Consider the following 55,020-nt stretch of genomic DNA (forward strand, 5'->3'; position numbering starts at 1 on the left):
CAGGCCTCCGCGGTCTTCGACAAGCTCGAGCTCGACGGCGACGAGGCGACCGGCGCCAACGCCGTGAAGCTCGCGCTGGAGGCCCCGCTCAAGCAGATCGCCGTCAACGGTGGTCTCGAGGGTGGCGTCGTCGTGGAGAAGGTCCGCAACCTTCCCATCGGCCACGGCCTGAACGCCGCGACCGGTGAGTACGTCGACATGATCGCCGAGGGCATCCTCGACCCGGCGAAGGTCACGCGCTCTGCCCTGCAGAACGCCGCGTCCATCGCCGCACTGTTCCTCACCACCGAGGCCGTCATCGCCGACAAGCCGGAGAAGGCCGCCGCGGGCGGCGCTCCGGGCGGCATGCCGGGCGGTGACATGGACTTCTGAGCCTGACGGTTCAGCCTGTCCTTTCCGAGGGCGGCACTCCTCTTCACGAGGGGTGCCGCCCTCGGGCGTTCCCCGGCCGGTCTTCCTTGCCGCCCCGGTGAACCGAAGGACAAGGGCGGCTCCTTCGAGCTGTCACTGTGGCGCTCGGACGGCGCGGTGCCGGACGACACGGTGCTGTTCCAGATCGCCGAGAAGGTGCTGCCGAGGATCCCGGGGTGGGCGCCCGCCAAGTAGGAAACGCGCGGCCCGGGGTGATCCGAACGTGAGGCCTCAGCCGCGCCGGACCGGCGACTCCTGGTAGCTGGTCCAGGCCTCGCGGCCGGCCTGGGCCGCGCTCTGGGCGGCGGTCTGCGCCTGGTGGAAGGTGCGGGACGCCAGCTCGGTGGGCGGCACCTCCCAGGTGCCGGTCCAGGTGCGGCCCGCGCGGACCAGTTCGAACACGAGCACGCCGACACCGGCCGCGGCGACCAGCATCCCGGCGCCGGTCAGTACGGCGCCGGCGGTCAGCCGCCCCTGGTCGGGACGGAACTCGGTCCAGGAAATCTTCGAGAACGTGCTGTCAGCCATAGCTCCAGAATGCGCGCGGGGCCGCGCGCACGCATGTGGAGGGGTCAAGGCGCCGCGGGGCAGGTCCCGTCGTCGACGGTGAAGTCCACGGAGTCGTAGCCCATCGCCTTCGGCAGCTGCAGCGCATGCACGTGCAGGCAGAACGCGGTGTCGGTGCCGCGGGCCCTGACCGAGAAGTCGGCGTCCTCGGCGCCGCCGTACCAGATCGTGGATTCGGGCGGGTCGGAGGCGAGCGTGACGGTGAGGCCGTCTTCCGGACCCTGTCCGTGCTGCGCGATGTCCTGCGTCAGGATGTCCTCGTACAGCCCGGTGTCGGTCCCCGGCCCGGACTTCTCCGCCGACAACTGCGCCGTCGCGCCGGTCACCGCGGTCCGCAGATCGTCACCGTCCCAGCCGCCCCGGAAGACGTCCGGGTGGTACAGCGCGTAGAGCGCGACCGCCGCGAACAGCAGCGAGCCGAAGATGAGGACGCGGCCGACGGGGTTGTGCGGGTTGTAGACGTACCGGTTGGTGCCCCAGCTGCTCCGGACGAAGACGCGGTCGTCGTCGTCCGGGTGTTCGCGGTCGTGGCTCATGTGGCCATTCTGGTGCAGCAGTTGAGGCCGTTTCATCCCCGCACCCGGGGCAGCGCCGCGCGCAGCGCTGCCGCGCGGGCGGACACGCCCTAGCGCTCTCCCTTGAGGTCCGTGATGAACGCGGACCAGGCATCCGCCCGGAACGCGAGCTTCGGGCCGGTGGGGTTCTTGGAGTCGCGGACGGGGACGAGGCCGGGGTGGTCATGGGTGACTTCCAGGCAGTTGCCGCCGTCGCCGGCGCTGTAGCTGGATTTGTGCCAGCTGGCCGAGGCGAGATCAGGCTTGGGGTTCGTGATCTTCATGTGTGTAATCCTCTGCCACTGAAGAGATCAGGGCCAGGGACTGCCTCGGGGTGAGTGCGTTGGCCCTCACTAGATCGTAGGACAGTTGGTGGCGGGCAACCGTGGCCGGATCGTCCAGTAGTAGGCCGACAGAGGGTGCCTCGACGTAGGTGAGCGGGGGCGCGTCGTCGAAGTGCATGAGTTTGAGCGGGCCGTGTAGAGAGGCGTGGCCGCCCGCCGTGAACGGGAGCACTTGGGCGACGATCCGGCGCTTGCGCATCAGGTCGGCGATGTGGTGCAGATTGTCGGCCATCACAGCAGCCCCGCCGACCCGTCGGCGCAATGCGGCCTCGTCCAGAACGGCCCACAACACAGGCTTTGTTGGATTGTCGAGGAGGCGAGTGCGCTCCATGCGGGCGGTCAGGAGCTTCTCGATGACCTCGTCCGGCGCCGTGGGCTGGAAATCGAGGAAGACTGCGCGGGCGTAGTCCGGGGTCTGGAGCAGGCCAGGGATGAGCATCGCCCCGTACTCCAGGATCGAGGTCGCCAGAGCCTCTGCCTCGGCCGTATCCGCGAACTGAACAGGGTGCTTCGACTCGTTCGCCTTCACCCCGTGCCGGACGAAGAACCCCGCCGCCCCCAGCGCCTCGTCCAGCCGTTCCGCCATGTCCGGCAGGATCCGCCTCGTCCCCGCCTCCATCTGGCCGACGTACGACCCGCTCACGAACAGCAGCTCGCCCAGGGCCTGTTGGGTCAGTCCCGTTCGTTCTCTCGCGTGGCGGAGTTCCTCGCCGACCATGACCCGGCGGGAGGCGGGATCGAGGTCCTTGGGTCCGGTCACGTGCATCGACTCCCCGAGCAACAAAGGGTTTGTTGGGCCGCTACCCCTGGAAAGCGTAGAGCCGACCCCGTCACGCTGGGTGTCGAAAGCAGAACTTGGCGTGAAGGAGCGGGCGATGGTGGTGCGGGACGCGGAGCGGCTGCGGGTGGTCGAGGAGACCGTCGCGCAACTGCGGGCCGAACTCGGGGTGTTGGGCGTGCTGCTGCCGTCCCTGCGGGTCGACCCCGTGTCGGCGGCGGGGGAGGTCGGCTATCCGCTGGTGGACCTGGGGTGCGTGAACCTCGATACGGCGATGCGGCTCGTGGCCGTACTGCACGAAGGGCGCGCAGCGCGATGAACATCGGCGCGTACGTGATCGACGTACGGGACGGGCGCGTCGGGCAGGTCATGGGGCGCGAGGGCGGTTACGTGCAGTTGCGGCCGCCCGGCGGCGGGCGCGAGTGGGACTGTCCGCCGGAGGCGGTGGGGGAGGCGCAGGCGGGGGAGGTGCTCCGGGAACGGGTGCGGGAGCTGAACCGGCAGGCTCAGGCGAGGCCGCGATGAGTGGATCGCCGCCTCGGTCGCTCGTCCGTGGGACGCTGGGAGAAAGCCTCAAGCTGCCGGATCCGTTCGCGGCGACCGTCGACACGGCCGGCTTTCCCGGCTGAGTCGACGGTCGCGTACGCCTGAAGGGCTTCAGGCCCTTGCCGGTTCCTTCGTGCCCGCGAGGACCGGGGCCGGGGACTCGCCCGCGGCGGTGTCCGCGGAGTCCACGTTCAGCTCGACCAGCATCTGCTTGCTGAAGCCGAAGAAGTACGTGGCCACAAAGCCCACGAGGTAGCCGACCAGGAGGCCCGCGCCGTAGATCGCGACCGTCGTGCCGAGGCCCTTGTTGCCGTCGAGGAGGGGGAACAGGGCCCAGCCCGAGGGGCCGATCGCCGTCGAGCCGACCTTGTCGCCGATCATCGAGAAGAAGCCGACGAACGCGCCGCCCGCCGCGCCGCCCACGCACGCCGTGATGAACGGGCGGCCGAGCGGGAGCGAGACGCCGTAGATCAGGGGTTCGCCGACGCCGAGGAAGCCTGCGGGGAGCGCGGACTTGATCGTCGTACGGATCGACTTGTTGTGCTTGAGGCGCTTGTACACCGCGATCGCGCAGCCGACCTGGCCCGCGCCCGCCATCGCCAGGACGGGGAGCAGGACGGTGTAGCCCTGCTGCTCGATGAGCGTGGTGTGGATGGGGATGAGGGCCTGGTGCAGGCCCAGCATGACCAGGGGGAGGAAGAGCCCGCCGAGGACGAGGCCCGCGAAGGCGCCCGTGTTGTCGAGGAGCCAGTTCGCCGCGGTGCCGATGCCCGTGGAGATCTCGCCCGCGACGAACATCAGGCCGAAGATCGTGACCAGGCCGGAGACCAGGACCGTGAGGGTGGGCGTGACCAGCACGTCCACGGCCTCCGGGACCCACTTCCTGCACCACTTCTCGATGTACGTCGCCAGGACCGCCGCGCCCAGCGCGCCCAGCACGCCGCCCTGGCCCGGGGAGAGCTTCTGGCCGAACGCCTCGATGTTCGCGACGCCCGCGTAGACGATGATCGCCGCGACCGCGCCGCCCAGGATCGGCGTACCGCCGAACTCCTTCGCCGTGTTGTAGCCGACGAACACCGCGATCAGCGCCATGAAGCCGGAGGCGATGGCGGCCAGGGCGGGGGTGACGCCCGGCAGCCAGTGCAGGTTGATCAGCAGGCCGTTGATGCCGGCGATGATGCCGCAGCCGATCAGCGCCGGGATCAGCGGCACGAAGATGTTCGCGATCCGGCGCAGGAACAGCTTGAACGGGGTGGCGTTCTTCGCTTTCCGGGCCGCCTTCAACTCGGCGCCCTGGGCGGCGAGTTCGTCGGCGGTCACCGAGTGCGGCTCCGGTGCGGCCGTCTTGCCGTCCTGCACCAGCTCCTCGAACTCCGGGGTGATCCGGGCGACCTTTCCCGGTCCGAGGACGATCTGGTACGTCTCGTCGTCGACCACGCCCATGACGTCGGGCAGCGCCTTCAGCGCGTCCTCGTCGACGAGCGCGCGGTCGGCCAGGCCGAGACGGAGCCGGGTCATGCAGTGGGCTACGGAAGTGACGTTCGATGCGCCGCCGACGAGAGGAAGGATCGCGGCGGCGATGGCGCGGTTCTTTGAGTCAGCCATGGTCGTGGTGCCTTGCTGTGCGTGGGGGGTGGAGCCGTACGGGACTACGGGGTGGTGGCCGAGGCCTGGAGCGCGGCGCGCAGGTGGCCCTTGCTGTCGGTCAGGAGACGGGCGGCCGTCGGGCCGTCGACCGAGCCGAGGATCACGAGGATGGCGTTCTTCACCTCTCCGTCCGTCGCGGCGAGCGCGGCCTCGATGGCGGCGTCGTCCGCGCCGGTGGCCAGGGCGACGATCCGGCGGGAGCGGGCGCGCAGCTTCTCGTTCGAGGCGCGTACGTCCACCATCAGGTTCCCGTACGTCTTGCCGAGCCGGATCATGGTGATCGTCGACAGCATGTTGAGGACGAGCTTCTGGGCCGTGCCCGCCTTCAGCCGGGTCGAACCGGTGAGGAGTTCGGGGCCGACGACGACCTCGATGCCGTGGTCCGCGGCCGCCGCGAGCGCGCTGTCCGCGTTGCAGGACAGGCCGATCGTGAGGGCGCCCCGGCCGCGCGCGTGCTCGACGGCGCCGATGGCGTACGGGGTGCGGCCCGAGGCCGAGATGCCGACGACGACGTCGTCCGCCGTCAGACCCAGCGCGTCCAGATCCTCGGCCGCGAGCTCCTTGGAGTCCTCGGCGCCCTCGACCGCCTTGACCATGGCGCTCGGGCCGCCCGCGATCAGGCCGACGACCTCGCTCGGGTCGGTGTTGAACGTGGGCGGGCACTCGGACGCGTCCAGGACGCCGAGCCGGCCGGCCGTGCCCGCGCCCGCGTAGACGAGGCGGCCGCCGCGGGCCATCCGCTCGGCCGTGCCGTCGATCGCGGCGGCGATCTGCGGGAGCCGCTCGGCGACGGCGGTGGGCACGCTGGCGTCCTCGCCGTTCATGATCCGCGCGATCTCCAGCGTCGACAGCTGGTCGATCTCGGAGAGTTCCGGGCGGAACGCCTCGGTGGTGAGCGTGGCGAGCTGGGCGCGCAGTTCGCTGTAGTTGTCGGCGGCGTCGGTCGTGGAGGTCATGAGGTGTGCGGCTCTTTCCGGTGCGGCGGTGCGGCGGTGCGGCGGTGGGGTCACAGGGGGAGGGCGGGGGCGCGTCGCCTAGCGGGAGCCGCGCGGCGTGTGACGGTGCGCGAGTGCCTCGTAAGACGCCGACAGGGCCGGGGCCGCCGTCTCGTACGTACGCTGCGCGACGCCCACGAACAGGCAGTCCACGACGAGCAGCTGGCTCGTACGGGACGACATCGCGGCCGGCCGCAGCTCGCTCTCGCGGGCCGTGGACGTGGTCAGTATGTGGTCGGCGTACTGCGAGACCGGGCCGTCGGGGCGGCCGGTGATCGCGATCGTGGCGGCCCCGTGCTCGAAGGCGACGCGGAGCGGTTCGATCACGTCGCCGGTGGATCCCGAGTGCGTGATGGCGATGGCGACGTCCTTGGCGCGCAGCTGCACGGCGTTGGTGATCGCCAGGTGCGGGTCGCCGTGGGCGTGGGCGATCAGTCCGATGCGCAGGAGCTTCTGGGCGAGGTCCTGGCCGACGAGGCTGGACGCGCCGATGCCGTAGATGTCGATGCGGCGGGCGCCCGCCAGCGCGTTCACGGCCGCGCCGAGCTGCACGGTGTCGAGGCCGGCCGCGGTGTCGGCGAGGGTCTGCTGCTCGTCGTACGCGAGCTTCGCGACGACGTCGGCGATGGGGTCGTCGACCGCTATGTCCGCGGTGACGGCGGGGGCGCGGCCCGACTGCTGCTGGGCGGCGAGCCCGGCGAGGGCGAGGCGCAGGTCCCGGTATCCGGGGTAGCCGAGGAGGCGGGCGGTGCGGACCACCGTCGCCTCGCTGGTGCCGGTGAGCTCGGCCAGGCCGGTGACCGTGAGGGCCGCGCAGCCGGCCGGGTCACCGGCGACGGCCTCGGCGACCCGCTGCATGGAGCGGGTCATCGACGGCGCGAGCGTCCGCACCTTGGCCGCGAGGGCGGCCGGGGCGGGCGGCGCGTCGCCCGCGAAAATTTCCTTCACGTTGCTGGTCACATTTGAAAGATATTTTCAGAGGGGTGCGGCGTCAAGAGTCCTTCGGCTGTGCGGTACGGCACGTCGCAGGGGGCCTTCCAGTCGCTCCGAGGGGCCTGTGGGCGCGTACGCCGAGGGAGCACAATGGCTACATGGAGATCAGCCCCCTCGAACAGGCACTGCACGCGGCCCGTGCCCTCGTACTCGCCGACCTCGGCTCCCGCGAGGTCGCGCACGCCGACGTCGTGTCGCTCGTCGAGGACTCGATAGTGCACCGCCGCTGGTGGGTCGAGCAGTGGCCGGAAGGGGTCGACTACGTCGCCGGGCTCGTCGCGCAGGACGTCCAGGACGGACTCCTCGAACGCAACGGCCGCTGGCCCCTGTGCCCGGTGTGCGGCTCCGGCGAACCCCATGCCCTCGATGTGGAACCGGAGTTGGGCCCCGACCCGCACTGGGTGTGCAGCGAGGCGGGCGTGGTCGTGGCGCCCGTGGGGTCCCTCGGCACCGTCGCGCGATGACGGTCTACATCGATCCGCCGACCTGGCCCGGCCATGGGCGCATGTGGTCCCACGTGGTCAGCGACGTCTCCTTTGACGAGCTCCATCTCTTCGCCGAGCGGCTCGGCGTCCCGCCCCGCGCCTTCGAGCGCGACCACTACGACCTGCCGTCGCACCGCTACGAGGACGCGGTGCGGTCCGGGGCCGTGGAGATCGGCTCGAAGGAGCTGGTGCGCAGGCTCACCGAGGCGGGGCTGCGGAGGCCGAAGGGGCGTCCTGCGGTGGGGAGTTGAGGTCCTTGGGACCGGACGACGCGACGAGCCTCGTGGCCGGTCCGCGGTGCAGGCGCAGTGACACCGCCGTCGCGCCGATCGCCGTCACCGTCATCGCGGCGCCCGCCCATGCCGTCGCCGGGTAGCCGAACCCCGCGTCGATCACCGCGCCGCCCAGCCACGGCCCGCCCGTGTTGCCCAGGTTGAACGCCGCCGTCGTCGTCGCGCCCGCGAGCGTGGGGGCCGCGCCCGCCACGTTGAACATGCGGGCGTTCAGCGCCGGTGCCGTGTAGAACGCCGAGAAGCCCAGCAGGAACGCCAGCACCACCGCCGCCACCGCGGACCCGCCGAGCAGCGCCAGCGCCACCAGGAACACCGTGGACGCCGCGATCCCGCTCAGCAGCACCCCGAACAGATGCGCGTCCGCGACCCGGCCCCCCACCGTCGTACCCACCAGCGCGCCGACACCGAAGAGCGCGAGCACCGTCGGGACCCAGCCCTCGGCCAGGCCCGCCACATCCGTGAGCAGCGGCGACAGATAGCTGAACGCGCAGAACACACCGCCCGCGGCCAGCGCCGTCACCGTGATCGACAGCCAGACCTGGCTGTCCCGGTAGATCGACAGCTCGCGCCGCGGCTGCGGCTTCTGCGCCGGGAGCGGGATCCGCGGAATCAGCGTCACCACCCCCACCAGCGCGATCGCCGAGGCCACGCCCACCGCCCAGAACGCCGCCCGCCAGCCCAGACCGTCACCGAGGAACGCGCCCGCAGGCACACCGAGCACGTTCGCGATCGACAGACCGCCGATCATCACCGCCATGGCGCGCGCCCGCTGCGTCACCGGCACCATCGCGATGGCCACCGCCGCGCCCACCGCCCAGAACCCCGCGCAGGCCAGCGCGCTCACGATCCGCGACGCGAACAGGACCGCGTACGTCGGCGCCAGCGCGCCCGCGACCTGGCCCAGGCCGAACACCGAGATCAGCGCGATGAGCGTGGTGCGGCGCGGCAGGCGCAGCGTCGCCACGGCGAGCAGCGGCGCGCCCACCACCATGCCGAGCCCGAACGCCGATATCAGCAGGCCGGCCTGCGGGATCGTGACGTCCATGTCGTCGGCGATCGCGGGCAGGATGCCTGACAGCATGAACTCGGACGTGCCGAGCGCGAACACCGCCAGGCCCAGGATGTAGACGGCCAAAGGCATGCGGGTGGGGGCGTCCACGGGGGCGTCTTCGGGAGCTTTTCGAGCGGAGTCAGGCATAACGTGACTCAACGCGACGCCGCGTTGCTTAAATTCCCAACAGTTCGTACGCGCGGAGGTCCTGCGTGGTCGGAATCCGTACGAATCCGGCCCGCTCCAGCACCCGTTGGGACGGCCCGTTGTCCAGGTCCGTGTTCGCCGTCACCGCCGTGACGCCCGGCTGCGACAGCGCCCACGCCGCTATCGCCCGCACCGCCTCCGTCGCGTAGCCCCGGCCGCGCGCCCCCTCCGTGACGTCGTAGCCGATCTCCACGCGGCCCTCCTCGTCCGGCGCGCTGTGGAAGCCGATCCCGCCCACCGCGCGCCCGTCCTCGGTCCGCACGATCGCGTACGTCCCCCAGCCTTCCCGGTAGGTGCCCGCCGCGAACGCCCCCACCGTGATCCCGGAGCCGGTGCGAGTGCCGTCCGGTGCGTCGCCGTCCAGCCAGGCGAAACCGCCCGATCCGCTGTCCTCGTTCAGGTCCCTGGCCGACTCCAGGGACAGCTCGTGCAGGCGTACGCGGGCGGCCGCGATGGTGAGGAGTGTCATGGGCCGAGGATGGGACAGGCGCTCGCGCCGATCAACCGGTTTCGGGTGTCGGGTCAACCGGTTCGAGGTGTCAGCAGGGCCAACTCCGCCGTGAGGTTCTCGCGGGCCCGCTCCTCCCAGCGCGCAGCGCCGTACGGGGTGCGGAACAGGCGTGGCAGGGCGAGGAGTTGGCGCAGGACGGCGGCGCGGCCGTCGCGGAACGGCTCGTCGGGTACGAAGCCGTACTCCTCCCGGACCGCCGCCGCGTAGGCCGCGTACGCGTCCGGCTCTGCCGCCAGGATCGCCAGGTCCGCGTCGCACAGGACCTCGCCGTTGTGGTCGTCCTCGGCCGGGTCGTGCTCCACCGTGAGCAGGACCAGGCGGCTCACCTCGTCGATCTGCCGGTCCGCGAGGCCCGCTTCCGCCAGGGCCCGTTCCGCCAGCCGCGCCGAGCGTTCCTCGTTGGCCGAGCGCTCGGGCAGGTACACCGCGTCGTGGAACCAGGCCGCGAGGCGGACCAGCTCCGGGTCCTCGGCGTGGTCCTCCAGTACGTCGATGTGGTCCAGGACCGCCTTGAGGTGCGTCGTCGTGTGGTAGCGGCGCTGTGGCTCCGACCAGCGGGCCAGGAGGTGGTCCGCGAAGGCCTCCGGGTCGGTGGGAGTCGTCGCACCGGCTTCGGTCCGTGCTGTGCGCAGGGCCTGCGCCCACGCTGTCCTCAGGTCGTCCCGCATGCGGGAACCCTAGACCCTGTGGGCCCCGCCCGGACTCGGGCCGTAATCGGCTGATCGTCGCTGCACGCCGGCCTCCTCGTCGTACTCGCCCAGAAGGATCACGCCGAGCGCCGAGGTCACGATGACCTTGGCGGCTCGCAGCACGTTTCCCAGGCGGTGGGGGTGGTGGGTCTCCGTGGCCGCGGTGGCACCGTGGGTGAAGGTCATGGTCGTCATGCCTCCATAGTGGAATACGGGCATTCCGTGCACATCGGTCCGGAGTCGTAGGTTGCGGGAGCGGGAGTGCGCCCTGGAGGCGACGCCGTCCCCCAGGGCCTTTCGTTCGGATCGTGCCGGGCTCGCGGAGGGTTTAAATCTGTTGGCCGCGTCCTGGGGCGGGAGTAAGGTGGTCCGTCTTTCCCGCCTCCCTCCGTGGAGCGCCGTCGGCCGGACGGAAACCGGTCGGCCGCCGTGTGTAACCGACCCCCCGGAGCCCGGAGGCAGTGCCCGTGTCCCTCGACGACCCGCTCTCCCGCGAGCGCGCCCACCTCGCGTCGTCCCGTGCCGCCCTGCGCGCCATGCGCGAGGACGTGGAGTCCCTCGACATCGCCGACGTCACCGCGAACTGGGTGAACGCCGCCGTCCTGCAGCGCCAGATCGACGACCGGATCAAGGCCCTGGCCGATCTGTCGCACACCCCGCTGTTCTTCGGGCGGCTCGACTACCTGCACGCCCCCGGCGCCGACCAGGCCGAAGGGGCCGAGGGTGAGCGGTTCTACATCGGGCGGCGGCATGTTCACGACGCGGTCGGCGACCCGATGGTCATCGACTGGCGCGCCCCCGTCTCGCAGCCCTTCTACCGGGCCTCGAAGAAGGACCCGATGGACGTCGGGCTGCGCCGGCGGTTCGGGTACACGGGCGGGGACCTCACCGCGTACGAGGACGAGCGGCTGTCCGATCCCGCCGAGGCCGAGGTCGTGAGCGCGCTGCTCCAGGCCGAGATCGAGCGCCCCCGTGTCGGGCCCATGCGCGACATCGTCGCCACCATCCAGCCCGAGCAGGACGAGATCGTCAGGAGCGGGCTCTCGGGGTCCGTGTGCGTTCAGGGAGGGCCCGGGACCGGAAAGACCGCCGTCGGCCTCCACCGCGTCGCCTATCTGCTGTACGCCCACCGCGAGCGGCTCGCCCGTACCGGGACGCTCGTCATCGGGCCGAACCGGTCCTTCCTCCACTACATCGAGCAAGTGCTGCCCGCTCTGGGTGAGTTGGAGGTCAAGCAGGCCACCGTCGACGACCTGGTCGCCCATGTGGAGGTGCGGGGCGCCGACGCCGCCGACGCCGCCGTGGTCAAGGGGGACGCGCGGATGGCCGAGGTCCTGCGGCGGGCCGTGCGCTCGCACATCACCCTGCCCGTGGAGCCCGTCGTGGTCGTGCGCGGGTCCCGGCGGTGGCGTGTGCCCGCGTACGAACTGGAGGAGATCGTAAGGGAGTTGATGGCGCGCGACATGCGTTACGGCGCTGCCCGCGACGCCCTTCCGCAGCGCATCGCCCACGCCGTCCTCGTACAGATGGAGCGGTCGGGCGAGGCGCCCGACGACCGCGTGCAGGACGCCGTGGCCAGGAACGCGGCCGTCAAGGCTGCCGTGAAGGTCCTGTGGCCCGCCGTCGATCCCGCGAAGCTCGTGCTGCGGCTGCTGTCCGACGCCGATTTCCTCGCCGAGCACGCGGAGGGTGTGCTGAGCGAGGACGAGCAGAAGTGCGTGCTGTGGGAGCGGCCGGTGCGGAGCGTGCGGGCCGCCAAGTGGTCGTCCGCAGACGCCGTGCTGATCGACGAGGTCACCGATCTCGTCGCCCGTACGCACTCCCTCGGGCACGTGGTGCTCGACGAGGCGCAGGACCTCTCGCCCATGCAGTACCGGGCCGTCGGGCGGCGCTGCACCACCGGGTCCGCCACCGTCCTCGGTGACCTCGCGCAGGGCACGACGCCCTGGGCCACGCGCAGCTGGGCCGAGGCGCTGCGGCATCTGGGCAAGGAGGAGGCCGTGGTCGAGGAGCTGACCGTCGGGTTCCGCGTGCCGCGCGACGTCATCGCGTACGCGTCCCGGCTGCTGCCCCACATCGCGCCCGGCCTCGCGCCCGTCTCGTCCGTGCGGGAGAACCCCGGCGCCTTCGAGGTCCGGGAGGCGGCGAACGGGGCCGACGACGTGCTCGCCGCGTGTGCCGAGGCGCTGGAGCGGGAGGGGTCCGTGGGCCTCATCGCCGCCGACGCCCGCGTCCCGGCCCTGGCCTCGGCCCTCGCCGATGCCGGGATCACCTACCTGGGCCCCGGCGAGGAGACCACCGCGCAGACCCGCCTCACCCTCGTACCGGCCTCGCTCGCGAAGGGCCTCGAATACGACTACGTGGTCCTCGACGAGCCCGCCGCCGTGGTCGACGGCGAACCCGACGAGCGCACCGGGCTGCGGCGTCTGTACGTGGCGCTGACCCGGGCCGTCTCCGGTCTGGTCGTGATCCACGCCGCCGGGCTGCCGGAGCAGTTGGCGGTGCAGCCGGCGGTGTAGCGATCTCCAGGCCCACAGGGCCTACGCCCCGGCGTCGACCGCCTCGCGCCACGTGCGGACCGCGTCCGCCGACACCGGGGCCGTCCAGCCCTGGGGGCGGGCCGCGCCGCCGATGTGGAAGGCGTCGATGCCCGCCGCCTTCAGGCGCGGCAGGTGGTCGAGGCGGAGGCCGCCGCCGACCAGGATCCGCTGCTCGTAACCGGGTTCACCCGAGCGGGCCGCCTCCGCCGTCAGGACGTCGAGCCCCGCGTCCACGCCGTCCGGCGAGCCCGCCGTCAGGTACGTGTCGAGGCCCGGCGCGTGCGCGAGCTGCTTGCGCAGGGCGTCGCGGTCCGCGGCCCGGTCGATCGCGCGGTGGAAGGTCCAGCGGCAGCCGCCCAGCTCCGCCGCGATCCGTTCGACCGCCGCCAGGTCGGGGCCGCCCGCCGGGTCGAGGAAGCCGAGCACGAACTCGTCGGCCCCCTCCGCGCGCAGCCCCCGCGCGGCCTGCGCCAGTGCGTCCACGTCGCCCGCGGCGAAACCGTCCGCGAGCCGGATCATGACCCGCAGCGAGATGCCGACGGCCGCGCGGATCCGGCCGAACGTCTCGCGCGACGGGGTGAGCCCGTCCGCCGCCATGTCGGTGACCAGCTCAAGGCGGTCGGCCCCTCCTGCCTGGGCCGCGACGGCGTCCTCGGCACCGAGCGCGATCACCTCCAGGACTGCACGCTTGCTCATGGGACCCCTTTGTCGGTTGCGAAGGCGGGTGCGGATGCGGTGGCGGCCGGGCCCCCGGCCTGTCGTCACCACAGGTGTCACAACAGGCCATAGAGGTCTAGTCCAATAGGTCAGCCTACGCGCAGACGGCCCGCGCCGACAGGCGGTCAGTGGCCGTGCTCCTCGGAATGATCACCCGCACTCCGCCCGGCGTGCACCGTGAATTCCGCCGTCCGCACGGTGCCGTTGTGCTTGAAGTCCAGGAAGAGGCGGTACGTCCCGTTGCTGGGCGCCGTCGCGGTGAACGACACCTCCGGTCCGGGCCCGCCCTTGTTCGGGTGCACGTGCAGGTACGCGAGGTCGCCGGAGCGCAGGGCGACCAGATGTCCGTACGAGCCGAGGTAGGGCTGGAGGTCGGTGACCGGCTTCCCGTCCTTCGCGACGCTCAGGGTCAGCTCGCTCGCCGAACCCGCGCCGAGGTCCCCGCCGAGGCGCACCTCGTAGCCGTCGCCGGCCCCGGCGGTCCGGGAGGTGGCGGGAAGCTCCCGGGGCGCGTACTTTCCGGCGACCGACAGGTCCGCCCCGAGCGTGAGGCCCTCCTTCTCCGCCTGCGGGGTGAAGTCGGCGAAGACCCGGTAGCCGCCCGCCTCCGGCAGCTCGACCGGCGTCTTCCAGGTGCCGTCCGCGGCGCGGGCCGGATGCAGATGGCGGTAGACCGTGAGATCCCGCGAGGCCACGATCAGGTGCAGCTGTTTGCCGTGCTCCGTCCGGTACGCGGTGACCTTGCGGCCCGTGTCGTCCTTGGTGATCGCGAAACTCAGCTCGGCGCGCTCGCCGGCGGCCGCGATGTGCCGGGTCCGCAGGTCGAGCGTGTAGCCGCGCTCGGAGATCTGCAGCCCGCCCGGGACGGCGGCGGCCCCGGCGACCGGTGTGCCGTGACCGGCGTGCCCGTCCCGCGCTTCCTTCGCTCCCTGCTCCTCCTTCGCGTGCCCTGCCTCCGCGTGCCCTGCCGTCTTCTGTCCGCCCGCGGTGACGGGGTCCACGCCCCGGCCCACCCCGTAGGCCGTGCCGAAGGTCGCGGCGACGGCGGCTGCGAAGGCGGTGATCTTCAGTCCGGTCTTCATGACGGCTCCTGGTGCGGGTGTCCGGTGGTTGATAGCTGTCGATAGCCAGACCATACCCCTGGGGGGTATGAAGTCAAGCGGCGGGAACGCTTGCGTTGGATACCCCCCATGGGTATAGATTGGATCTCGTGAGCGATACCCACCCCGGGTACCGAGCCAGACCGCAACCGAGGAGGCCTCATGTCGGCGCATCCAGCCGCCACCGCGCCCCTTGCCGCCCAGGCGGCAGAGGTGGAACTCGCCATCGGCGGCATGACCTGTGCCTCGTGCGCCGCCCGGATCGAGAAGAAGCTGAACCGGATGGACGGCGTGGCGGCGACCGTCAACTACGCGACGGAGAAGGCCAAGGTCACCTTCGCCGACGGGGTGGCGGTGGCCGACCTGATCGCCACGGTCGAGGCCACCGGATACACGGCCCAGGAGCCGCCGAGGGCCGCTGAGGGGAAGGCGGACGGGGCGCAGGAGGCGGAATCGGACGGGTCGGCCGACGCGCTCGCGCCGCTCCGGCAGCGGCTGATCACCGCCGTGGCGCTCGCCGTGCCCGTCGTGGCGATGGCGATGATTCCCGCCCTCCAGTTCGAGTACTGGCAGTGGCTGTCCCTCACGCTGACGGCGCCCGTCGTCACGTACGCCGCCTGGCCCTTCCACAAGGCCGCCGTCACGAACGCGCGGCACGGCGCCGCGACGATGGACACCCTCATCTCCGTCGGCACGTCCGCCGCGTTCCTCTGGTCGGTGTGGGCGCTCTTCTTCGGAACCGCCGGCATGCCCGGCATGACGCACGCCTTCGAGCTGACCATCGCCCGCAGCGACGGCGCCGGGAACATCTACCTGGAGGCCGCCGCCGGAGTCACCGCCTTCATCCTCGCCGGGCGCTACTTCGAGGCCAGGTCCAAGCGGAAGGCGGGTGCGGCACTCAAGGCGCTGCTCGAACTCGGCGCCAAGGACGTCACGATGGTGCGCGAGGACGGGAGTGAAGAGACCGTTCCCGTGGCCGAGTTGAAGGTCGGCGACCGGTTCCTCGTCCGGCCCGGCGAGAAGATAGCCACCGACGGCGCCGTGGTCGAAGGCGCCTCCGCCGTCGATGCCTCGATGCTGACCGGCGAGTCCGTGCCCGTGGAGGTCGCCGTCGGGGACGCCGTCACCGGCGCGACGCTCAACGTCGGCGGACGCCTCGTCGTCGAGGCCACCCGCGTCGGCGCCGACACCCAACTCGCCCGTATGGCACGCCTGGTGGAGGACGCGCAGAACGGCAAGGCCGCCGCGCAGCGCCTCGCCGACCGGATCTCCGCCGTGTTCGTGCCGGTCGTCATCGGGCTCGCGCTCGCCACGCTCGGCTTCTGGCTCGGCAACGGCGCCGGGATCACGGCCGCCTTCACCGCGGCCGTCGCCGTCCTCATCATCGCCTGCCCCTGCGCCCTGGGCCTGGCCACCCCGACGGCGCTGATGGTCGGCACGGGGCGCGGCGCCCAGCTCGGCATCCTCATCAAGGGCCCGGAGGTCCTGGAGACCACGCGCGCGGTCGACACGATCGTCCTGGACAAGACCGGAACCGTCACGACCGGCCGGATGACGCTGCTCGCCACGCACGTGGCGGACGGCACGGACACGGGTGAAGTCCTGCGTGTCGCGGGGGCGTTGGAGCACTCCTCGGAGCACCCGATCGCGCGGGCCATCGCCGACGGGGCACGCGAGAAGGTGGGCGAGCTCGGCGTCGTCGAGGACTTCGCGAACCTTCCCGGGCTCGGCGTGCAGGGCATGGTCGACGGCCACGCCGTACTCGTCGGCCGCGCAAAGCTCCTCGCCGAGTGGGAGATCCGGCTGCCGGTGGAGCTGGAGCGCGCCAGGTCGCAGGCCGAGGCGGCGGGGCGTACGGCCGTCGCGGTGGCCTGGGACGGTCAGGCCAGGGCGGTCCTCGAAGTCGCGGACGCGGTGAAGGTGACCAGCGCGGAGGCGGTACGGCGACTGCGTGGCCTCGGCCTGACGCCCATCCTGCTCACCGGCGACAACGAAGCCGTAGCGCGCTCCGTGGCCGCCGAAGTGGGCATCGACGAGGTGATCGCGGAGGTCATGCCGCAGGACAAGGTCGACGTGGTCAAGAGGCTTCAGGGCGAAGGGCGTTCCGTGGCCATGGTCGGCGACGGGGTCAACGACGCGGCGGCCCTGGCGCAGGCCGACCTGGGACTCGCGATGGGCACGGGCACGGACGCGGCGATAGAGGCCGGCGACCTGACCCTGGTCCGCGGCGACCTGAGGGCGGCGGCGGACGCGATCCGGCTGTCCCGGCGGACGCTGGGGACGATCCGCACCAACCTGTTCTGGGCGTTCGCCTACAACGTCGGCGCGCTGCCGCTGGCCGCGGCGGGCCTGCTGAACCCGATGATCGCGGGCGCGGCGATGGCGTTCTCATCGGTGTTCGTGGTGGGCAACAGCCTGCGCCTGAGGAACTTCAGGCCGCAGTCGTAGCGATCGCCGGCAGGACGAGGGCCCGTCCACACACGGTGGACGGGCCCTGCTTGCCGAGGTCAGCTGCCCTGCTCGCCCGCGAGGAGTTCGTCCGCGTCGACGATGCGGTACGCGTAACCCTGCTCGGCGAGGAAGCGCTGGCGGTGGGCGGCGAAGTCCTGGTCGACGGTGTCGCGGGCGACGACGGAGTAGAAGTGCGCCTGGTGACCGTCCGCCTTCGGACGCAGCACGCGGCCGAGGCGCTGGGCCTCCTCCTGCCTGGACCCGAAGGTGCCCGAGACCTGGATCGCGACCGTTGCCTCCGGCAGGTCGATCGAGAAGTTCGCGACCTTGGAGACGACGAGGACGCTCAGCTCGCCCTCGCGGAACGCGTCGAAGAGTCGCTCCCGCTCCTTGTTCGTCGTCTCGCCCTTGATCACCGGGGCGTCCAGATGCTCGCCCAGCTCGTCGAGCTGGTCGATGTACTGACCGATGACGAGGATCTGCTGCCCGGCGAACTTCTTCACCAGCGCCTCCGTCACCTTCCGCTTGGTCGCGGTGGTGGCGCAGAAGCGGTACTTCTCCTCGGCCTCCGCGGTCGCGTAGGCGAGCCGCTCGCTGTCGGTCAGATTGACGCGCACCTCGACACAGTCGGCGGGTGCGATGTAGCCCTGGGCCTCGATCTCCTTCCACGGAGCGTCGAAGCGCTTGGGCCCGATCAGCGAGAAGACGTCCGACTCGCGCCCGTCCTCACGCACCAGCGTCGCGGTCAGGCCGAGGCGCCGCCGGGCCTGGAGGTCGGCGGTGAACTTGAAGACGGGCGCGGGCAGCAGATGCACCTCGTCATAGATCACGAGCCCCCAGTCGCGGGAGTCGAAGAGCTCCAGATGCGGATAGATGCCCTTCCGCTTCGTGGTCAGCACCTGATACGTGGCGATGGTGACGGGCCGGATCTCCTTCCGCGTCCCGCTGTACTCGCCGATCTCGTCCTCGGTGAGACTGGTCCGCTTGACCAGCTCGTGCTTCCACTGCCGGGCGGAGACCGTGTTGGTGACGAGGATGAGCGTCGTGGCCTTGGCCTCGGCCATCGCGCCGGCGCCCACCAGCGTCTTTCCGGCGCCACAGGGCAGCACGACCACACCGGACCCGCCGTGCCAGAAGCCCTCGACGGCCTGCTTCTGGTACGGACGCAGCGCCCACCCGTCCTCCGCGAGTTCGATCGGGTGCGCCTCGCCGTCCACGTAACCGGCGAGGTCCTCGGCGGGCCACCCCAGCTTGAGGAGCGTCTGCTTGATCTGGCCGCGCTCCGAGGGGTGCACGGCGACGCTGTCGGCGTCGATGCGGACGCCGACCAGCGGGGCCACGCGCTTGGAGCGGAGGATCTCCTCGAGGACCGGCCGGTCCGTGGTGGTCAGGACGAGGCCGTGCGCCGGGTGCTTGGACAGCGTGAGGCGCCCGTACCGGTCCATGGTCTCGGCGATGTCGACCAGCAGCGCGTGCGGGACGGGGTAGCGGCTGTACTCGACGAGGGCGTCCACGACCTGCTCGGCGTCATGGCCGGCCGCCCGCGCGTTCCACAGCCCCAGCGGCGTCAGCCGGTAGGTGTGGATGTGCTCCGGGGCGCGCTCCAGCTCGGCGAAGGGCGCGATGGCGCGACGGCAGGCGTCGGCCTGGTCGTGGTCGACCTCCAGGAGCAGCGTCTTGTCACTCTGGACGATGAGCGGTCCGTTCACGTCTATCCCTTCCACCGCGCTCCGCGAGGCGCGGGGCCAAACGTCCAGTGTGCCGCATGGCGCGTACGAACCGCGTACGCACGGAAAGGGAGGCGGGGGCCGCCCAGGGGCGTCAGGCCTCGTCCTCCAGCTCGGCCACCCCGGTCACCCGGTGCAGCGGATACGTCCGGACCTCGTCCGCGGTGTGGTCGTACGCGGTGACGAACCCGCCCTCGACCCGGATCGGGGCGATCACGCGCTGGCTGGCGGAGCCCTCCGCGTTCACGTAGCCGATCCACACGGCCTCACCGGTCAGGACGGCCGCCTGCATCGTGGCCAGCGTGTCCGCCGCGCTGGTGCGGGGGAGCGCCCCGCTCTGCTCGCCCGGCGCGTGCTTGCGCGGGGTCGTGGAGGCGAGGTCACCCGCGCGGATCGCGCGCACCGCGGCGGTCAGGAGCGTGCCGTCCGGCACCGGCGGCCCCTCCGGGACGGGCTCGGGGGCGCTGCGCGGCGGAGTGCGGCGGGCGTGGGCGCGCGTGATCAGCACATCGCCCTCGGGGGTCTCCGCGGCGGGCGCGAACCCCATCTGGCGCAGGCCCTCCAGAAGCGCCGAGGGATCGGCCTGCGCGGCCAGGACGGTCGGCGCGAGCCGCCGCAGGCGCAGGGAGGCCGAGCGCTTGTCGGCGAGGATCTCGCCGAGGAGGACGTCGTCGTCGCAGCGCACGTACGCGGAGGCGGCGCCGATGCGCAGATGTCCGTGCTTACGGGCCACGTCGCCGATGAGGTACGCGAGGGGCTGCGGCACGGGCGTACGGGAGTGCGTGTTCAGGAAGTCGTGCAGGTCGGAGGCGGTACGCCCGGCGTCGAGGGCGCGCCGCACGGACCCGGGGGTGAACCGGTAGACGGTCGCCCCTCCCTTGGACTCCACGTCGGCGAGGACGGAGAGCGCCTCGGCGAGAGGCCGCTCCAGGGGCCCGGGGGCCACGGCGGTCAGATCGGCCTGAAGAAGAACGTGGTCCAGCGGCTCGGGCAGCAGCGGAGCGAGCAGAGCGACGGCGGCCGCCTCCGCGGGAGTCGCGACACCGTCGTCGAGCAGCGCCCGGCCGTGCTCCGACAGCGCCCCGCGCCCCGTGACGCCGAGCAGCTCCGCCTCCGTGAGGGTCCACCGGGCGATGCGGGCGCGCAGATCGTCGGGGTCACCGGCGTCCTCGGCCGAGGTGGCGGCGGTGCGCAGCGGCCTCTCCCAGCGCAGCCGGGCGAGGAGGGTCTCGGGGTCGGGGGAGGCGCCCTCGGGGAGCCCGGCGAGCAGCGCGAGCACGCGGCGGCGGACTTCGGGGGCGGCCGAGCGGTCGAGGTGGGGCCCGAGCGCGGACAGGGTGCGCCCGGCGGAGGAGACGGCGAGCGTGCCGTCGCGGCCGGCGACGAGCCCGGACGTACGGGTGGCGGGCAGCCAGACGGCGACGAGACGCGCCCAGCGCTCGGCGGCCGGCTGCTCCAGCCAGGTGTCGTAGGCGGGCGTCGCGGCGTACTGCTCGTCGGCCTCGCCGTCGGCCGCGATGAGCCCGGCGGCGTAGGCGAGTTCGACCCAGAACGCGGCGAGGGGCTCGGTGGTGTCGAGGGCGGCGGCGGTGCGCTTGAGGTCCCGCACGCTGAGCCCGCCGGCACGCAGAACGGCGGGCCCGCCCTCGTCCCAGTCCTTGAGGAGTTCCTCGACGGTGGCGAGCGCGGTGTAGGCCTGCCCGGCGGCGGTCGCGTTCACGACGGCGGGGCGGTGGGTGGCGCCCGGGGCGACGGCCGGGGGTACGGGTTCCAGGGCGCGGTGGGCGCGTCCGCCGCGCAGGTGGAGGGCGGCCTCGCGGGGCAGCACGACGGTTCCGGGGGCGGTGGGCAGGAGGAGCCCGCGGTCGAGGAGCCAGCGCAGGTGGGCGGCGGGTTCGGCGGTGACCTGGCCGTACGGCGGGCCCCAGACGAGCCGGGAAAGGACCTCGACGGCGTCGGCGGGCGCTTCGTCGAGGAGCGCGGACATCCGGGGCCGGTCGGTGAAGAGCGCGGTCAGCGAGGCGACGGCGGAGACCGGGTCGTGCGTGGAGGGGAGGCCCGCGGCCGTCACGATCTCCTGGAGACGCCCGGGGGACATCCCGGCGCTGGTTTCGGCGACCGTCGGGCCGAGGCCGGTGGGGGAGGGCCGCTGGGGCGCGGGGGCGAGCAGCTCACGGGCGGTGCGGACGAGACGGAGCTGGTCGTCGGGCCCCCAGAGCAGGGCCTGTTCGCGCAGGGCGGCGACGGCGTGCGGCAGCGCCGCGGAGACGGTACGGGCATCGGCGCCCGCGTCGCCGCCCTCGTCCCCGGCGAGCAGGGCGAGGAGGGTGTCGTACGTGGTGGGGTCCGGGGCGACGGCCAGCGCCTGCGCGGTCTGGAGCGTGAAGCGGTCCAGGTGTTCGAGGGCGCGGATCACGGAGGCGCGGGTGCCCGCGCGGGTCGCCAGCTGGGTGAGGTCGCCCGGGACGGGGTTGAGCAGATCGGGGCGGGCGCGCAGGAGTGCGCCGAGGGAGGCGTCGTCGCGGGCGCGCAACGCCTCGGCGAGGGACCGGGGGACGCTACCCCCCGCCCCGCTCCCGACCTCGGCGGCGCGGTCCGGCTCGTGAGTGCTCATCCGGGCCACGGTAGCGCCTGACCGGCCCGCCGGGCGGCGACCCCGCTGGGCCCGGAAGAGGCCCCCGGTGCCGGGCCGGGCACGGTAACGTCGTAAAACGGGTGAACGAACCGTCAACAGCACCACCCCGGAGGGGACTTCGTGGGGATCGAGAGCGACCAGCTCGTCTTCGACTATCTGAGCCGGGTCGGCGACCTGGCCCAGCAGCGTCAGCTGCCCTCGGGCACCCGGATGCGTCTGGTGTCGGAGCTGCGCAACGAGATCGAGGCGCGGCGCGCGAAAACGACGGTGGACAGTCCGGCCGCGGTGCGGCGGATCCTGGAGCGCCTCGGCACGCCGGACGACGTGGTGACGGGGGCGCGCACCGGCGGCGGTCCGGCGGTCCCCGAGGCGCCGCGGGCAGCGGTGCCCGTGCAGAGGTCGAAGGAGCAGCGGCCCAAGGAGCCGCGCCCGAAGGGCTTTCGCAGGATCGTCCCGGGCCCGCGTCCGGAGCCGCGGGAGGACGAAGAGCTGTGGGACGCGCCGTCCCCGCCGCATCTGGCGGGGACGGACGAACTGGGGGAGCAGGGTTCGGAGCCGGACTGGTGGCGGGTGGACAGCAGCCCGTTCGGCGACGCGGACAGCGTGCCGGGGTTCGTGGGCGGCGTGGAGATCCCGGAGATTCTCAGGCGGCCGGGCAAGGACGACCCGCACGTCCCCAAGGCGCGCAGGGCCCCGGCCCGGACGGAGGACGAACTCCCGGACGACGAACCGGAGACGGACACCGAGAAGGGCACGGACAAGGGCACGGGGAAGGGCGGCCGGGACAAGGCGTCCACAGGGCGCCGCGGCCGCCTCCCGTCCCTGCCCGGCGGCTGGTCCAACCCGCTCCTGCTGCTCGCCGCCGCGCTCCTCGTGGCCGGCGCGATCCTGGGCAACTGGTTCGCGCTGGGCCTCGGCTGGGTCATCGCGTACGCGTCGCGTCGCCTGAGCGAGGGCGAGTCGAAGGCGGCCGTGCTGTGGCTGCCGGGACTCGCGGTGACCGCCGGGCTCGTGTGGTTGTGGGGCCGCAACACCGGGCGGTGGGGCGAGCCGATCGCGGACGGGCACATGAGCGACGCGATCGGCACGACGTGGCCGTGGGTGGTGCGGGGGGCGGCCGTCGCCTCCGCGCTCTTCGTGGTGTGGAGATCGCAGCGGCAACGGCCGTGACACAAGGGCCTGTTATGCGGTCAGGTCCTTCTGGGACTCGTCGAGGATCTGGTGCGCGGCGGTGTAGCCGATGCCCGCGATCCACAGGTTGTCGTCGACCTTGAAGACCTTGCCGTCCCTGGACGCCTTGAGGTTCTTCCACAGGCTGCTCTTCATCGTCCCGGTCGCCTTGGCCTTGCCCGGGTCGCCGTAGGTCGAGGTGAAGACGACGTCCGCGTCCGCGAGGTCGATCTTCTCGGGGCTCACGTCGTACGAGAACCCGTCCTTGGCCTTGTCGGTGATGGCGGGGCGGCCCACGCCCAGGTCGGCGAGGATCGAGCCGATGTAGTTCTGCCTGCCGTAGATGCGGATGTCGGCGCCCTCGACGAAGCGGACGAAGTTGACGTCCGTCGCGGCCGCCTTCTCCTTGCCGCCGATCGCGGTGGTCACCTTCGTGACGTGCGCGTCGTAGTCGGCGACGACCTTCTTCGCCTCGGCCTTCCTGCCGAGCGCGTCGGCGTGAACCTGGAAGTTCTCCTTCCAGGCGGTGCCGGTGGACTCCGTCATCACGGTCGGGGCGATGGCGCTGAGCTGCTTGTAGCGGGCGCCGTCGCGGACCTTGCTGGTGAGGATGAGGTCGGGCTTGAGGGCGGCGACGGCCTCCATGTCGGGGTTGGCGATCTCGCCGACCTCCTTGATGCCCTTCACCTCGCCTTCGGGCAGGTACGAGGGGAAGCCCTCCTCCGTCGCCGCGTGGGTCGCGCCGACCGGCTTCACACCGAGGGTGAGCGCGGAGTCGAGCTCGCCGGTGTCCAGGACGACGACGCGGGCGGGGTGCTCGGGCACCTTCACGGCGCCCATCGCCGTACTGACGGTGTGCGTCTTCGCGGATGCCGGGGCAGCCGAGTCGGAGCCGGAGTCCCCGCCGGACGAGCCGCAGGCGGTCAGGGCCAGGGCGCCGGTCAGCGCGAGTGCTCCGGCGGTGAGGGCGCGGTGGTCGCTGCGCGTCATGAGGCTGCCTTCCGGGAGAGGGAGTCGGACGGGGCACCGACACGCTCGCCGGTCCGGGCGCCGGCCTGCCAGGGCGCGCCGGGCACGATCAGCGGGGAGCCGGTCACGGGGTCGGGGACGACCACGCAGTCCAGGCCGAACACCTCCCGTACGAGGTCAGCCGTGACGACCTCGGCGGGCGGGCCCTCGGCGACGATGCGGCCGGACTTCATGGCGACGAGGTGGTCGGCGTAGCGGGCCGCCTGGTTGAGGTCGTGCAGGACGAGGACGACGGTGCGGTCCTTGTCGTGGTTCAACTGGCGTACGAGATCGAGGACTTCGACCTGATGGGCGATGTCGAGATACGTCGTCGGCTCGTCGAGGAGGAGCAGTTCGGTCTCCTGGGCGAGCGCCATGGCGATCCACACGCGCTGGCGCTGGCCGCCGGAGAGCTCGTCGACGGAGCGCTCCGCGAGGGCCGCGACGTCGGTGCGTTCCATGGCCTCGGTGACGGCGCGCTCGTCGGCGTCGGACCACTGCTGCCACCAGTGCTGGTGGGGCTGGCGGCCGCGGGCCACGAGGTCGGCGACGGTGATCGCCTCGGGCGCCACGGGTGTCTGCGGCAGCAGCCCGATCTGCTGGGCGATCTTCTTGGTGGGCAGCTTGGTGAGGGCTTCGCCGTCGAGGAGTACGGAGCCGCTCTTCGGCTTGAGGAGCCGGCCGAGGGCGCGCAGCGTCGTCGACTTGCCGCAGGCGTTCGGCCCGACGATCACCGTCACCCGGCCGTCGGGGACGGCGAGGTCGAGGTCGTGGACGACGGTGCGGTCCTCGTAGGCGAGGGTGAGCGCGCTGGTGCTGAGCCGGGTCACCGGTTTCCTCCCGTGCGGCTGCGGATGATGAGCCAGATCAGGTACGGCGCCCCGACGGCGGCCGTGAGGACACCCACCGGGAGTTCGGTGGGGGAGAACAGGCGCCGGGCGAGCAGGTCGGCCACGACGACGATGAACGCGCCCAGGAGCGCCGAGCACAGGAGCGGGATCTGCGCGGTACGGGTCACCCGGCGGGCGATCTGCGGGGCCAGCAGCGCGACGAAGTCGACGGGCCCGGCGGCACCGGTCGCGACGGACGCGAGGACGACGCCGAGCAGGACGAGGCCGAGGCGCACGCGGCCGAGACGGACACCGAGCGCGGTCGCCGTGTCGTCGTCCATGGCCACGGTGCGCTGGGCACGCGCGGCCCACGCGACGCACGGGACGAGGACGAGCAGCGTCCAGCCGAGCGGGGCGGCCTCCGCCCAGCCGCGGCCGTTGAGCGAGCCCGTCATCCAGATCTGCGCCTGCTGGGCGACGAGGTAGTCGCCCTTGGTCATGAAGAGCGTCGTCACCGACCGCAGCGCGATGGCGAAGCCGATGCCGATGAGGACGAAGCGCGTCGCGTGCAGTCCGCCGCGCCAGGCGAAGGCGTACACGAGGAGCGCCGCGAGGAGCCCGCCGAGTACGGAGAGGTAGGGCAGGACCGCGTACGACGTGACCCCGAACGTCATCGCGCCGACGGTCAGCGCGCTGGCGCCCTGGCTGATGCCGATGATGTCGGGGGACGCGAGGGGGTTGCGGGCGACGGTCTGGATGAGCGCGCCCGCGACACCGAACGCGGCGCCGACGAGGAGCCCGACGACCATGCGGGGGGCGCGCAGCGTGCCGACGACGAGTTCGTCCGGGGACGGCCGGCCGGTGATGACCTTGAGCACCTCGGCGGGGGCGATGAAGGACTCGCCGACGCAGAGATAGGCGAGGCAGGCGGCCGCGAGGAGGACCACGAGGGACACGGCGGCGACGGCGGCCCTGCGGTGCAGGAGGAAGGCGGCGCTGCCCGCCCGGACGACGGAGTACCCGGCGGGGCGGACCCGGGGCGCGGTGGTCGTACTCATGCGGGGACCGCCTTGCGCCGGACCAGGGTGACGAGGAACGGGACGCCGATCAGCGCGGTCATCACGCCCGCGGGGACCTCGCTCGGCGGGAAGACGACGCGGCCCACGGTGTCGGAGACGAGGAGCATGACGGGGCCGATGAGGGCCGCCATCGGCAGGACCCAGCGGTGGTCGCTGCCCACGACGGCGCGGGCTATGTGCGGGACGGCCAGGCCGATGAAGGCGATCGGACCGGCGGCCGCGACGCCGACGCCGGTGAGGACGGTCGCGCCGAGGCCCCCGACGATCCGTACGGTCGCGACCCGCTGGCCGAGGCCTTTGGCGACGTCCTCGCCGAGCGCGAGGGCGTCCAGGCCGCGCGCGACGGACAGCACGAGGACCACGCCGACGACGAGGAACGGCCATGTCTGGCCCACGATGTGCGCGTCCCTGCCGGACAGCGAACCCACCTGCCAGAACCTGAACTCGTCCATGGCGGACGCCTTCGTGGTGAGGACGGCGGTTGTCACGGACACGAGCAGCGCGTTGATCGCGGCGCCACCGAGCGCGAGTTTCACCGGCGTCGCGCCGCCGCGCCCGCTGGAGGCGATGGCGTAGACGGCGACGGACGCGAGCGCGGCGCCCGCGAACGCGAACCAGACGTAGCCGGTGAGCGTGTGGATCCCCGCGAAGGCGATCGCGAGGACGACGCCGACGGACGCGCCCTGGCTGATGCCGAGGATCCCGGGGTCGGCGATGGGGTTGCGGGTGATGCCCTGGAGGACGGTCCCGGCGAGGGCGAGCGCGGCGCCCACCATCAGGCCGACGAGCGTGCGCGGCAGCCGCAGGCCCCTGACGACCTCGGCGTCGTCGCTGTGGCCGCCGTGCACGAGCGCGTTGAGCACCGCCGACGGGGCGATCGCGCGGGCGCCCACGGCGAGGCTGAGCAGGACCGCGAGGACCAGGGCCACGAGCGCGGCCGCCGTCCAGACGATGCGTCGCCGCGCGGCGGGGGCGGCTGAGATCTGACCCATGGACCAATCCGAGGTTGGTAAGGCTTAGCTAAGCGGCAATCGTACGCCCAGGCACAATGGCTCCCATGGGTGCATACGAGAGCGCGAACGGATCAGCTTCGGGACCGACGGTCGGCTTCGACCTCGACATGACGCTGATCGACTCACGGCCGGGGATCAGAGACACATGGCTGGAACTCGCCGACCGTACGGGCACGCAGCTCGACGCCGACCTCATCGTGACCCGGCTCGGCCCGCCGCTGGAGCAGGAGCTCGCGTACTGGTTCCCCGAGGAGCGCATCCCGGAGATGGCCGACCTGTACCGGAAGCTCTACCCGGCGCACGCGATCACCGGGACGTACGCGATGCCGGGCGTGCACGAGGCCGTCGCCGCGGTGCACGCGGCGGGCGGCAGGGTGATCGTCGTGACGGCGAAGTACGAGCCCAACGCGAAGCTCCACCTCGAACACCTGGACATCGCCGCCGACGAGGTCATCGGCAACCTGTGGGCGGAAGGCAAGGCGACGGCGCTGCGGGAGCACGCCGCGTCCGTGTACGTCGGTGACCACACCGGCGACGTGCGCGGCGCCCGCGCCGCCGACGCGCTGTCCGTGGCGGTGACCACCGGGCCGTGCGACGCGGCCGAGCTGCGCGAGGCCGGCGCGGACGTGGTGCTCGCGGATCTGACGGAGTTCCCCGCCTGGCTGGAGGCCTACGTCGCCGAGCGGGCCTGACGGCGCTGCACGGCGATCCCGCGCAGCACTCCGGCCGCGGAGATCAGGAAGCCGACACCCATCAGCATGCACACCGCGTAGGCGACGGGCGGGAACGGGTCGGTTCCGAGGAACAGAGGGGCCATCGTGGCCAGAGTGGCCACGGCTCCGACGATGAAGACGATCCCGCCGGCCTTGACGAGACCGTCGCCGGGCCCGGCGGAATTCGTTTGGGTTTTGTCACGCACCCGACCAGGGTAGTTCCCAGCGCGAAGGAACTATCCGGGTTCCTCGGGCCGTCTTGTCACCGGCCCCTGGACCATTAGCCTGGTGCCGGCGGGCCGGGCGGCCCGCTGCAGTGCTATCCAGAGCCGTTTCCAGCGCCGTTCTTCACGGCGCGAAACGGCATGACGAGTACGAGGACGAGGACTTCACGTGCCTACCGGCAAGGTCAAGTGGTTCAACAGCGAGAAGGGCTTCGGCTTTCTCTCCCGCGATGACGGCGGCGACGTCTTCGTGCATTCCTCCGTACTCCCGGCCGGCGTGGACCTCCTCAAGCCGGGCCAGCGTGTCGAGTTCGGCGTCGTCGCGGGGCAGCGCGGTGACCAGGCGCTCTCGGTGACGATTCTTGACCCGACGCCGTCCGTGGCCGCGGCGCAGCGCCGCAAGCCGGACGAACTGGCCTCGATCGTCCAGGACTTGACGACACTCCTCGAGAACATCACGCCGATGCTGGAGAAGGGCCGCTACCCGGACAAGGCGTCCGGCGCGAAGATCGCGGGCCTGCTCCGGGCGGTCGCCGACCAGTTGGACGTCTGACCGCATTACGGGAACGCGAGCGCACCCTGGCCGAGGGCGGGCACGAGGCCCTCGGCCGCAGCGTGAGTGCTGTGCCGGACTCTGTCCGGCCGCTGTGTTCAGGGGAACGACAGGGCGTCCGGGCCGAGTGCGGGGACCAGTCCCTCGGCCGCGGCGCGCGTCAGGAGACCGCGGATCGCGGCATAGCCGCTCTCGCCCAGGTCGGCCGTGAACTCGTTGACGTACAGGCCGATGTGCTGGTCCGCGACGGACGGGTCCATTTCCTGGGCGTGTTCCTGGACGTAGGGGCGGGAGGCCTCCGAGTCGTCCCAGGCCATGCGCACCGAGGTGCGTACCGCGTCGGCGAGCCCGCGCAGCCGGGCCTCGCCCAGGCTCCGCTTCGCGATGATCGCGCCGAGCGGAATGGGCAGCCCGGTGGTGTTCTCCCAGTGTTCGCCCATGTCGGCGAGGGAGTGCAGGCCGTAGTCCTGGTACGTGAAGCGGGCCTCGTGGATGACGAGTCCGGCGTCGACCTTGCCGTCCCGCACGGCGGGCATGATCTCGTCGAACGGCATGACGACGATCTCGCCGACCCCGCCGGGCACGGCATCCGCGGTCCAGAGGCGGAACAGCAGGTAGGCCGTCGACTTCTCGCTGGGGACGGCGACCGTCTTCCCGGTGAGGTCGACGCCCGGCTCGCGCGTGAGCACGAGCGGGCCGCAGCCCCGTCCGAGCGCGCCGCCGCAGGGCAGGAGCGCGTAGTCGTCGAGGACGTACGGCAGGACGGCGTACGACACCTTCAGGACGTCGAAGTCGGGGGAGCGGCGCTCGGCGACGCCGTTCGTGATGTCGATGTCGGCGAAGGTCACGTCGAGGGCGGGCGCGCCGGGGACGCGGCCGTGGGCCCACGCGTCGAAGACGAACGTGTCGTTCGGGCAGGGCGAGAAGGCGATCCTGAGTTCTTCGGGGTGCGTCATGTGCGGTTCCAACTCTCCAGTACGGGCGCGGACTTCCCGAACGCGTCGGTGAGTGCCGCGAGTGCGTCGCCGATGCGCCAGGCCGCGCGGTCGCGGGGGCCGACGGCGTTGGAGACCGCGCGGATCTCCAGGACGGGCACGTCGTGCGCGGCGGCCGCCTCGGCGACCCCGAAGCCTTCCATCGCCTCGGCTGCGGCGCCGGGGTGGCGCCCCTGGAGCTCGGCGGCGCGGGCCGCGGTGCCGGTCACGGTGGAGACGGTCAGGACGGTGCCGGTGAGCGCGCCGGTGGCTGCGGCGACGTCCCGTACGAGGGAGGGCGGCGGGCGGTGTGTGACGGTGCCGAAGCCGAGTTCGGTGACGGGCAGGAAGCCGTCGGGGGTCTCGGCGCCGAGGTCGGCGGCGGTGAGCGCGTCGGCGACGACGACCGAGCCGATGGGGGCGTCCGGCTGGAATCCGCCGCCGATGCCGGCGGAGACGACCAGGCCGTACGGCCGCCCCGACAGGGCGGCGGTGGTGAGGGCGGTGGCGGTACCGGCCGCCGCGGCGGCGGGCCCGACGCCCACCGCGACGACATCGACGGCCGCGGGTGCGGCACCCGCCTGGGACAGGCCCCTGGCCACCGCGTCCCGCTCCGCGGGGACGGCGGTGGCGATCAGGACCCGCCCGCTCTCCGTCAGGCGTCCTTCTTGAGCTTGAACGACCACAGGCCGGTCGCGTTCGAGCCGCTGCCCTCGACGATGGAGACCGTCGTGGAGCTGCCCGTGGCGCCGTACTGCTGGTTGAAGAACACGCTGCCCGGGACGGTGCGGTACGTCTTGTTGCTGGCGTCGGTCAGCGGCTGACCGTTCATCAGCAGGGTCCAGCCCTTGTCCGCGATCTTCGGGTCGACGCCGAAGCGGACCGTCGCGTCGGGGTCGACCTTGATGGACTTGATGTCCTTGTTCTTGAGGCAGTCCTTCAGCGCGGTGGCGTTCAGGGCCTTGCCGTCGTTGTAGCAGGCTGCTTCCGACGTCACCGTGGAGCGGCCGACCGTGATGGTCGCCAGCGGCGTCGGCTTGTCGCAGGCCGAGAGGACGAGCAGCCCGGCAGCGACGGCGCCGGCGGCTGCCACGGTGCGGCGGTTGCGCACGGTGAAACGCAGGGAGGTCATGCGGGCAGGCTATCTGGCGGCCCGCACACACTCGCCATGCGGGTGCGGCGAGCCGCATGCTCACGCCATCCGAGGTGGATCTCCCGCTCTTGTGGCCGGTCCTCACGCCACGCGGCTGTGTGCCTGGCCGCCGTGGCGCGCGGCGGCCAGCAGGCCCCGTACGGTCGTCAGCCAGCCCGTTCCGACGATCACCGAGGCGACGCCGAGGCCCAGTGCTCCGTTCAGGGGCAGTGCGATGCCGATGGCGCCGCCGAGGACCCACGCCATCTGGAGCAGGGTCTCGGAGCGGGCGAACGCGGAGTTGCGGACCTGCTCGGGTACGTCGCGCTGGATCAGGGCGTCCAGGGACAGCTTGGAGAGGGCCTGCGCGAACCCGGCGACGGCCGCCAGGCACGCGGTGAGGGCCGCGGTGAAGAACAGCGCGGCCGTGATCGCCACGGCCAGGACCGCCGCCACGACCGTCACGATGATGATCTCGGGCGCCCGTGCTTTGAGCCAGGCCCCGACGGCTGTGCCGAGCGCGTTGCCCGCGCCCGCCGAGATTCCGACGATGCTGAGTGACACGGCGGCGCTCTGCCCCGACATGGGGTGCTCGCGCAGCAGGAACGCCAGGAAGAAGATCAGGAAGCCGGAGAGGCAGCGCTGGGAGGCGTTGACGAAGAGTGCGTGCGTCACGGCCGGGCCGACCGTGCGCAGGCCGGGGCGCTTCTGCTTGGTGGCCTCCTTGCGCGGGCCGTGCAGATGCTGCTCGTCGGCCGCCAGGAGCGCCTTCGCCTCGCCCTTCGCGGAGTCCACCTTGTGCGGCAGCTGGAAGGACAGGACCATCCCCGACATGAAGATCACGAAGGCGCCGTAGAGGGGCCAGCGCGGTCCGAGGAGCTGGAGCCCGGCGCCGATGGGCGCGGCCACGCCGGTGGCGAGCAGCCCGCCGAGCGTCACCCGTGAGTTGGCCTTGACCAGGGAGAAGCGGGGCGGCAGCAGGCGTGGCACGACGGCGCTGCGGACCACGCCGTACGCCTTGGACGCCACCAGGACGCCCAGCGCCGCCGGGTACAGCTCCACGCTGCCGCTGACCACCGCTCCCGACAGGACGATCGCGAGGAGCGCCCGCGCCAGCATCGAACCGGCCATCGCGGCGCGCCGCCCGTGCGGCAGCCGGTCCAGGAGAGGCCCGACGACGGGCGCGAGGAGGGCGAAGGGCGCCATCGTGATGGCGAGGTAGAGGGCGACGCGCCCGCGCGCCTCGTCCGTCGGCACCGAGAAGAAGACCGTGGACGCGAGCGCGATGGTGATCATGACGTCGCCGGCGCCGTTCACCGCGTGCAGTTCGATCAGTTTTCCGAGACCCGACTCGCCCGCGCCGTGCGCGTGGGTCGCTTTGCGAATCCCGCGCGCCGTGCCGGTGAACGGCAGGTGCAAGGCGCGCCCGAGCCCGCGGACCGCCCTGCGTACCGGGCCCGATCCGCCTGCTGAGCGCGACGACGACCTTGCGGAGGTCACCCAGCCATAGTGCCCCCGTAGGGTGGTGACTAGTGCCGATATCGGCGGAGCGGGTCGCCGGTACGGCCCCCCGGAACCACCCCGCCGCGTGGTGCAGGACACAGCTACTTGTACGTCGGTGTGGGCGCACGGGCCGGGAGAAGGTAGCGTGCGTTACGCGCCTGCGGCAGCTGTTCTCGGCCGCGCGCCTCTCAGTCATCCCGCAGAATGGGTGACGTAGGTGCGCCGGAGGACGTTCGGGCGCGGACGTCGACGCGGCCCCCTGGTCCGCTCCGTCCGTACCCCCGCGCAAGGGTGGCGCACTCGTGAGACGGCGTAGGAGAGAAGCGATACCTGTGAGCGCAGCGACAACGCGAAGCCGCACCCCTGACCGTCTGTGCGCCGAGGCGGTAGGCCTCGCGCGGGCCGCGGCCGAGGAGGCCGCCGCGCCAGGAGTCGTGGGCGAGCACGTCGACGTCGTGGTCGAGGGCGACCGGGTCGTCACGCATCTCTTCGAGTGCAAGGAGTTCGGCTACCGCGGCTGGCGGTGGGCCGTGACGGTCGCGCGGGCCTCCCGCGCCAAGGTCGTCACCCTGGACGAGACGGTTCTGCTGCCCGGCCCCGACGCGCTCCTCGCCCCGGAGTGGGTGCCGTGGAGCGAGCGGCTGCGGCCCGGCGACATGGGCCCCGGGGACCTGCTGCCGACCGATGCCGAGGACCTGCGGCTGGAGCCCGGCTATTCGGGTGAGGACGTTCCGCCGCCGAACTCCGCGGTGTCCGAGGAGATGGCCGAGCTCGTCGAGGCGGAGGACGCCGAACTGACCGTGGGGCCGCCCGCGGAACTGCCCATCGCGCCCGAGCGCGGCTCCATCGCGTCGGTCGCCGAGGAGCTCGGCATGCGGCGCGCCCGGGTCCTGTCCCGGTACGGCCTCCACGTCGCGGCCGACCGCTGGGACGAGGCGTACGGAGCGAAGACGCAGATGGCCCAGGCGGCGCCCGCCACCTGTGTGTCCTGCGGTTTCCTGGCCCGGATCGGCGGCTCGCTCGGCCAGGCCTTCGGTGTCTGCGCCAATGAGTTCTCCCCGGCGGACGGACGTGTCGTCTCCCTCGCGTACGGCTGCGGTGGGCACTCCGAGGCGGCCGTCATGCCGAAGCCTCCCCGGCCGGCTCCCCATGTGATCGACGAGACGCGCGTGGACCCCTTCCCCCTGCGCCCGGCGGCGGACTCGGGCTCGGTCCCGGTGGCCCCGGACGGCACGGAGGATCTGGGGCACTCGTGAGCGGCCTGGCATAAGCCTGGTCACAGGGTTCCCACAGGATCTACTGTCCCCATGCGGCGCTTGGTGCGCGCGCTCGGGGATGTGGGGTGGGGACCTTGCGACGGGTGTTTCTGCGTGCCATGACGGCGGTCGTGGCGCTCGGTCTGGTGGCCGGGTGCGACGGTGGGACGTCCGCTCCGCCGCGCGAGGATTTCACGAAGAAGCAACTGAGCAGGGCCGTCCTGGAGAAGGCCGCGCTCGGTGACTCGTCACGCTTCGAGGCCCGTTTCACCGAATCCGCCGGCACCGTCCTCCGAGCCCAGCTCGACAAACTCGCCCGCACCGCCTGACCTGCCCGCTCATTGCGGGCCGCAGGCCATCGCGCGGTAGCGTCTGCGTCGCCAGGGTTGGCCTGGTTGAACGGCAGAGGGAGACCACACCGTGAGCGTGAGCAAGATCGTGCGCCCGGCAGCCGAGGGGATGGACCCGTTCGGGACCGCCCGTCTGCGGCGTGGGGTTCTCGATGCCTGGGCCGGCAGCCCGGCCCGCTTCCGCGAGGACGCCAACGCCGAGGAGGACCTCGCCCTCGGCGGCTACCGCGACCGTCTCGTCGTCGAGCTCGCCCAGAACGCCGCCGACGCCGCCGCCCGCGCGGGCGGCACCTCGGGCGGCCGCTTCTCCCTGACCCTGCGCGACGGTGTGCTCGTCGCCGCGAACACCGGCGCGCCGCTGGACGCCGCCGGTGTCGAGTCGCTGTCCACGCTGCGGGCCTCCGCCAAGCGCGAGCAGGGCGACGGCGCGGTGGGCCGGTTCGGCGTCGGGTTCGCCGCCGTCCTCGCCGTGACCGACGAGCCCGCGGTCGTCGGCCGCACGGGCGGGGTGCGCTGGTCGCTCGCCGAGGCGCGCGGCCTCGCCGCCGACACGGCGCGGCACAGCCCGGGTCTCGGCGACGAGCTGCGCCGCCGGGACGGCCATGTGCCGCTGCTCAGGCTCCCGTTCGCCGCGGAGGGCTCCGCCCCGGAGCCGTACGAGACCGTCGTGATCGCGCCGCTGCGCGACGCCGCCGCCGAAGCGCTCGCGGGGCGGCTGATCGACGCCATCGACGACACGCTGCTCCTGGCCCTGCCCGGTCTCGACGAGGTTCACGTGGAGACCGCGTCCGGTACGCGCACGCTGCGCCGCAGGGCCGACGGGCCGTACGTGGCGGTGGACGACGAGCGTGAGGACGCCGCGACGGGCGGGCGTGAGAGCGTCACGACCCGCTGGCGTGTCCTCACTCGCAACGGCCCGCTCGAAGCCGCCCTCCTCGCCGACCGGCCCCTCGAAGAGCGCCTGCGCCCGCACTGGTCCGTGACCTGGGCCGTGCCGGTGGACGCGGACGGCGCCCCCGAGCCGCCCCGCAGCGCGCCCGTGCTGCACGCGCCGACGCCCAGCGACGAGCCGCTCGGCGTGCCCGCGCTGCTCATCGCCTCCTTCCCCCTCGACACGACCCGGCGGCACGCCGCCCCCGGGCCGCTCACCGACTTCCTGGTGGAGCGGGCCGGCGACGCGTACGCCGAACTCCTCGCCGGATGGCGCCCGGTGAGCCCCGCCATCCTCGGCCTGGTGCCGGGCCCTCTCGGCCGGGGCGAGCTGGACGGCAGCCTGCGCGGCGCGATCCTGGCCCGGCTGCCGCGCACCGCGTTCCTGCCGCCCGCGCTGGCGCGCACGAAGGACGACGCCGACGGACTGCCCGAGACGCTGCGGCCGCGCGAGGCCGAGGTCGTCGAGGGCGCCGGCGCCGAGACCGTGCAGGTCCTGGCCGAGGTCATGCCGAGCCTGCTGCCCGCGGGCCTGGAGCGCCGCGTCGAGCTGCGGACCCTGGAGGTCGCCCGGGTCCCGCTGACGGAGGCCGTCGACCGGCTCGCCGGTCTGGAGAAGGAGCCGGGCTGGTGGCGGCGCCTGTACGACAGCCTCGCGGGCGTCGACCCGGACCGGCTCACCGGGCTTCCGGTGCCGCTGACCGGCGGGCGTACGACGATCGGGCCGCGGCAGGTGCTGCTGCCCATGCCGGACGCGACACCCGGCGAGACGCTCGCCCGGCTCGGCCTCAAGGTCGCCCATGTGGACGCCGCGCACCCGCTGCTCGAAAAGCTGGGCGCGCTGCCCGCGACGCCCCGGGCCGTCCTGACGACGCCTCAGGTGCGGGCGGCCGTCGCCGGTTCGCTCGACGACGACGCCTGGTCCCTCGACGACGACGGCCCGGTCGGCGCGGACGAGCTCGCCGAGCTGGTCCTGACCCTCGTACGGGACGCGAACCTGGAGCCCGGGGACGAGCCGTGGCTGGGCGCGCTCGCGCTGCCCGACGACGAGGGCGAGCTCGTGCCCGCCGGTGAACTCGCGCTGCCCGGCAGCCCGTTCGCGAAGGTCGTCCGCGAGGGCGAGCTGGGCATGGTGGACGGTGACCTCGCCGAGCGGTGGGGCGAGCAGCCGCTCGCCGCATGCGGTGTCCTCGCCGGGTTCGCCCTGGTCCGCGCCACCGACGTGGTCCTCGACCCGGACGAACTCGACCCGCGCGAGGGCGACTTCGCGGAGCCGGACGACGCGGGCCTGCTCGACGCGGTCGACGTGTGGTGCGAGGACGTACTCGACCGGCTGCCCGACACTCCCGTGCCGCCCGTCGCCACCGAACTCGTCGCCGTACGCGACCTGGACCTCGTCGACGACGACCGCTGGCCCCAGGCCCTCGCCCTCCTCTCCCGCCCGCCGCTGCGCGACGCCCTCACCCAGCCCGTACGGGTCCTGCTGCCCGACGGCACGCACGAGATCGTCCGCCCGTACACGGCCTGGTGGCTGCGCGATCACCCCGTCCTCGACGGCCGTCGTCCTGCCGGTCTGCGCGCGGCGGGCGGAGACCCGCTGCTCGCCGGGCTCTACGACCCGGCGGACGCGACCGGCTTCGAGGACGAGCAGGTGCTGCGCGCGCTCGGCGTCCGCACGTCGGTCGCCGCGCTCCTCGACGAGCCGGGCGGCGCGGCGGAGCTCCTCGACCGGCTCGCCGACCCGGACCGCGAGGTCGGCGCGGCCCAACTCCACGCCCTGTACGGGGCGCTGGCCGATCTCGACCCGGAGCAGGTGACGCTGCCCGACGAGCTGCGGGCCGTGGTGGACGGCGAGGTCCGTGTGGTGGACGCGGCCGACGCCGTCGTCGCGGACGCGCCCGACCTGCTGCCCCTAGCCGGCGGTCTTGCGCTGCTGCCGGTGAGTCCGGGACGGGCCGCGGACCTGGCGGAGCTGTTCCAGGTGCGGCGGCTGAGCGCGAGCGCGGACGCCGAAGTCACGCAGGAGGGCGCCGAGCATCCGGTGCCGGAGTCCGTACGGACCCTGCTCGGGCCCGCGACCCCGCAGACGTACGTCGAGCACGAGGAGCTGTTCGTCGCCGGGGTGGAGGTCGACTGGCGGCGCACGTCCGACGGCACGGTCCACGCGTCGACGCTGGAGGGCGTGGCGGCGGGCCTGGCGTGGGCGGCGGGCCAGTGGCCGCGCCGCTTCGAGGTCGCGGCGCTGCTTGAGGACCCGTCGCGGACGGCGGAGCTGGCGCGGGACCGCTGGTTCGACTGAGGTGGCGGGGGCTGGTGCGCTCGGTGCGTAACGGGGAGACCGGGGTTGCGTAAACCAGTCACAAAGTCTTCATCTCCCGTACAACCAGCCACTCCTGGCGTGTGTCTGATCTTCCGGGTCAACAGACTCCTAGATCAATTGGGACCCGCGTGACGGCATCAGCACCGCGGGACCCCTTCTCCAACTTGGGGAACACATGCGTATTCGTGCCACTGTGGTCGCGTCTCTCGGTGCTCTGGCCCTGACGGCCCTCGTCGTCCCGGCCGCGCAGGCCGCCGGCCACTCCGAGGTGCGCGCCGCCGCGTCGCAGGCCGCCGCCCAGGCGTCGAAGGCCGCTTCGGCGAAGGCCACCACGTTCTCGGCGAACGGCGCCGCGGACGACCAGCAGGGCGACACCGCCATATCGAACGTCGTCGTCAACGGTGGCAAGGACGTCGTACTCGGCACCACCAACAAGGCCACCATCACGGTCACGTTCACCGCCACCGACAACTCCGGCATCGACACCAGCACCGGCTACGCGGTGCTGTACCACGGCGCGGACATCGACTCCTCGGACCTCGGCCTCGTGCCCACCCAGGCGGTCGACGACCCGGCCAACTGCACGACGACCGGCGCTACCACGGCCACCTGCAAGATGACCTACACGATCGACCCGCGCGCGGACCTCTTCAACTTCGCGGCCGGCTCGTGGAAGACGTGGGCGATCGTGGCCGGCAACGACGGCGACAGCTCCGAGAAGGGCAACGCCAAGACGTTCAGCCTCAAGCGCTACTCCAAGCTCACCACCAACGCCGCCCCCGAGCCGGTGAAGAAGGGCAAGACCATCACGGTCACCGGCTCCCTGACCCGCGCCAACTGGGACACCAGCAAGTACATGGGCTACACCAAGCAGCCCGTGAAGCTCCAGTTCAAGAAGAAGGGCGCGTCCACCTACTCCACCGTCAAGACGGTGACGTCGTCCTCCACCGGCGGTCTGAAGACCACGGTGACGGCGGCCACGGACGGCTACTGGCGCTACAGCTTCGCCGGTACGTCCACCACCCCGGCCGTGAACTCGACGAGCGACTTCGTCGACGTGCAGTAACCCCCTGCAGTAACCCCTGGCGGGGCACCTCACAGAGGCCCCTCACACGGGAAAGCGGCGGTCGACCCAGCGCCATGCGAATTCCAGGGCGACCGCCGCCACCGCCGCGACGCCGACCGCCGTCCACGGCATCGACGCGCCCACCAGCTTCAGGGCGAAGAAGTCCTGCAGCCACGGCACCACGAGGACGAGCAGGAACGCCGCGCCCATCGCGGCCACCAGGCACACCCGCCACCAGGTGTAGGGCCGCGCGATGATGGCGAGCACCCACATCGAGACGAGGAACAGCGTCAGCGTCGCCGAACTCGTCTCGGCGTCGAGCGAGCCGGAACCCGTGTAGTAGTGCCGGGCCAGCATGTACGTCACGAACGTGGCGGTCCCCGCGACGACCCCGCCCGGGATCGCGTACCGCATCACGCGCCTCACGAACTGCGGTTTGGCGCGCTCCTTGTTGGGCGCGAGGGCCAGGAAGAACGCGGGGATGCCGATCGTCAGCGTCGACAGCAGCGTCAAGTGACGTGGCAGGAACGGGTACTCGACCTGGAAGCACACCACCAGGATGGCCAGGAGCACCGAGTAGACCGTCTTGACCAGGAACAGGGACGCGACGCGCGTGATGTTCCCGATGACGCGGCGGCCCTCGGCCACCACCGACGGCAGCGTGGAGAAGCTGTTGTTGAGGAGCACGATCTGCGCGACGGCCCGGGTCGCCTCCGAACCCGAGCCCATCGAGACGCCGATGTCGGCGTCCTTGAGGGCGAGCACGTCGTTCACGCCGTCGCCCGTCATCGCGACGGTGTGCCCTTTCGACTGGAGCGCGCCGACCATGTCGCGCTTCTGCTGCGGGGTGACGCGGCCGAACACCGTGTTCTCGTCGAGTGCCTTCGCCATCCCGGGCTGGTCGGCGGGGAGGGTGCGGGCGTCGACGGTGTCCTGCGCGCCCGCGAGGCCCAGCTTCCCGGCGACGGCGCCCACCGACACCGCGTTGTCCCCGGAGATGACCTTCGCCTGGACGCCCTGGTCGGCGAAGTACCGCAGGGTGTCCGCCGCGTCGGGCCGCAGCCGCTGCTCCATGGCGATCAGGGCGGCGGCCTCGGCGCCCTCCTTGAGAGCCGGGTCGTCGAGGTCGGCGCGCGCACGGGCGAGCAGCAGGACGCGCAGGCCCTGGTGGTTGAGCTCCTCGGTCTCGGCGAGCACCGGGTGCCCGGCCGGCAGGAGTACGTCGGGCGCCCCGAGCAGCCACGCGCTGCTCGTGCCGTCGCCCTCGCTGAACGCGGCGCCGCTGTACTTGCGGGCGGAGGAGAAGGGCAGCGACTCGGTGCAGCGCCACTCCTCGCTGTCGGGGTAGGCGTCGATGATCGCCTGGAGCGAGGCGTTGGGCCGCGGGTCGGACTCGCCGAGCGCGCCGAGGACCTTGCGCAGGTAGCCCTCGTCGGCGCCGCCGAGCGGGCGCAGCTCGGTGACGTCCATGCCGCCCTCGGTGAGGGTGCCGGTCTTGTCGAGGCAGACGGTGTCGACGCGGGCGAGGCCCTCGATGGCGGGGAGTTCCTGGACGAGGCACTGTTTTCGGCCGAGGCGGATCACGCCGATCGCGAAGGCGACGGAGGTGAGCAGGACGAGCCCCTCGGGGACCATCGGCACGATGCCGCCGACGGTCCGCGCGACGGAGTCCTTGAAGTCGTTCTCCTTGACCACGAGCTGGCTGATGACGAGGCCGATCGCGGTCGGGACCATCATCCAGGTGACGTACTTGAGGATGGTGGAGATGCCGGTGCGCAGCTCGGACTGGACGAGCGTGAAACGGCTGGCCTCCTCGGCGAGCTGCGCGGCGTAGGCCTCGCGGCCGACCTTCGTCGCGGTGAACGCGCCGCCGCCGGCGACGACGAAGCTGCCGGACATGACCTGGTCGCCGTGTTTCTTGACGACGGGGTCGGCCTCGCCGGTGAGCAGGGACTCGTCGATCTCCAGGCTGTCGGCCTCGGCGCACACACCGTCCACGACGATCTTGTCGCCGGGGCCGATCTCGATGAGGTCGCCGAGGACGATTCCGGAGGTGGAGATCTCGGTGGCCTGTCCGTCGCGCCGGACCGTCGGTTTCGCCTCGCCGATGACGGCGAGCGAGTCGAGGGTCTTCTTGGCGCGCAGCTCCTGGATGATGCCGATGCCGGTGTTCGCGAGGATGACGTAGCCGAAGAGGCTGTCCTGGAACGGCGCGACGAACAGCATGATCAGCCACAGGATGCCGATGATCGCGTTGAACCGCGTGAAGACGTTCGCGCGGATGATCTCGGTGGTTGAGCGGGAGCTGCGGACCGGTATGTCGTTGACCTCGCCGCGCGCGACGCGCTCGGCCACCTCACCGGTGGTGAGCCCCCTGGCCCGCTGGGGGACCGGCACCGGGTGGACCGGGTCCAGCTCGGCGCCCGCGTCGATGTGCGTCATGCAAACGACAGTACGGGCGGATTTGCGGCTTCACCCCTCGGGTGCGCCAAAGATCCGACTCGGGGAGGAGGGGGGTGGTCCCGTGGCGGTACGCGAGAGGTCCCGTGGCGGTACGCGAGACCCGCCCGGTGACTACTCGGGTGCCGTGTGCGCTTCGGCCGCCGCGCGCTTGAGCGCCGCGTCGCGTCCCCGTACGTACCAGATACCGATGAGTCCGAGCCCGGCGCCGGCCAGGCAGGTCCAGATCCACCAGGTGTGGCCGTGGTCGTCGAACCAGCCGTAGAACGGCAGCTGCACCAGGAAGAGGACGAACCAGAGGATCGTGCCGCCCGTGATGGTGGCGACCACGGGCCCTTCGAGGGGCTCGGGTGCCTCGTGCTTGGGGGTCCACTTCTCCATGGGCACAGCTTACGAGGAGCACGAAACGGCGTCTTCAGTCGCCCCGGAACCCGTATGGGTCAAGGGTCTACGCGCGGAGATAGCCATTTCTTGCTCATATGTTCATACTGAAACGGCCTGAGTCTGGCCACTTCTGTTCGTAGAAAACGCCAAACAGAGCCCCCACCAGCACACCGATTCAGAGGTCATCCATGCCCAGCCCGGCCCCCGCCCCGGTCGATCTCACCGAGCCGCCGACGGCCCCGAAGAGCGGCCTCGACCGCTACTTCAAGATCTCCGAGCGGGGTTCGACCGTCAGCCGGGAGATCCGCGGCGGCTTCGCCACCTTCTTCGCGATGGCCTACATCATCGTGCTGAACCCGATCATTCTCGGCAGCGCGAAGGACATGTACGGGCACCAGCTCGACAACGGCCAGTTGGTCACCGCGACCGCGCTCACCGCCGCCTTCACGACCCTGCTCATGGGCGTCATCGGCAACGTCCCGATCGCGCTCGCCGCCGGCCTCGGCGTGAACACCGTCGTCGCCCTCCAGCTCGCGCCCCGCATGTCGTGGCCCGACGCGATGGGCATGGTCGTCCTCGCGGGCTTCGTCGTGATGCTCCTGGTGGCGACCGGCCTGCGCGAGCGCGTCATGAACGCCGTGCCGCTCGGCCTGCGCAAGGGCATCGCGATCGGTATCGGCCTGTTCATCATGCTGATCGGCCTGGTCGACTCGGGCTTCGTCTCCCGCATCCCGGACGCCGCGCACACCACCGTGCCGATCCAGCTCGGCGCCGACGGTCACCTCAACGGCTGGCCCGTCCTCGTCTTCGTGCTCGGCGTGCTGCTCACCCTCGCTCTGATCGTGCGCAAGGTGCCGGGCGCCATCCTGATCTCCATCGTCGTCATGACGCTCGCCGCGATGCTCATCAACGCCGTCGCCAACGTCCCGAGCTGGGGCCTGACGACGCCCAAGTGGCCCGGCAACCCGGTCGAGATGCCGGACTTCGGGCTGGTCGGCCAGGTCAGCCTGTTCGGCGGCTTCGACAAGGTCGGCATGCTCACCGGCATCCTCTTCGTCTTCACCGTGCTGCTGTCGACCTTCTTCGACGCCATGGGCACGATCATGGGCATCAGCGACGAGGCCAAGCTGACCGACAAGGACGGGCAGATGCCCGGCATGAACAAGGTCCTCTTCATCGACGGTGTCGCCGTCGCCGCCGGCGGCGTCTCGTCCTCGTCGGCCACCACCTGCTTCGTGGAGTCCACCGCCGGTGTCGGCGAGGGCGCGCGCACCGGTTTCGCCAACGTGATCACCGGCGGTCTCTTCGCCGTCGCGCTGTTCCTCACGCCGGTCGCCACGATGGTCCCGTCCCAGGCGGCCACGCCCGCGCTGCTCGCGGTGGGCTTCCTGATCCTGTCGGGGTCGATCGGGGCCATCGACTGGAGCGACTACACGATCGCCATCCCGGCGTTCGTGACGATGCTGATGATGCCGTTCACGTACTCGATCACCAACGGCATCGGGATGGGCTTCATCAGCTTCACCGTGCTGCGGGTCGCGGCGGGCCGCGCCCGTTCGGTGCCGGTCCCGATGTACATCGTCTCGGCGGTCTTCGCCTTCTACTACCTGATGCCGGCGCTGGGTCTCACGAAGTAGTTGCCCGGTCGGTCACCCGGCGGTGCTCACGCCGCCCCGTAGAACTTCTCTGTCTCCTCGACGGCCGTCGCGAACCGTTCGTCGAAGTCGTCTCGAATGAGCGTCCGGACCACATAGTCCTGGACGCTCATTCCTCTTTTGGCGGCGTGGGTCTTGAGCCGGTCGAGCAGCTCACCGTCTATCCGCAGGCTGAGCACTGTCGATCCCATGCGCAACAGAGTCGCGGGGCCCTGTCCGCCCGCGTGTCACTTTTCGTGGCCACGTCACTCATATGGGTGATGGAGGGGGGTCCGGAGGATTCAGTGGGCGGAGTCACGGGAATCCGAGTGGTCTTTAGAGAGGGTAATGACTTAAGCTAAGGACATGCCGGACCTCTCCCATGGCGACGACGCAGCTGCAGTGAACGCACTGCGCTCAGCGGTGATGCGCCTGTCGCGCCGACTCAAGCACCAGCGGGTCGACGAGTCGCTGAGCCCCACCGAAATGTCGGTGCTCGGCACCCTCGCCCGCTGCGGCAGCGCGACTCCGGGCGAACTCGCCCGCAAGGAGCACGTGCAGCCGCCGTCGATGACCCGCATCGTCGCGCTGCTCGAAGCCAAGGGGCTCGTCCGGCTGGAGCCGCATCCCGAGGACCGACGCCAGAAGGTCGTCACCTCCACCGAGCAGGCCGAGGCCATGCTCGAAGAGAGCCGCCGCAAGCGCAACGCGTGGCTGGCCTCGCTCGTGGAGAACCTGGACGAGGACGAGTGGGCCAAGATCCGCGCCGCCGCCCCCGTCCTGGAGAAGCTCGCCCACCTGTAAAGCCCCACGGGGCACACGCTGACCCGCCGTTCACGGCCGCCGAGGAGGCGAACCCGCATTGAGTACGGGACCCGGAGCAGACTCCGCCCCCGCACCAACCGCCCTCGACACGACCGACCGCCCCCGCAAGAGCTCGATGTTCAGCTCGCTGAAGATCCGTAACTACCGGCTCTTCGCGACCGGGGCCGTCGTATCCAACACCGGCACCTGGATGGCCCGCATCACCCAGGACTGGCTGGTGCTCAGCATCACCGGCTCCTCGGCGGCCGTCGGCATCACCACCGCCATGCAGTTCCTGCCGATGCTCCTGTTCGGCCTCTACGGCGGCGTCATAGCCGACCGTTTCGCCAAGCGGAACCTTCTGTTCGTCACCCAGGGCGCCATGAGCCTGTCCGGGCTCTTCCTCGCCGCGCTCACCCTCACCGGGAACGTCCAGGTCTGGCACGTCTACCTCGCGGCCTTCTTCACCGGCCTCGTCACCGTCGTCGACAATCCGACCCGCCAGTCCTTCGTCTCCGAGATGGTCGGCCCCGACCAGGTTCGCAACGCGGTCAGCCTGAACTCGGCGAACTTCCAGTCGGCACGCCTGATCGGTCCCGCGGTAGCGAGTGGACTCACTGCTGCCGTCGGTCCGGGCTGGGCGTTCCTCGCCAACGGCCTGTCCTTCCTCGCCCCGCTCACCAGCCTGTGCCTGATGCGCACCCGCGAACTGCACCACACCCCGCGTGCCCCGCGCGGCAAGGGCCAGCTCCGCGACGGCCTCAACTACGTCTCCAAACACCCCGAGCTGATCTGGCCGATCGTCCTCGTCGGCTTCGTCGGCACCTTCGGCTTCAACTTCCCGATCTGGCTGAGCGCCTACGCCGACGACGTCTTCCACGGCGGGGTCGGCATGTACGGCGTCTTCAACACCCTCATGGCCCTCGGCTCGCTGGCCGGTGCGCTGCTCGCCGCGCGGCGTCGCTCCACCCGACTGCGCATCCTCGCGGGAGCCGCCATCGGCTTCGGTGCCCTGGAGGTCATGGTCGCGTTCGCGCCCGACGTCTGGGTCTTCGCGCCGCTGATCGTGCTCCTCGGCATCCTCGGCCTCACGGTCAACGTGACCGCGAACTCGTCCGTCCAGATGTCCACCGACCCCGAGATGCGGGGCCGCGTCATGTCCCTGTTCATGATGGTGTTCACGGGCGGTACGCCGCTCGGCGGGCCCCTGTTCGGCTGGCTCGCCGATCAGTACGGGGTCCGGATCAGCTTCGCTCTCGGCGGCCTCATATGCGCCATGGCCGCGGTCGGCGTCGCACTGATGCTGGCCCGCGCCGCGAACCTGCGGCTCAAGCTCGACCTGCGCCGCGGACGGCAGCACGTGCAGTTCGTACCGCGCGAGCAGCTGGCCACGGCGGCGTGACCCGAAGGGACCGACCCGTCAGACGCGCCGGGCCAGGACCTGGCCCGGCCACGCCGTCGGGCCCGGTGAACGCCTCGGTGCGGACGAACCCGTTCGCCTCGTAGAACGCGACGAGCTTGCCGTCGTCGCCCGCGTAACAGTCGACGCGCAGGAGCGGGGATGCCCGCTGGGGTCCCCCCATGCTCTTTTAGCTATGGGGGAGCGTCTCCTGTACGGCGTGGGCGAGCAGCGCGGCGCCTGCCCCGCTGCCGTGCCGGGCCGCGAGCAGATGGACGTAGCGCTCGGGCTCACCGGCCGTCTCCACGTACGAGCCGGACCCCTCCGAGAGCGTCAGCGTGCCGACCGGGATGCCGTCGGTCTCCGCGATCCACGGCACGCCCTTGGCCACGTACCCCTCGGCCATCGCCACGGCCCGCGGACGCTGCGACCACGGCCTCTCGCCCCACTGCCCCGTACGTCCCTGTGACACCAGCCACTCCATGGCTCCGTCGAACAGGCCGACTATCGCGGGGATGTCCGCGGCGCTGCCCTTTCTATCTCCATGCGGGGACACTAGCCCGGTGAGACTCTTCGCAGCAGTGCTTCCGCCCGACGAGGCGGTGGCCGAACTGGGGCCCGCCGTCGACCAGTTGAGGGACACCGACGGGGCCGAGGGCCTGAGATGGACCGGCCGCCCCGGCTGGCACTTCACGCTCGCCTTCTACGGGGAGGTGCCCGACGAGACCGTGCCCGAGCTGTCACGCCGCCTGGCACGGGCGGCGGCCCGCACCGCGCCCTTCCCGCTCGCCCTGCGCGGCGGCGGGCACTTCGGGGACCGGGCCCTGTGGGTGGGCGCGGCCGGTGACGTGGCGGCGCTGCGGCGCCTCGCCGAGCGGGCCGGGGCCGCGGCCCGCAAGGCCGGCCTGCCGGCGGAGGAGCACCGCAAGGAGCACACCCACTACCGGCCCCACCTCACGCTGGCCCGCGGCTCCGGCGCCGTCCACCTCAAGCCGTACGCGGCCGCGCTCGACGCCTTCACCGGCGAGCAGTGGACGGTCGGTGAACTGGCGCTCGTCCGCAGCCGGCTGCCGACGTCCGGGGTGCGGGGCGAGCAGCCCCGCTACGAGAAGGTCGGCGGCTGGCCTCTTTCGGGCACCGGTTAGTCTCGAAGCGTGGACCCGAAGAGCCGTAACCGGATCATGGCCGTTGTGCTGGTACTGATGTTCGCCGTCGTCGCTGTGGCGGCCGCGGTCGGCAGGTGACCGCGGCCGCGCCGCGCCGTTCCCGTAAGTAGCCGCTCGGCTACCAGGTTCAGAGCGCGAGGCCCTTGCTCTACCGGGCGAAAGCCTCCGGCGAAGGCCCCGGGCCCGGGCTGTGCTGTCCCGGGGGGCGACCCCCGGACCCCCGGCCGTTCACAGCGCGAGGCCCTTGCTCTACCAGGCGAAAGCCTCCGGCGAAGGCCCCGGGCCCGGGAAGATCTCGTCCAGGCCCGTGAGGACCTCCTCGCTCAGTTCGAGTTCGACCGCGCGCAGCGCCGAGTCGAGCTGCTCCGAGGTGCGCGGGCCGACGATGGGGCCGGTGACGCCGGGACGGGTCAGCAGCCAGGCCAGCGCCGCCTCGCCGGGCGCGAGGCCGTGCTTGTCGAGCAGGTCCTCGTAGGCCTGGAGCTGGGCGCGCGTCGCGGGGTCCGCGAGCGCGTCCGCGGCCCGGCCGCTCGCGCGGCGACCGCCCTCGACCTCCTTCTTGATGACCCCGCCGAGCAGGCCGCCGTGCAGCGGCGACCAGGGGATGACCCCGAGGCCGTACTCCTGCGCGGCCGGGATGACCTCCATCTCGGCGCGGCGCTCCGAGAGGTTGTAGAGGCACTGCTCGCTGACGAGGCCGAGGGTGCCGCGGGCGGCCGCCTTCTCGTTGGCCTGGGCGATCTTGTAGCCGGGGAAGTTCGACGACCCGGCGTAAAGGATCTTGCCCTGCTGGATCAGGACGTCGATGGCCGTCCAGATCTCCTCGAAGGGGGTCTCGCGGTCGACGTGGTGGAACTGGTAGATGTCGATGTAGTCCGTCCCCAGCCGCTTGAGGCTGGCCTCGACGGCGCGGCGGATGTTGACCGCGGAGAGCTTGTCGTGGTTGGGCCAGGGGGAATCGGTGCCCGCGCCGGCCATGTTGCCGTAGACCTTCGTGGCCAGGACCGTCTTGTCCCGCCGGTCGCCGCCCTGGGCGAACCAGCTGCCGATGATCTCCTCGGTACGGCCCTTGTTCTCGCCCCAGCCGTAGACGTTGGCGGTGTCGAAGTAGTTGATCCCCGAGGCCAGCGCCGTGTCCATGATCGCGTGGCTGTCGGCCTCGTCGGTCTGCGGGCCGAAGTTCATCGTGCCGAGAACGAGCCGGCTGACCTTGAGTCCTGTGCGTCCTAGCTGCGTGTACTTCATGAGTCCCCAGCCAACGGCGTGGAGTGGACTCTAGGCAAGGCCCCCGTGCGAAGCGTCCGGCGGACCCCACGCCTGACGCATCGCGAGGGCGAACGTGTCCGCGAGCTTGCGCTCGCCGCTCGCGTTCGGGTGCGTGCCGTCGTACGTGTCCTGGTGGATGTCGTACGACTCCGGGACGGACGCGAGGAGCAGGGGGGAGGGGCCCGAGTCGAGGTCGGCGACCGCCTTCGCGAGGAGCGTGTTGAAGTGGGCGACCTCCGCGGCGAACGGCGCGTCCGTCTCGGCGCGCACGTTCGGGATGACCGGCAGCAGGACCATCCGCACCCGCGGGTTCGCCGCGCGGGCCCCGGCGACGAAGCGGCGGACGTTGTGCGCGGTCTGCTCCGCGTTCGTGTAGAAGCCGAGGTCGATCAGGCCGAGCGAGATGAGCAGGACGTCGGTGCGGGCGAGCGCGACCGCCTCTTCGATGACGGGCGCCATGTGCAGCCAGCCCTCGCCCCAGCCCGCGAGATGGTTGCGCGGGAAGGCGGGGTCCGCGTCCGCGTAGTCGTGCGACACCGGGGCGTTCGCCGTCTTGTCGTGGAGCGTCTCGCGCGGCCCGGCTATCTCGAACGCGCCGTCGCCGTACGCGGCCCGCAGATGCTGCCACATCCGGTAGCGCCAGGTGAGTTCGCCCGCGCTGCCTATCGTCATCGAGTCGCCGACGAATGTGAACCTGAGCATCCGCTCATCATCGCGGATCACGGGCGGGCGGGGTGTGTGACGCTGAGCACGCCCTGGCAAGCTGGGGGCATGCGTTCGTTTCTGGGTGCGGCCGGGGCCGCCGTCGTTCTCGCGTTCGGTGCCACCGTTCCCGCCGTGGCGGATGACCCCGGCAGCGACGGTTTCACCATCAAGGATCCCCGGATCACCGAGTCCAGCGGCCTCGCCGCGTCCCGGATCCACCCGGGGATCTACTGGACCCACAACGACAGCAGCGACGGCGCGTACCTGTACGCGGTCGACGGCAGGACCGGGAAGACCGTCGCCACCCTCACCCTGACCGGCGTCGGCGCCCCGCGCGACGTCGAGGCCATCTCCATCGGCCCCGACAACAACCTCTACGTCGGTGACATCGGCGACAACCTCGGCGGCAAGTGGGACCACGTGTGGATCTACAAGCTGCCCGAGCCGAAGGAGCTCGTCGACCAGACCGTGCGGGCGACGCAGTACGTCGTGAAGTACGCGGACGGGCCCCGCAACGCCGAGGCGCTGATGGTCCATCCGAAGACCGGCCGCGTCTACATCGCCGAGAAGAACGAGGACGGCGGCGGCCTCTACGAAGGCCCGCAGCAGCTGTCCGCGTCGGGCACGAACGTCTTCCGGCGCGTGGCCGGCATCGACCTGTGGGTGACGGACGGCGCGTTCTCGCCCGACGGCAGGCACCTCGCCCTGCGCGGCTACTTCGGCGGGATCTCGTACGCCTGGAAGGACGGGAAGCCCGAGCGGGAGGGGCAGTTGAGCGTGCCGATGCAGCCGCAGGGCGAATCCGTCACGTACACCGCCGACGGGAAGACGCTGCTCTACGGGAGCGAGGGCCGGGGCAGTTCGGTGGAGCCCGTACAGGCCGCGGACGGGTCCGGGGGCGACTCGAAGTCGCCCTCGGCGGACGAGGGTCCGGGCGACGGGCGCATCGAGACGGGGCTCAGCGCGAGCGCGGTCGGGCTCGTCGTCGTGGTCATCGCCGTCTTCGGGATCGGGCGGCTGCTGCGGCGGCCGAAGAAGTAGTCGCCTCCTCGTTCACCCTTTACGCCTAACGCCGATGGGGCGCCCGGCGTGATGCCGGGCGCCCCATCGGCGTAGAACCGGTGCGACTAGAGCTTCTCGATCACGTAGTCGATGCACTTCGTGAGCGCCTCGACGTCCGCCGGGTCGATCGCAGGGAACATCGCGACGCGCAGCTGGTTGCGGCCCAGCTTGCGGTACGGCTCCGTGTCGACGATGCCGTTGGCGCGCAGCACCTTGGCGACCGCGGCCGCGTCGATCTCGTCCGAGAAGTCGATCGTGCCGATGACCTGCGAACGCTTCGCGGCGTCCGTGACGAACGGCGTCGCGTGCTTGGAGTCCTCGGCCCAGCTGTACAGGCGCGTCGAGGAGTCCTTGGTGCGGGCCGTCGTCCAGGCGAGACCGCCCTGGCTGTTCATCCACTCCAGCTGCTCACCGAGCAGGAACAGCGTCGCGAGCGCGGGGGTGTTGTACGTCTGGTTCTTGCGGGAGTTGTCGATCGCCGTCGGCAGCGAGAAGAACTCCGGGATGTGGCGGCCCGACGCGTGGATGCGCTCGGCGCGCTCCAGGGCGGCCGGCGAGAACGCGGCCAGCCACAGGCCGCCGTCCGAGGCGAACGACTTCTGCGGGGCGAAGTAGTAGACGTCCGTCTCGGCGATGTCGACGGGCAGGCCGCCGGCGCCGGAGGTCGCGTCCACCAGGACGAGGGCGCCGTCGTCGGCACCCGCCACGCGCTTGATCGGGGCGGCGACACCGGTGGAGGTCTCGTTGTGCGTGAGGCCGTACACGTCGACGCCCGCCTCGGCCTGCGGCTCGGGGTGCGTGCCGGGCTCGGAGGCGATCACGGTCGGCTCGGCCAGCCACGGGGCCAGCTTCGAGGCCTTCGCGAACTTGGACGAGAACTCGCCGAAGTTCAGGTGCTGCGACTTGTTCTCGATCAGGCCGTGCGTCGCCACGTCCCAGAAGGCGGTGGAGCCGCCGTTGCCCAGGATCACCTCGTAGCCCTCGGGTAGCTGGAAGAGGTCCTTGACCCCTTCGCGCACCCGGCCGACCAGGTTCTTGACCGGGGCCTGGCGATGGGAGGTGCCGAGCAGGGACGTGCCGGTGGCGGCCAGGGCGTCCAGCGCCTCCGTGCGCACCTTGGAGGGGCCCGCGCCGAAACGTCCGTCGGCGGGCTTGATGTCAGCGGGAATCTGGATCTCAGCCACGAGGGGAGCCTAGCGGCTCAGGGCACGCCGTCTTACCGGTGTCCGTCGGCTGAGACCGTTGCCCCACCCGGGGTGGACGTTGCGGGGCTCCGCCCCGGACCCCGCTGCTCAATCGCCGGAGGGGCCGGAATGGCGCAGCCGTACCGGCAGCTCGAACAGGTCGTTCTGCGTCACCACCGGCTTGTGGCGCAGGGACGTGGGCGGGACGGCGAGAGTGAGGGCGGGGAAACGGGCGTACAGGGCCGGGAGTGCCACCGCCGCCTCCAGTCGGGAGAGCGCCGCACCCGGGCACACGTGCGGGCCGTGGCCGAAAGAGATGTGGCGGTTCGGGGAGGTGCGGGTGATGTCGAAGTCACCCGCACGGGGGCCGTGGGCGGCTTCGTCCCGGCCGATGGCCCCGTACGACACGATCAGCGCCTCGCCCTTCGCGATCACCTTGTCGCCGACCGGCACGTCCTCGGCGGCGAAGCGGATCAGGACGTGCGACGTGGGCGTGGAGTGGCGCAGCGTCTCCTCGACCACCGCCTCCCACGGCACGTCGCCGGCGAGGACCTGGGCGAGCTGGCCGGGGTGGGTGGACAGGTTCACCACGGCGTTGACGATCAGCGAGATCGTCGTCTCGTGGCCCGCCGCGACCATCAGCTGGAGCGTGGAGACGATCTCCTCGTCGGTGAGCCGGTCGCCGTCGTCGCCCGCTGCCAGGATCAGGGCGCTCGTCAGGTCGTCACCGGGCTCCGCGCGCCGGGCGGCGACCGTGGCGGCCATGATCCTGGCCAGTTCCGTCAGCGTCGCGACGACCTCCGCCGGCGGGGTCTGCGTGGAGAAGAACTTCTCGAACAGGACCTTCAGGCGGGGGAGCGCCGAGTCGTCGATGCCCATGAGGTCGGCGATGACGTACATGGGGAGGGGGTAGGCGAAGGCGGCCTTGAGGTCGACGGTGGTGCCGTCATCGGGCAGGGCGTCGAGGAGTTCCCCGGTACGCCGTGCGATCCGGTCGCGCATCAGCTCCACCCGGCGCGGCGTGAGGGCCTGCGCCACGAGCGTGCGCAGGCGGCGGTGATCGTCGCCGTCCACGGTCAGCATGGAGCGGCCCGGGTTGGCGAGCCCGATCAGCGGCCAGTCGGCCGGGATCTCGCCCCGCCGCCACGCGTCCCACATCTCGATGTCCTTCACCAGGCGGCGGTCCGTGAGGAGTTGACGTGCCTCCGCGTGATGCGTGACCGCCCATACCGGTACGCCGCCCGGCAGCTCGGCCTCGGCGAGGGGCCCCGCGGCGCGCAGCGCGGCGCTCTCGGCGTCCAGGTCGGTGACGAACGGGTCGAGGGCTATGCGGGGCATGGGAGTTGCTCCTGTCGTGGCGAACTGTTGTCGTTCCCGGGGGAGATGCATGCTGGAGGGCATGGCTGCCACCGTGGGAAACCAGGACCCGGAAGGTATCGCGAGCGCGTTGCGCGGCGTCGTGCGCGGGGAGGTCGACTTCTCCGTGGCCGCGCGGGCGCTGATGACCATGGACGCGTCCAACTACCGGAGAGTCCCCGTCGGCGTCGTGGCGCCGCGCGATGCCGATGACGTGGCGGCCGTGCTCGCGGTCTGCCGGGAGCACGGGGTGCCCGTGGTGGCGCGCGGGGGCGGTACGTCGATCGCGGGCCAGGCGACGGGGACGGGCGTCGTCATGGACTTCACACGGCACATGAACCGGATCGTGGACGTCGATCCGGACACGCGAACCGCCGTGGTGCAGCCGGGAGTTGTGCTCGACCGGCTCCAGGAGGCGGCCGCGCCGCACGGCCTGCGGTTCGGGCCCGATCCGTCCACGCACAGCCGGTGCACGGTGGGCGGGATGATCGGGAACAACTCGTGCGGGTCGCATTCGGTGGCCTACGGAACGACGGCTGACAATGTCCGTTCGCTCTCAGCTGTCGTCCGTCAGTCCGGCGGTGATTTCCGGCAGCGCACTCTGGGCCGTGGCTGGCAAGGCGCCCCCGACTCCCTCCGCCCGCTGGTCGAAGGCGAGTTGGCGCTCCTGCGCACCGGCTTCCCCGACCTGCCGCGCCGCATCTCCGGGTACGCCGCCGACGCCCTGCTGCCCGAGAACGGCGTCGACCTCGCCCGCTTCCTCTGCGGCACCGAAGGCACCCTCGGCATCGTCACCGAGGCCACGGTCCGGCTCGTCGAGGTGCCGCGCGCGCGTGCCCTCGCGGTGCTCGCCTACGCCGACGAGAGCGCCGCCGCCGAGGCCGCCGCGGGGCTCCTGCCGCACCGGCCGCTCACCGTCGAGGGCATGGCCGCCGACCTCGTACGGGAACAGGCCGGTCTGCCGAAGGGCGGCGCCTGGCTGTTCGTCGAGACCGGCGGCGACACTGCGGCACAGGCACGCGCGCATGCCGAGGCGATCGTGCGGGCCGCGGCCGACGGCACGACGGACTCCCTCATCGTCGACGACGCGGCGGGCCAGCGCTCCCTGTGGCGCATCCGCGAGGACGCGTCCGGCACCGCGACCCGCATGCCGGACGGCACCGAGGCGTGGCCCGGCTGGGAGGACTGCGCGGTGCCGCCCGCCCGCCTCGGCCCGTATCTGCGGGACTTCAGGGGGCTCCTGGCGCAGCACGGGCTGCGCGGCACCCCGTACGGGCACTTCGGCGACGGCTGCATCCACGTGCGCATCGACTTCGACCTCCTCAGCGAGACCGGGGTGCGGCGCTTCCGCCACTTCTCCGAGGACCTCGCCGAACTCGTCGTCGCGCACGGCGGATCACTGTCCGGGGAGCACGGCGACGGGCAGGCCCGCGCCGAACTCCTGCCGAAGATGTACGGGCCCGAGCTGGTGGACCTCTTCGGGCGGATCAAGGACGTGTGGGACCCGGACGGCCTGCTCAACCCCGGCATGCTCGTGCGCCCCGCCCGCCTCGACGAGAACCTGCGCTTCGCCGTCCTGCCGCGCGGCCCCGTCGACGTCGAGTTCGCCTACCCGCACGACGGCGGCGACTTCTCCGCGGCCGTACGGCGCTGCGTGGGCGTCGCCAAGTGCCGTACGGAATCGGCCCCTTCGGGCGGCGTCATGTGCCCGTCCTTCCGGGTGACCGGCGAGGAGGCGCACTCCACGCGCGGGCGCGCGCGCCTGCTCCACGAGATGCTCGCCGGCGAGGTCGTCACGGACGGCTGGCAGTCCACGGAGGTACGGGACGCGCTCGACCTGTGCCTGTCGTGCAAGGGGTGCCGCACGGACTGTCCGGTCGGCGTCGACATGGCCACGTACAAGGCGGAGTTCCTGCACCACCACTACGAAGGGCGCAGGCGGCCCGCGGCGCACTACTCCATGGGGTGGCTGCCGCGCTGGCTGCGGGCCGTGCAGCACGCGCGCGTGGCCGGCGCGGTCAACGCCGTCGCGCGCGTGGAGCCGTTGGCCGCCCTCGGCAAGCGGCTCGGTGGGATCGCGTCGGAGCGGACGATTCCGCGGGTGGCCTCCGAGACGTTCAGCGCGGGCCGGCGGAGGGAGCTGCGACGGCGGGTGCGGGCGGCCCGGCGGGGCGGCGCGGCGCGGTCCGGGGGCGACGGGCCCGAGGTGGTCCTGTGGCCGGACACGTTCACCGAGCACCTCGCGCCGCAGGTCGGGCGTGCCGCCGTGCGGGTCCTCGAAGCGGCGGGGCTCTCCGTGCTGCCGCCCCCGACACGGGTCTTCGACCACAAGCCGGACGGCCTGGCGGCGCTCGCCGGGCTCCTCCCGTCGCGCCGCGGCCGCGTCTGCTGCGGCCTCACCTACGTCTCCACGGGCCAGCTCGACCGCGCCCGCGTCGTCCTGCGCCGCACCCTGGACCTGATGCGGCCGGTCATCGACGCGGGGCTGCCCGTCGTCGTCCTGGAGCCGAGCTGCGCCGCCGCGCTCCGTACCGATCTGCCGGAGCTGCTGCCGGACGACCCGCGCGCCCGGCGCCTCGCCGACTCGGTCCTCACGTTCGCCCAGGCCTTGGAGCGGTTCGCCCCGCACTGGGACCCGCCCCGTGTCGACCGCCCCGCCGTCGGCCAGACCCACTGCCACCAGCACGCGGTCCTCGGCGACGCCGCCGAGCGGCGACTGCGCGAAAGGGCGGGGCTGGGCGGCGAGTTGAGCGGCGGCTGCTGCGGCCTCGCGGGCAACTTCGGCTTCGAGGAGGGGCATTACGACGTGTCGGTGGCCTGCGCGGAGGAACAGCTCCTGCCGGCCGTCCGCGCCGCCGGCGAAGAGGCGGTGGTCCTCGCGGACGGCTTCTCGTGCCGCACGCAGCTGGAGCAGCTGGCACCGGAAGGGGGCCGGCCGGGTCGGCATCTGGCGGAGGTCCTCGCGGAGGCGCTGGGGATCACTCCGTAGGGCGGGGGCGTGCCGTCCGTAGGGCGGTGGTGTGCCGCAGGGGCATGCGTGTCGCCGGGCATCACGTCCGTAGCGCGGGCGCGGGCCGCAGGGCGTCACTTCGTAGGGCGCGTGCCGCCGGACGGTACGACCTCGTGGGCGAGTTCCACCAGGTCCCGTACGGCGGGGTGGCGCGGGCCGTCGCGCCAGGCGAGGACGACGGGCAGGTCGGGGGCGTCGGTGAGCGGGACGTAGACGACGCCCGGGTGCGGGTGCATGCCGGGCGTGGCGGTCGTCGTGACGCCCACCGCGCGGTCGGCCGCGATGGCGGCGAGCCAGTCGTCCGTGTTTGCCACGGTGATCGTCGCGGTGGGCCGGGCGGCGGGCGGCCAGAGGTCGGGGGCGGTGGTGCCGGAGACGGTGTTCACGGCGATGGTGTGTCCGGAGAGGTCGGCGAGAGTGAGCGCGCCGCGCGCCGCGAGAGGGCTGTCGGAGGGTACGGCCGCGACCCGGCTCTCCGTGTGCAGCAGCTCGGTGACCAGGCCCGGCGCGTCCACGGGCCCGCGCAGCAGCGCGACGTCGACGGCGCCGCGGGTCAGGCCGGCCGTGCGGTCGTCGATGCGCAGGAGTTCGAGCGGCACGTCGGGGTACCGCTCGCGCCAGCGCCGCAGCAGGGGCGTGGTGTACGGGCCCGCCGCCGACCAGGCGTGCCCGAGCCGCAGCGGGCGCCGCACGGCGCGGACGGAGTCCAGGGCGTCCTCGAACGCGGCGACGGCGGCCGCCGCGCTCTCCTGGAACGCCCTGCCTTCGGCGGTCAGCGCGAGGTGGTGGGTGGACCGGTCGACGAGCCGTACGCCGAGTGCGTCCTCCAGGGTCGCGAGGGTGCGCGACACGGCGGGCTGGGTGAGGCGGAGGCGGGCGGCGGCGCGTGTGACGTTGCCCGCCTCGGCGATGGCGAGGAAGCAGCGCAGATGGCGCAGCTCCAGCGAGTGGAGGGCGTACGGACCGCTCATGCCTGGGGAGCATAACGGGAGCGCAGTAGGCATTTCACGGACCGTGCGCGGCGTCTTAGCGTGGCAGGTGGGCCCTTGTCGCACGTCAGCCGCAAAAGGGGTCCACGATCATGACGCAGTGTATTACCTTGGACGTTGAAGTCCACCCTATTGAACTGTGGGGGGTGGCGGTGAAAGGGAAGGCTCAAGCGTGAACGTCTCACGTACCGACCGGGCGGCGACCGGCGCCGACGCGGCGGCCGCCGCGCTGGTGCAGC

53 protein-coding genes and 1 pseudogene (2 of these 54 only partly in view) are annotated in these 55,020 nt (G+C 72.0%); 21 read left to right on the plus strand and 33 right to left on the minus strand.

Features of this window, described 5'->3' with window-relative positions; translation table 11 throughout:
* A protein-coding gene (gene groL, locus AC07EJ_RS13640) for a chaperonin GroEL (protein WP_389480575.1) crosses the window boundary here: on the plus strand, positions 1-372 show its 3' end. 1,254 nt of this gene lie to the left of the window's left edge; only the last 372 of its 1,626 coding nucleotides appear in the window; the start codon falls outside the window, past its left edge; its stop codon occupies positions 370-372.
* A 270-nt stretch (positions 373-642) separates the two neighbouring features.
* On the opposite strand, the gene AC07EJ_RS13645 is transcribed toward groL, so the two are convergent.
* From AC07EJ_RS13645 to AC07EJ_RS13660, 4 genes are all read right to left on the minus strand, one after another.
* A complete protein-coding gene (locus tag AC07EJ_RS13645) occupies positions 643-939 on the minus strand; it encodes a hypothetical protein (protein WP_389480573.1) in 297 nt (98 codons plus the stop codon).
* Between the two features lie 44 nt (positions 940-983).
* Positions 984-1,514 carry a hypothetical protein gene (locus tag AC07EJ_RS13650; RefSeq protein ID WP_478884297.1) on the minus strand — a complete coding sequence of 177 codons (531 nt, stop codon included), beginning with the start codon at positions 1,512-1,514 and terminating at the stop codon, positions 984-986.
* A gap of 89 nt (positions 1,515-1,603) precedes the next feature.
* Complete coding sequence (locus tag AC07EJ_RS13655) at positions 1,604-1,816, minus strand: DUF397 domain-containing protein (RefSeq protein ID WP_389480569.1); 213 nt, start codon at positions 1,814-1,816, stop codon at positions 1,604-1,606.
* Positions 1,791-2,636 carry a helix-turn-helix domain-containing protein gene (locus AC07EJ_RS13660; protein WP_389480566.1) on the minus strand — a complete coding sequence of 282 codons (846 nt, stop codon included), beginning with the start codon at positions 2,634-2,636 and terminating at the stop codon, positions 1,791-1,793. The genes AC07EJ_RS13655 and AC07EJ_RS13660 overlap by 26 nt, the downstream gene beginning before the upstream one ends.
* A 115-nt stretch (positions 2,637-2,751) precedes the next feature.
* Here AC07EJ_RS13660 and AC07EJ_RS13665 point away from each other — a divergent pair, with 115 nt between their 5' ends.
* On the plus strand, positions 2,752-2,973 hold the full coding sequence (locus AC07EJ_RS13665) for a hypothetical protein (protein ID WP_389480564.1): 222 nt from the start codon (positions 2,752-2,754) through the stop codon (positions 2,971-2,973).
* Positions 2,970-3,179, plus strand: a complete 210-nt coding sequence (locus AC07EJ_RS13670; RefSeq protein ID WP_389480562.1) for a hypothetical protein — start codon at positions 2,970-2,972, stop codon at positions 3,177-3,179. The genes AC07EJ_RS13665 and AC07EJ_RS13670 overlap by 4 nt, the downstream gene beginning before the upstream one ends.
* 132 nt (positions 3,180-3,311) lie before the next feature.
* Here AC07EJ_RS13670 and AC07EJ_RS13675 read toward each other — a convergent pair whose 3' ends face one another.
* From AC07EJ_RS13675 to AC07EJ_RS13685, 3 genes are all read right to left on the minus strand, one after another.
* A complete protein-coding gene (locus AC07EJ_RS13675; protein WP_389480561.1) occupies positions 3,312-4,805 on the minus strand; it encodes a PTS transporter subunit EIIC in 1,494 nt (497 codons plus the stop codon).
* Between the two features lie 44 nt (positions 4,806-4,849).
* Positions 4,850-5,803, minus strand: coding sequence for an N-acetylmuramic acid 6-phosphate etherase (murQ, locus tag AC07EJ_RS13680; protein WP_389480559.1), 954 nt, complete (start codon positions 5,801-5,803; stop codon positions 4,850-4,852).
* 78 nt (positions 5,804-5,881) lie between these two features.
* Complete coding sequence (locus AC07EJ_RS13685) at positions 5,882-6,802, minus strand: MurR/RpiR family transcriptional regulator (protein WP_116512367.1); 921 nt, start codon at positions 6,800-6,802, stop codon at positions 5,882-5,884.
* Positions 6,803-6,933: 131 nt separating this feature from the next.
* On the opposite strand from AC07EJ_RS13685, the gene AC07EJ_RS13690 reads away from it, so the two are divergent.
* Together AC07EJ_RS13690 and AC07EJ_RS13695 are read left to right on the plus strand one after the other, a co-directional pair.
* A complete protein-coding gene (locus AC07EJ_RS13690) occupies positions 6,934-7,299 on the plus strand; it encodes a hypothetical protein (RefSeq protein WP_389480557.1) in 366 nt (121 codons plus the stop codon).
* A complete protein-coding gene (locus AC07EJ_RS13695; protein ID WP_389480555.1) occupies positions 7,296-7,571 on the plus strand; it encodes a DUF4031 domain-containing protein in 276 nt (91 codons plus the stop codon). Before AC07EJ_RS13690 ends, AC07EJ_RS13695 begins: the two co-directional genes overlap by 4 nt.
* On the opposite strand, the gene AC07EJ_RS13700 is transcribed toward AC07EJ_RS13695, so the two are convergent.
* The 4 genes from AC07EJ_RS13700 to AC07EJ_RS13715 form a co-directional block, all read right to left on the minus strand.
* Positions 7,519-8,754, minus strand: a complete 1,236-nt coding sequence (locus AC07EJ_RS13700) for a Cmx/CmrA family chloramphenicol efflux MFS transporter (RefSeq protein ID WP_389480855.1) — start codon at positions 8,752-8,754, stop codon at positions 7,519-7,521. The genes AC07EJ_RS13695 and AC07EJ_RS13700 overlap by 53 nt on opposite strands.
* 85 nt (positions 8,755-8,839) lie before the next feature.
* Positions 8,840-9,340, minus strand: coding sequence for a GNAT family N-acetyltransferase (locus AC07EJ_RS13705; RefSeq protein ID WP_389480553.1), 501 nt, complete (start codon positions 9,338-9,340; stop codon positions 8,840-8,842).
* 53 nt (positions 9,341-9,393) lie between these two features.
* Positions 9,394-10,050, minus strand: a complete 657-nt coding sequence (locus tag AC07EJ_RS13710) for an HD domain-containing protein (RefSeq protein ID WP_389480550.1) — start codon at positions 10,048-10,050, stop codon at positions 9,394-9,396.
* Positions 10,051-10,059: 9 nt separating this feature from the next.
* The gene (locus AC07EJ_RS13715) at positions 10,060-10,266 is read right to left on the minus strand and encodes a hypothetical protein (RefSeq protein WP_389480548.1); all 207 of its coding nucleotides are present in this window, start codon (positions 10,264-10,266) and stop codon (positions 10,060-10,062) included.
* Between the two features lie 272 nt (positions 10,267-10,538).
* Here AC07EJ_RS13715 and AC07EJ_RS13720 point away from each other — a divergent pair, with 272 nt between their 5' ends.
* Entirely contained in the window at positions 10,539-12,590 is a 2,052-nt protein-coding gene (locus AC07EJ_RS13720) for a HelD family protein (protein WP_389480546.1), read from the plus strand.
* A gap of 21 nt (positions 12,591-12,611) precedes the next feature.
* Here AC07EJ_RS13720 and AC07EJ_RS13725 read toward each other — a convergent pair whose 3' ends face one another.
* Both AC07EJ_RS13725 and AC07EJ_RS13730 read right to left on the minus strand, forming a co-directional pair.
* Positions 12,612-13,307: a copper homeostasis protein CutC gene (locus AC07EJ_RS13725; RefSeq protein WP_389480544.1), complete on the minus strand. Its 696-nt coding sequence runs from the start codon at positions 13,305-13,307 to the stop codon at positions 12,612-12,614.
* A 146-nt stretch (positions 13,308-13,453) separates the two neighbouring features.
* The gene (locus AC07EJ_RS13730) at positions 13,454-14,410 is read right to left on the minus strand and encodes a hypothetical protein (protein WP_393583508.1); all 957 of its coding nucleotides are present in this window, start codon (positions 14,408-14,410) and stop codon (positions 13,454-13,456) included.
* A gap of 180 nt (positions 14,411-14,590) precedes the next feature.
* Between AC07EJ_RS13730 and AC07EJ_RS13735 the strand changes: the two genes are divergently transcribed.
* Positions 14,591-16,876 (plus strand): heavy metal translocating P-type ATPase, encoded by a 2,286-nt coding sequence (locus AC07EJ_RS13735; RefSeq protein WP_478884298.1) that lies wholly within the window; start codon positions 14,591-14,593, stop codon positions 16,874-16,876.
* 59 nt (positions 16,877-16,935) lie between these two features.
* Here AC07EJ_RS13735 and AC07EJ_RS13740 read toward each other — a convergent pair whose 3' ends face one another.
* The gene (locus AC07EJ_RS13740) at positions 16,936-18,588 is read right to left on the minus strand and encodes a DNA repair helicase XPB (RefSeq protein ID WP_389480538.1); all 1,653 of its coding nucleotides are present in this window, start codon (positions 18,586-18,588) and stop codon (positions 16,936-16,938) included.
* A gap of 112 nt (positions 18,589-18,700) precedes the next feature.
* Positions 18,701-21,220 (minus strand): helicase C-terminal domain-containing protein, encoded by a 2,520-nt coding sequence (locus tag AC07EJ_RS13745; protein WP_478884299.1) that lies wholly within the window; start codon positions 21,218-21,220, stop codon positions 18,701-18,703.
* Positions 21,221-21,361: 141 nt separating this feature from the next.
* Here AC07EJ_RS13745 and AC07EJ_RS13750 point away from each other — a divergent pair, with 141 nt between their 5' ends.
* Positions 21,362-22,411, plus strand: coding sequence for a hypothetical protein (locus AC07EJ_RS13750; RefSeq protein ID WP_389480535.1), 1,050 nt, complete (start codon positions 21,362-21,364; stop codon positions 22,409-22,411).
* 12 nt (positions 22,412-22,423) lie between these two features.
* Here the strand turns inward: AC07EJ_RS13750 and AC07EJ_RS13755 are convergent, their stop codons facing one another.
* Genes AC07EJ_RS13755 through AC07EJ_RS13770 form a run of 4 tightly spaced genes read right to left on the minus strand, consistent with a single transcriptional unit; the run spans position 22,424 to position 26,320 of the window.
* Positions 22,424-23,401, minus strand: a complete 978-nt coding sequence (locus AC07EJ_RS13755) for an ABC transporter substrate-binding protein (RefSeq protein ID WP_478884300.1) — start codon at positions 23,399-23,401, stop codon at positions 22,424-22,426.
* A complete protein-coding gene (locus AC07EJ_RS13760) occupies positions 23,398-24,249 on the minus strand; it encodes an ABC transporter ATP-binding protein (protein WP_389480530.1) in 852 nt (283 codons plus the stop codon). Before AC07EJ_RS13760 ends, AC07EJ_RS13755 begins: the two co-directional genes overlap by 4 nt.
* The gene (locus tag AC07EJ_RS13765; protein WP_389480528.1) at positions 24,246-25,307 is read right to left on the minus strand and encodes a FecCD family ABC transporter permease; all 1,062 of its coding nucleotides are present in this window, start codon (positions 25,305-25,307) and stop codon (positions 24,246-24,248) included. The genes AC07EJ_RS13760 and AC07EJ_RS13765 overlap by 4 nt, the downstream gene beginning before the upstream one ends.
* Entirely contained in the window at positions 25,304-26,320 is a 1,017-nt protein-coding gene (locus AC07EJ_RS13770; RefSeq protein ID WP_389480527.1) for a FecCD family ABC transporter permease, read from the minus strand. Before AC07EJ_RS13770 ends, AC07EJ_RS13765 begins: the two co-directional genes overlap by 4 nt.
* A gap of 65 nt (positions 26,321-26,385) precedes the next feature.
* On the opposite strand from AC07EJ_RS13770, the gene AC07EJ_RS13775 reads away from it, so the two are divergent.
* Positions 26,386-27,033, plus strand: coding sequence for an HAD family hydrolase (locus AC07EJ_RS13775; RefSeq protein WP_389480525.1), 648 nt, complete (start codon positions 26,386-26,388; stop codon positions 27,031-27,033).
* Here AC07EJ_RS13775 and AC07EJ_RS13780 read toward each other — a convergent pair.
* Positions 27,012-27,260, minus strand: a complete 249-nt coding sequence (locus AC07EJ_RS13780) for a hypothetical protein (protein WP_389480523.1) — start codon at positions 27,258-27,260, stop codon at positions 27,012-27,014. The two genes, AC07EJ_RS13775 and AC07EJ_RS13780, sit on opposite strands and share 22 nt — an antisense overlap.
* 187 nt (positions 27,261-27,447) lie before the next feature.
* On the opposite strand from AC07EJ_RS13780, the gene AC07EJ_RS13785 reads away from it, so the two are divergent.
* Positions 27,448-27,831 (plus strand): cold-shock protein, encoded by a 384-nt coding sequence (locus AC07EJ_RS13785; RefSeq protein ID WP_389480521.1) that lies wholly within the window; start codon positions 27,448-27,450, stop codon positions 27,829-27,831.
* A gap of 98 nt (positions 27,832-27,929) precedes the next feature.
* On the opposite strand, the gene AC07EJ_RS13790 is transcribed toward AC07EJ_RS13785, so the two are convergent.
* The 4 genes from AC07EJ_RS13790 to AC07EJ_RS13805 all read right to left on the minus strand — a co-directional run bounded on the left by AC07EJ_RS13790 (position 27,930) and on the right by AC07EJ_RS13805 (position 31,437).
* Entirely contained in the window at positions 27,930-28,787 is an 858-nt protein-coding gene (locus AC07EJ_RS13790) for a 1,4-dihydroxy-6-naphtoate synthase (RefSeq protein ID WP_389480520.1), read from the minus strand.
* On the minus strand, positions 28,784-29,491 hold the full coding sequence (locus tag AC07EJ_RS13795) for a futalosine hydrolase (protein WP_389480518.1): 708 nt from the start codon (positions 29,489-29,491) through the stop codon (positions 28,784-28,786). The genes AC07EJ_RS13790 and AC07EJ_RS13795 overlap by 4 nt, the downstream gene beginning before the upstream one ends.
* Complete coding sequence (locus AC07EJ_RS13800) at positions 29,461-29,937, minus strand: DUF2771 domain-containing protein (protein WP_389480516.1); 477 nt, start codon at positions 29,935-29,937, stop codon at positions 29,461-29,463. Before AC07EJ_RS13800 ends, AC07EJ_RS13795 begins: the two co-directional genes overlap by 31 nt.
* A gap of 102 nt (positions 29,938-30,039) precedes the next feature.
* Positions 30,040-31,437, minus strand: a complete 1,398-nt coding sequence (locus AC07EJ_RS13805) for an MFS transporter (protein WP_389480514.1) — start codon at positions 31,435-31,437, stop codon at positions 30,040-30,042.
* A 335-nt stretch (positions 31,438-31,772) separates the two neighbouring features.
* Here AC07EJ_RS13805 and AC07EJ_RS13810 point away from each other — a divergent pair, with 335 nt between their 5' ends.
* The 4 genes from AC07EJ_RS13810 to AC07EJ_RS13825 all read left to right on the plus strand — a co-directional run bounded on the left by AC07EJ_RS13810 (position 31,773) and on the right by AC07EJ_RS13825 (position 37,362).
* A complete protein-coding gene (locus AC07EJ_RS13810) occupies positions 31,773-32,696 on the plus strand; it encodes a DUF3027 domain-containing protein (protein ID WP_389480513.1) in 924 nt (307 codons plus the stop codon).
* 104 nt (positions 32,697-32,800) lie between these two features.
* On the plus strand, positions 32,801-33,025 hold the full coding sequence (locus tag AC07EJ_RS13815; RefSeq protein WP_478884301.1) for a hypothetical protein: 225 nt from the start codon (positions 32,801-32,803) through the stop codon (positions 33,023-33,025).
* 97 nt (positions 33,026-33,122) lie between these two features.
* Positions 33,123-36,275 (plus strand): sacsin N-terminal ATP-binding-like domain-containing protein, encoded by a 3,153-nt coding sequence (locus AC07EJ_RS13820; protein ID WP_393583737.1) that lies wholly within the window; start codon positions 33,123-33,125, stop codon positions 36,273-36,275.
* A gap of 196 nt (positions 36,276-36,471) precedes the next feature.
* Entirely contained in the window at positions 36,472-37,362 is an 891-nt protein-coding gene (locus AC07EJ_RS13825; protein ID WP_389480509.1) for a DUF5707 domain-containing protein, read from the plus strand.
* Between the two features lie 42 nt (positions 37,363-37,404).
* On the opposite strand, the gene AC07EJ_RS13830 is transcribed toward AC07EJ_RS13825, so the two are convergent.
* Complete coding sequence (locus AC07EJ_RS13830; RefSeq protein WP_389480507.1) at positions 37,405-39,804, minus strand: cation-translocating P-type ATPase; 2,400 nt, start codon at positions 39,802-39,804, stop codon at positions 37,405-37,407.
* 132 nt (positions 39,805-39,936) lie between these two features.
* A complete protein-coding gene (locus AC07EJ_RS13835; RefSeq protein ID WP_389480505.1) occupies positions 39,937-40,203 on the minus strand; it encodes a DUF2530 domain-containing protein in 267 nt (88 codons plus the stop codon).
* A gap of 191 nt (positions 40,204-40,394) precedes the next feature.
* On the opposite strand from AC07EJ_RS13835, the gene AC07EJ_RS13840 reads away from it, so the two are divergent.
* Complete coding sequence (locus AC07EJ_RS13840; RefSeq protein WP_389480502.1) at positions 40,395-41,843, plus strand: NCS2 family permease; 1,449 nt, start codon at positions 40,395-40,397, stop codon at positions 41,841-41,843.
* A 26-nt stretch (positions 41,844-41,869) separates the two neighbouring features.
* Here AC07EJ_RS13840 and AC07EJ_RS13845 read toward each other — a convergent pair whose 3' ends face one another.
* Positions 41,870-42,052: a ribbon-helix-helix protein, CopG family gene (locus AC07EJ_RS13845; protein WP_362898061.1), complete on the minus strand. Its 183-nt coding sequence runs from the start codon at positions 42,050-42,052 to the stop codon at positions 41,870-41,872.
* Positions 42,053-42,206: 154 nt separating this feature from the next.
* Between AC07EJ_RS13845 and AC07EJ_RS13850 the strand changes: the two genes are divergently transcribed.
* Together AC07EJ_RS13850 and AC07EJ_RS13855 are read left to right on the plus strand one after the other, a co-directional pair.
* A complete protein-coding gene (locus tag AC07EJ_RS13850; RefSeq protein WP_100595753.1) occupies positions 42,207-42,644 on the plus strand; it encodes a MarR family winged helix-turn-helix transcriptional regulator in 438 nt (145 codons plus the stop codon).
* A gap of 58 nt (positions 42,645-42,702) precedes the next feature.
* Positions 42,703-44,046 carry an MFS transporter gene (locus tag AC07EJ_RS13855; RefSeq protein WP_478884302.1) on the plus strand — a complete coding sequence of 448 codons (1,344 nt, stop codon included), beginning with the start codon at positions 42,703-42,705 and terminating at the stop codon, positions 44,044-44,046.
* An 18-nt stretch (positions 44,047-44,064) separates the two neighbouring features.
* Here the strand turns inward: AC07EJ_RS13855 and AC07EJ_RS13860 are convergent.
* A pseudogene (locus AC07EJ_RS13860) lies at positions 44,065-44,599 on the minus strand (GNAT family N-acetyltransferase).
* Positions 44,600-44,606: 7 nt separating this feature from the next.
* On the opposite strand from AC07EJ_RS13860, the gene thpR reads away from it, so the two are divergent.
* Positions 44,607-45,188, plus strand: a complete 582-nt coding sequence (thpR, locus tag AC07EJ_RS13865; protein ID WP_478884303.1) for an RNA 2',3'-cyclic phosphodiesterase — start codon at positions 44,607-44,609, stop codon at positions 45,186-45,188.
* Positions 45,189-45,458: 270 nt separating this feature from the next.
* On the opposite strand, the gene AC07EJ_RS13870 is transcribed toward thpR, so the two are convergent.
* Both AC07EJ_RS13870 and AC07EJ_RS13875 read right to left on the minus strand, forming a co-directional pair.
* Positions 45,459-46,454 carry an aldo/keto reductase gene (locus AC07EJ_RS13870; protein WP_389480494.1) on the minus strand — a complete coding sequence of 332 codons (996 nt, stop codon included), beginning with the start codon at positions 46,452-46,454 and terminating at the stop codon, positions 45,459-45,461.
* Between the two features lie 30 nt (positions 46,455-46,484).
* The gene (locus AC07EJ_RS13875; protein WP_478884304.1) at positions 46,485-47,177 is read right to left on the minus strand and encodes a GDSL-type esterase/lipase family protein; all 693 of its coding nucleotides are present in this window, start codon (positions 47,175-47,177) and stop codon (positions 46,485-46,487) included.
* A gap of 69 nt (positions 47,178-47,246) precedes the next feature.
* Between AC07EJ_RS13875 and AC07EJ_RS13880 the strand changes: the two genes are divergently transcribed.
* Positions 47,247-48,221 (plus strand): WD40 repeat domain-containing protein, encoded by a 975-nt coding sequence (locus tag AC07EJ_RS13880; protein ID WP_389480489.1) that lies wholly within the window; start codon positions 47,247-47,249, stop codon positions 48,219-48,221.
* Between the two features lie 86 nt (positions 48,222-48,307).
* On the opposite strand, the gene serC is transcribed toward AC07EJ_RS13880, so the two are convergent.
* On the minus strand, positions 48,308-49,426 hold the full coding sequence (serC, locus tag AC07EJ_RS13885; RefSeq protein WP_362898047.1) for a phosphoserine transaminase: 1,119 nt from the start codon (positions 49,424-49,426) through the stop codon (positions 48,308-48,310).
* Positions 49,427-49,534: 108 nt separating this feature from the next.
* Positions 49,535-50,764 carry a cytochrome P450 family protein gene (locus AC07EJ_RS13890; RefSeq protein ID WP_478884305.1) on the minus strand — a complete coding sequence of 410 codons (1,230 nt, stop codon included), beginning with the start codon at positions 50,762-50,764 and terminating at the stop codon, positions 49,535-49,537.
* A gap of 61 nt (positions 50,765-50,825) precedes the next feature.
* Between AC07EJ_RS13890 and AC07EJ_RS13895 the strand changes: the two genes are divergently transcribed.
* A complete protein-coding gene (locus tag AC07EJ_RS13895) occupies positions 50,826-53,771 on the plus strand; it encodes an FAD-binding and (Fe-S)-binding domain-containing protein (RefSeq protein ID WP_478884306.1) in 2,946 nt (981 codons plus the stop codon).
* A 95-nt stretch (positions 53,772-53,866) separates the two neighbouring features.
* Here the strand turns inward: AC07EJ_RS13895 and AC07EJ_RS13900 are convergent, their stop codons facing one another.
* A complete protein-coding gene (locus AC07EJ_RS13900; protein ID WP_393583534.1) occupies positions 53,867-54,796 on the minus strand; it encodes a LysR family transcriptional regulator in 930 nt (309 codons plus the stop codon).
* Positions 54,797-55,010: 214 nt separating this feature from the next.
* On the opposite strand from AC07EJ_RS13900, the gene AC07EJ_RS13905 reads away from it, so the two are divergent.
* Positions 55,011-55,020 carry the 5' end (the start) of an EamA family transporter gene (locus tag AC07EJ_RS13905; RefSeq protein WP_478884368.1) on the plus strand. The gene runs 968 nt beyond the window's last position, so only the first 10 of its 978 coding nucleotides appear in the window; it begins with the start codon at positions 55,011-55,013; the stop codon falls past the right edge of the window.

It is taken from the genome of Streptomyces sp. NPDC045026, from assembly GCF_056432625.1.

Excerpts from the sequence above, each read along its gene's own strand:
- AC07EJ_RS13645 (WP_389480573.1), bottom strand. The coding sequence starts at position 939 with ATGGCTGACAGCACGTTCTCGAAGATTTCCTGGACCGAGTTCCGTCCC.
- AC07EJ_RS13650 (WP_478884297.1), bottom strand. The coding sequence starts at position 1,514 with ATGAGCCACGACCGCGAACACCCGGACGACGACGACCGCGTCTTCGTC.
- AC07EJ_RS13655 (WP_389480569.1), bottom strand. The coding sequence starts at position 1,816 with ATGAAGATCACGAACCCCAAGCCTGATCTCGCCTCGGCCAGCTGGCAC.
- AC07EJ_RS13665 (WP_389480564.1), top strand. The coding sequence starts at position 2,752 with ATGGTGGTGCGGGACGCGGAGCGGCTGCGGGTGGTCGAGGAGACCGTC.
- AC07EJ_RS13670 (WP_389480562.1), top strand. The coding sequence starts at position 2,970 with ATGAACATCGGCGCGTACGTGATCGACGTACGGGACGGGCGCGTCGGG.
- AC07EJ_RS13675 (WP_389480561.1), bottom strand. The coding sequence starts at position 4,805 with ATGGCTGACTCAAAGAACCGCGCCATCGCCGCCGCGATCCTTCCTCTC.
- murQ (WP_389480559.1), bottom strand. The coding sequence starts at position 5,803 with ATGACCTCCACGACCGACGCCGCCGACAACTACAGCGAACTGCGCGCC.
- AC07EJ_RS13690 (WP_389480557.1), top strand. The coding sequence starts at position 6,934 with ATGGAGATCAGCCCCCTCGAACAGGCACTGCACGCGGCCCGTGCCCTC.
- AC07EJ_RS13695 (WP_389480555.1), top strand. The coding sequence starts at position 7,296 with ATGACGGTCTACATCGATCCGCCGACCTGGCCCGGCCATGGGCGCATG.
- AC07EJ_RS13700 (WP_389480855.1), bottom strand. The coding sequence starts at position 8,754 with ATGCCTTTGGCCGTCTACATCCTGGGCCTGGCGGTGTTCGCGCTCGGC.
- AC07EJ_RS13705 (WP_389480553.1), bottom strand. The coding sequence starts at position 9,340 with ATGACACTCCTCACCATCGCGGCCGCCCGCGTACGCCTGCACGAGCTG.
- AC07EJ_RS13710 (WP_389480550.1), bottom strand. The coding sequence starts at position 10,050 with ATGCGGGACGACCTGAGGACAGCGTGGGCGCAGGCCCTGCGCACAGCA.
- AC07EJ_RS13715 (WP_389480548.1), bottom strand. The coding sequence starts at position 10,266 with ATGACGACCATGACCTTCACCCACGGTGCCACCGCGGCCACGGAGACC.
- AC07EJ_RS13725 (WP_389480544.1), bottom strand. The coding sequence starts at position 13,307 with ATGAGCAAGCGTGCAGTCCTGGAGGTGATCGCGCTCGGTGCCGAGGAC.
- AC07EJ_RS13730 (WP_393583508.1), bottom strand. The coding sequence starts at position 14,410 with ATGAAGACCGGACTGAAGATCACCGCCTTCGCAGCCGCCGTCGCCGCG.
- AC07EJ_RS13735 (WP_478884298.1), top strand. The coding sequence starts at position 14,591 with ATGTCGGCGCATCCAGCCGCCACCGCGCCCCTTGCCGCCCAGGCGGCA.
- AC07EJ_RS13745 (WP_478884299.1), bottom strand. The coding sequence starts at position 21,220 with ATGAGCACTCACGAGCCGGACCGCGCCGCCGAGGTCGGGAGCGGGGCG.
- AC07EJ_RS13755 (WP_478884300.1), bottom strand. The coding sequence starts at position 23,401 with ATGACGCGCAGCGACCACCGCGCCCTCACCGCCGGAGCACTCGCGCTG.
- AC07EJ_RS13765 (WP_389480528.1), bottom strand. The coding sequence starts at position 25,307 with ATGAGTACGACCACCGCGCCCCGGGTCCGCCCCGCCGGGTACTCCGTC.
- AC07EJ_RS13770 (WP_389480527.1), bottom strand. The coding sequence starts at position 26,320 with ATGGGTCAGATCTCAGCCGCCCCCGCCGCGCGGCGACGCATCGTCTGG.
- AC07EJ_RS13775 (WP_389480525.1), top strand. The coding sequence starts at position 26,386 with ATGGGTGCATACGAGAGCGCGAACGGATCAGCTTCGGGACCGACGGTC.
- AC07EJ_RS13790 (WP_389480520.1), bottom strand. The coding sequence starts at position 28,787 with ATGACGCACCCCGAAGAACTCAGGATCGCCTTCTCGCCCTGCCCGAAC.
- AC07EJ_RS13800 (WP_389480516.1), bottom strand. The coding sequence starts at position 29,937 with ATGACCTCCCTGCGTTTCACCGTGCGCAACCGCCGCACCGTGGCAGCC.
- AC07EJ_RS13825 (WP_389480509.1), top strand. The coding sequence starts at position 36,472 with ATGCGTATTCGTGCCACTGTGGTCGCGTCTCTCGGTGCTCTGGCCCTG.
- AC07EJ_RS13830 (WP_389480507.1), bottom strand. The coding sequence starts at position 39,804 with ATGACGCACATCGACGCGGGCGCCGAGCTGGACCCGGTCCACCCGGTG.
- AC07EJ_RS13835 (WP_389480505.1), bottom strand. The coding sequence starts at position 40,203 with ATGGAGAAGTGGACCCCCAAGCACGAGGCACCCGAGCCCCTCGAAGGG.
- AC07EJ_RS13840 (WP_389480502.1), top strand. The coding sequence starts at position 40,395 with ATGCCCAGCCCGGCCCCCGCCCCGGTCGATCTCACCGAGCCGCCGACG.
- AC07EJ_RS13845 (WP_362898061.1), bottom strand. The coding sequence starts at position 42,052 with ATGGGATCGACAGTGCTCAGCCTGCGGATAGACGGTGAGCTGCTCGAC.
- AC07EJ_RS13850 (WP_100595753.1), top strand. The coding sequence starts at position 42,207 with ATGCCGGACCTCTCCCATGGCGACGACGCAGCTGCAGTGAACGCACTG.
- AC07EJ_RS13870 (WP_389480494.1), bottom strand. The coding sequence starts at position 46,454 with ATGAAGTACACGCAGCTAGGACGCACAGGACTCAAGGTCAGCCGGCTC.
- AC07EJ_RS13875 (WP_478884304.1), bottom strand. The coding sequence starts at position 47,177 with ATGCTCAGGTTCACATTCGTCGGCGACTCGATGACGATAGGCAGCGCG.
- AC07EJ_RS13880 (WP_389480489.1), top strand. The coding sequence starts at position 47,247 with ATGCGTTCGTTTCTGGGTGCGGCCGGGGCCGCCGTCGTTCTCGCGTTC.
- AC07EJ_RS13890 (WP_478884305.1), bottom strand. The coding sequence starts at position 50,764 with ATGCCCCGCATAGCCCTCGACCCGTTCGTCACCGACCTGGACGCCGAG.
- AC07EJ_RS13895 (WP_478884306.1), top strand. The coding sequence starts at position 50,826 with ATGGCTGCCACCGTGGGAAACCAGGACCCGGAAGGTATCGCGAGCGCG.
- AC07EJ_RS13900 (WP_393583534.1), bottom strand. The coding sequence starts at position 54,796 with ATGCCTACTGCGCTCCCGTTATGCTCCCCAGGCATGAGCGGTCCGTAC.